Source organism: Halogeometricum pallidum JCM 14848 (assembly GCF_000337095.1).
GTDB lineage: Archaea > Halobacteriota > Halobacteria > Halobacteriales > Haloferacaceae > Halogeometricum > Halogeometricum pallidum.
On sequence record NZ_AOIV01000017.1, the window covers coordinates 1 to 57,671 of the forward strand.

The window sequence follows — 57,671 nt, forward strand, 5'->3', positions numbered from 1 at the left end:
CCCGCTCAGAGATGTGTATAAGAGACAGCTCTAAGACCCGCTGTGAGGCCTCGTTGTCGGCGAACGTGGCGGCTTTTACCCGGTGAAGGCCGAGTTCGTCGAAGCCGTACTCGAGTACGGCCGCGACGGCTGCCGTCGCGTATCCCTCGTTCCAGTGTTCGTGTGCGATCCAGTAGGCCAACTCGGCGAACTGGAACTCGAGGGCGTTCGACTCCTCGCGGACGAGGTAGACGAATCCGACCGGTTCGTCCTCGGCGCGGACCAACAGGCCGACGCTCTCCTCGTTCTGACCCATCGTCCCTCCGAGACGGGCGGTGACCTGGTCCGCGCTGGTCGGCGTAACGACCGCCCGCGACGACCGGACTCGCGGGTCGTTCTCGTGTTCGCAGAGGAAATCGAGGTCCGACCGGTCGGCGGGGCAGAGCGTGACGCCGTCGCCCTCGAGGAACGTCGGTCCGGACATACGCGAATCCTCACCACCGCATCGGTAAAGTGCGATGGCCGTCGGATCGACAGATTCGAGGTGTGAGGCGACGGGTGACGCTGAGTCGACTGAGCGCCGCAGGGACGACGTCCCGAATGGGGGGCCCGGCGTTCGTAAATCAGTCAATGGTTTATGGAACTGCGGCGGGGGTCCGACATGCGACGGGAAACTATCGAGTTCGAGGAGGAACTGCACACCGTCGGGAATACGAACGAACCGCGAGAGGCAGTCTCGACTCGGTAGTTCGGCGGGGAATCGTCCGAGAGATGAGTTCCCCTTCTGAGACACCACCGGCGGCCGCATCGGCGTGACTCGAAGGTGAGCGACTTCGTTCGGGTCGATGTTGAACCGCTCCCCGACGGGTCGGCTCACCGCTTCGGTTCGATCGAACTGACGCGTGTCGTGTCCGACTTGATTTGGGATGGCTCGGGTACTCCCCGAGCGAAAGCCGTCCAGTTCACGGAGGGCCCTCGTCGAGGAAGTCGCCGCGAGTCCAGCAGTGACGACGACGATGGCCTGTGGCGGTCGCTATCCCCACTCTCGGACAGTGTAGAATTTGTAGAAATTGTGCAGTTCTCAAGCAGCGTCCGAAGTTGGGAGTGTGGGCGACGACGAACCGGAGACACGCCAACGGCCCGGAAACGGTACAGGAGTCTGCGACCACTGAGGAACTGCGACGGGCGAGAACGAGTCACCAAGTCAGGAGGGAGAGATTCGAGACCGCTCGAACGAGAGAGAATTCGTGAACGATTCGGAGGGCGTGGAAATTGTAGAAATTCGGCGGTTGCGGAGCGGACCAGTCGAGAGGAGGACGCAGGGAATTTCTGAGAGCTTCGAAATTTTTGAGAATTGTGGGAAGTTTAGACGGTGGAAGACTCTACAGATAGCTCAAAAACTTCTCTCGAAGGGTAGTGGGTGCAGAACTCCGACATCACGAACAGTTTGAAAATTCTACAAATTTTGGGATGTTCTAAATCTGGGGGATTTTCCCACCGTCTGACGCAGACTTATATACGATGCCGCGGAAACGGCTGACAGCGTGTAGACGGCTGAAACCGTCTACAAATTCCAAAAATTTCACAATATCCACCATGCGCAAAACTCGAACACGGTTCGGACGGGAGGCGGAATAGATGGCGCGCGCCGTGAGCGTCTCGTTGCAGAAGGGCGGCGTCGGGAAGACGACCATCGCGATAAACCTCGCGGACGCCTTGGCCGCGCGGGGGAACGAGGTGCTCCTCGTGGACCTCGACCAACAGGGGAACGCGACGGAGGGCGTCGGGAAGAAGGAACTGTACGAGACGGACGGTCCGCACGTCGGCGACGTGTTGACGGAGGATGACCCGGTGGACGTGCGCGAGATCGTCCACGACCGCGGGGAGTTCGACCTCCTCCCCGCGCACGTCGACTTAGACGACATCGAAGACCGGATTCGGAACTCGACGTTCGGTATCCTGTGGGTCCGGCGGCGCATCGTCGAACCCCTCCTCGGGGAGGAATACGACTACATCGTCATCGATTCGCCGCCGAGTCTCGGACCGCTCTCGGACGCGTCGCTCATCGGGGCGGGCAATCTCATCGTCCCCCTACTCATGAGCGAACCCAGCGTCTCCGGATTCGAGCGGATGGTCGAACAGCAGGTCCGACCCATCCGCAACGAGGTGGACCTCGACATCCTCGCCATCGTCCCGAACGACCTCAGCGGCAACAACGAGGAACGACGCATCATCGACGACCTCGAAGCGTCGCCGTTCGCGCAGTACCTCCCCGTGTTCGCGCGTTCGGAGGGGTTCGGCGAGTCACCCGGACCGGGTATCCGACACCGCATCGCGTTCAGTCGGGCCTGGCGCGACGGGAAGACGCTACGCGAGTACGACGCCGACAGCGACATGCTCGACAGACTCGACCAACTGGCGCAGGTCGTCGAGAACGGAGGTACCGATGCCTGACGGGAACCGCTTCTCGGGACTCGGCGACGTGGTCGAGGGATCCGAGACGGAAGCCGATGAGGCGGAAGCAGAAGCAAAGGCGGGTGCGAGCGACGCCGACGCGTCGGAGTCCGAACCGGCGGCGGACGCCGAATCCGAGGCGTCGGGGCCGGCGTTCGAGTTCGAGGACACGACGGCCAAAAGCGTCTACGTGCGGTCGGAGACGCTATCGGTGATGGACGACGCCGAGTTCGAGGTCGAATCGCTGCTCCGACGGGACCACGACGTCCGCGACGTGACCGGCCGGGAGTTCCACGACGCCCTCGTCCGCGTCGCCGCCGACCACCCCGAAGAGGTGGCCTCGGTCATCGTCTCGGCGCGGGACGACGAGTAGACGGTCGACAACGAAGCGGTAGGGTAGAAACGAGCTGCGGCGAATCGCGACGACGCTGGTCGAACACGACGCGTCGACGATTCTCGCCGGTGGCATCCTCGCGGGGTGGCTGATGGGACTGTTGTCGTGGCTCATCGCCGCCGCCCGCGATACGACGAGTCGCGTCGTGCAATCCTCGTCGTTACCTCGGCCATCGGCTTCGCGCACCTCCCGCATTGCACCGCCGGCAACGTCGAGGTGTTGATGGGGATGTTTGTCAGCCCCGAAATCGGCGCGCTCGATTACCTCCGGTTCCTCACCGCGGCGACGGTCGGAAACCTCGTCGGCGGGTCGATATCCGTCGCCCTCCTGAAGTACGGCCACGTCAGACAGAGCGAGAGTCCGGGTCCGACTGACGAGAGCGTCAAGCGTTCGTACGACTGAGCGCGCTTCGACCCGGTCTCGAACCCCGATTCTGGGCCGTGACCCCGGGGGTATGACTCCCGAAACCGTCGTCCGTTTCGTGGTCCGATGATGGTCGGTCGCTGGAGAGGCGACCATCGGAGAAGCGGAGCGCTCCGGAGTAGCTGCTTCAGAGAGCGGTAGTCGCGGAGACGCGAGAAAAATCGGAGTCGAGCGGTCGAGAAACCGTACCGGAAGACCGGCGTCGGCCGGTCCCGGCGAGTGGTCGGTCGCTAGTCGCGGCGGGTCGCCAGCAGGGCCGCGGCCAGCAGAGCCGTGACGGCGACGACCACGCCGAAGCCGGGGGTGCTACCCCCGGTCGTGGTGGGTGCGGTCGTCGTGGTCTCGGTCGGGGTATCCGTCGGCGTGTCCGTCGCCGTGTCCGTCGGCGTATCCGTCACCGTGTCCGTCGTCATCGGCGTGTCCATCGGCGTGTCCGAGGGCGTCGGCGTCGTCACGTTGATGATGATGCCGTCCTCGTTCGCCAAGTCTTCTCCGCCGCCGCGGACGTTGATATCGAACTCGGTGCCCGCGTCGATGTCGGAGGTGTCGAACGTCGTGGTGACGGACCCGTTCGCGGTCGTCTCCACGGTGTTCGAGAGCAGGAACGCGGAGTTGGACTCCGAACTTCGGAGGCGGACGGAGACTTCCGACCCGCCCGCGAGGTTCGTGTCGAACTGAACGGTCGCCTCTTCGGACCGAACGACCTCGTACTGGTCGTCGTCGTTCAGGTCGAGGGTCGCGTCCGGTTCTTCGACCGTGAACGCCGTCGAGACGCGTTCTTCCTCGTCCTCGTCGACATAGTCGATCACGTCCTCGCCCTCCTCACCGACGCGGAAGTACGCCTCGTACTCCGCGTCCTCGTCGAGGTCGAGTTGGTCAGTCTCGAAGACGACGAAGAACTGATTCTCGGCGACGGACTCGTCGCGGTAGATGGCCGCGTTACCGCCGTCGAAGGGGATAGACTCCTCGTCGGCGTTCGCACCGGCGTCGGACTCCTCGATGCCGAGGTAGACGCCGTTCTGCTGGAGCGAGTCGATGTCGTCCTCGTCGATAATTCCGCTGACGCCGCTGGCGTTGACGCGCACGACGAGACGGTCACCGAGAGCGACCGTGTCGCTCTGGCCGACGCTCTCGAGAAGTTCCTCGGTGTCGTCGAAGCCGTCAGCGCTCCCACTCGGCGCGGTCCACGTGCTGATGCCGTTCGTGCTGCGGCCCACCAGGTCGAGAACCGCGACGTCCTGTTCGTCTTCGACCTCGTCCTCGTCGGCGTTGTACTGGAGCGACGTGCTGACCCGGAGGTCGTAGTCGCCGGATTCGAGGAGGTTGGAGACTTTACCGTCGAGGTTGTCGCCGATTTCTCCTTCGGTCACGTCGATGTCGCTCGTGACCATTTCGGCCTCGTCGTCCTCGCTCACGACCTCGAACGGGTCGGCGCTCTCGTCGCTTCCGGTGAAGGTGTTGAACGAGAACGTCACCTCGCCGTCGTCGTCCTCGTCGGAGAGGCGGACGGCTTCGAGATAGTTGACGTCCTCGCCGCCGACGAAGACGTACGCCTGGTCGGTGTCTTCCATCTGGACGGTGATCTCCGCGAGGTCACCGACTTCCTCCGTGTAGGTCGACTGCGAGAAGTCGATGTTGCGGTTCTCTTCGCCGATTTCGAGCGTGTCCGAATCGGACGCAGTCGTGTCCGTCACTTGGAAGTCGAAGTCGTACTCGCCGGCGTCGATGTCGTCGGTCACGTCAGCGGTGACGGTCGTGTCGGTGCCGGCGTTGAGGTAGACGCTGTCGTCTTCCTCGTTCGTGGCGACGTACTGGCTCGCGTCGCCGAACATCGTCTCCAGTTCGTCGGCGTCCAGACCGTCGGCGCTGACCTCGACGATGTAGTCGCCGCGACTGGACTCCAGTTCGAGATCGACGGCGTCGTTCTGTGTCACCGAGTCCTCGTCCCAGTTCGCGGAGAAACGCTGCTCGGCTATCTCGAACTCGACGCCGTTGTCGAACCCGCCGTCGCCCATGACGATGTAGTCGCCGTCGAGGTCGTCGGTGTCGATTTCGACGTAGCCGTTCTCAGCGTTGACTTGGGAAATGAAGCGAGTATCCTCGGAACTCCGGTCCACGACCTCTCGGAGAACGAGGTCACCGCTCAGGGAACTGACGTCGGCGTGGACGGTTTCACCCTGGAAGTTGACGGAGCCGACTTCGTTCGCGGTGAGGTTGAACGAGGCGAGTTCCCCGTCGGTCCCGTCACCGTCGACGGTGAGGTTGTACTCGCCGAGGTCGTCGAGTTGGGCTTCGCTCGTGTCGTACACGAGCGTCGCCGTCACCGTGACCGTCTCTTGGTCGTCGCCGTTGTTCTGAACCGTGAACTCGGCGACGCCGTCGTCGACGGACTTGTCCGAGACGGAGAAATTCTCGCTCCCGTCGAGCGTCACACCGACGGCTAAGAGGTCGCTGTTCGGGATGTTGTCCGTGTTGATAGTTATCTGTTCGCTCTCGTCACCGTCGAGCGTCGTCTCGAAGGTGACTTTCTGTGTCGCGGTGTCCTGCCCGACGGCGACGTTCTCGGCGCTGTCGGCGTCGACGGTGCTCGCGTCGATGGCGCTGACGGTACCGACGCCAGCGAACACCGACATAACCACGAGCGCCGCCATCAGGAGGGCACGCATATCGTTTGTCTTGGTCATAGTTTGCTGTTATCTTGTCTGTGTGATTCTGTTACTGCGGTCCCACGAAGCCGGAAGGGTCGAATTCCCGTCATCACACTATCAGATACCAACTCTAAATCGTGCATTCGTTGATAAATATTTTCTGTATCACAGGTCTGTCGTCGACTCCTCGTCGCCGGCGTAAATCGGGAGCCTCCGCGTCGAGGGTGGCGAGACAAGTGTCGATGCAAGTTATCTAAAATCGTAATCGGGGGGGGAAAGACGACCAGATAGAATTTGTTTTTAGCGTGTTTAGAGTCGATTCGAAGGAATAGAGTGCAACACGGGAGTCAATCACCTGCTCTAATCTACAATCTTTAGAAATTTCAAAATTTCTCTCTGTCGAAATCTCGTCTGATATTTGGAACGCGTGAGACAAGGGAAACCACGGAAGGTCGACCGACAACGAACGCCTGCGGTCGAACGGAAAGGAAAGAATTGGTCGAACTACTGAAAAGTAATTAGACGATTGAAGGAGAAAGAGCGACGGTTTGGCGCGGACGGCCGCAACAGAAGGAGACTGAGAAGCGAGAGTGCCGCATATCCGGATACGGAGAATCGCGGGATTCGCCGGCTTCACAGAGTCTCAGAGGAGGATTCCAGGCGAAGAAGAGGAGTATCGTTTCAAACGGCTATTACAAAATTACGTTCGTAACGAATCTGCACGGAGTGAGTTTTACCCGAGAGTCTGGAGTGAAAGCGAGTACGACGACTGTACAATCTGATATGTACTATATCCTATTACACTCGGTTGTAGTCTGAACAAATCCGTGGTAGACCGAAAGACGGGCGAGGATGCGCGCTAGATCTCTTGGACGCGCTCGTAGTCGTCGTCCAGTGCCGCCGCGTCCTCGGGGAGGAGGGCGGCGACGGTGTAGTCGGCGTACTCGCTGATGTAGTCGACGAGTTGGGCGATACGCCCGGAGTCGATGGCCTCCAGAGAGTCCAAGAGGATGAACGGCACCGTTTCGTGCACGTCGTGGACGAGGTAACCGGCGAGGGCGAAAACGAGTCCGGTGACCTCGCGTTCGCTTTCCGAGAGGTGGTCGATGGTGTCTTCGTAGGTAGTACCGTTGTTGGCGCTCCGGATGATGTGCATGTCGAACATCGACTTCTGCACCTTCCGTCGACCCTCCCGGACGGTCTGCTCCGTCCGCTCGATCCAGATTCGATCGAGGTTACCGTAGTCGAGGATGTCGAGGACGGTCTCCATGTGACTGTTGAACTCCTCGATGGCCTCGGACTCGATGCGTTCGATCTTCGTTCGGAGGTCCGCGAGTTCGTCGGCTATCTCCTCGCGGCGTCGCTCCAACTCGTCGCGGTCGCCGAGTCGGGACTCGACCGATTCGATCTCCGACTCGGTCGAGTCGAGGTCGTTTTCGAGCCGACCGATCTCGAACTCGAGTTGGTTCGCCTCGCGGTGCAGTTCGAGGATGTCGCCGTAATCGCGGGATTCGAGCTCCTCGACTTCGGATTCGAGCGTCTCCACGCGACCGGTGAGTTCCTCGCGCTCGTTTTTCAGCGACTCGCGTCGGTCCCGGCGACGGTCGAGTTCTTGGTCGATACTCTGGACGCGGTCGTCGAGTTGACCGCGGCGTCGGTGGAGCTGTTCGAGTTCGTTGCGCTCGTCTTCGAGGTCGTCGATCTGGTCGCGCAGGTCGTTGCGCTGGTCGAGTTTCTCGCGGCGGAGCGACCGGAGGCGGTCGACCGTCTCCTCGATCTGGCTCGTTTCGACCTCGGTCCCGCACGTCCAGCAGACGACGGTGTCCGACTCGACGAGTGCGTCGGTGACCGCACCAGCCCCGTCCTCGTCGCGGAGGGCGGCCGCGACGTCGGCGCTGGTTCCCTCCAGCATATCCTCGTTGAACTGGATGACCGTCTGAAGCTGGTTGACGCTCGAGTCAACCCGCTGCATCCGGTCGCGGAGGTCGGCTATCTGCGCCTCTATCTCGTCGCCCTCGTCGAGTTCGTCGGGGATCTCGGCGCGCTCGGAGGTGAGTTCCTCCCGCTCGGACTCGAGCGCTTCGATGCTCTCGCCCTCGGCGTCGATATCGTACCGGACGTCCTCGAGGTCCGACCGCGCCTCCTTGAGGTCGTCGAGCCGAGACTCCAACTCGTCTCGGTCGTCGCGCGACTGCTCGATGTTGGCGTCGGCCTCCTCTATCTCCTGTTCTTTCTCCTCTAACTCGGCGCGCTTCTCCTCGATCTGCTCTTTCAGCGACTGCCGCTCCTCTTCGAGTTCGGGGAGTCGTCCGTCCAGCGAGTCGAGGTCGGATATCTCGTTGTCGACCTCGCGCTTCTCCTCTTCGAGTTCGCGAATCTCCGTCTGGATGGCCTCGGTATCGATGGGCCGCATGATGAGTTCGCGGAGGTCGTCGCCGCGAGCGACGGCCTGCCGGGACTCGTTGGACTCCAAGAGAAACGCGAACAGGTCGGCGAGCGTCGCGTCCTCGAGGTACGGGTCGCCCTCGGTGACGATGGTGCTTCCGCGCCGCTTCAGCGTCCGAGTGTAAGTCCGGTCCCCGACGGTGAGGCTCACCGAACCCTCGTCTGCGTCCCCTTTTAGCGACGCTCCGTCGCTGCCGAGAGCCGCCATGATGGACTGTAAGAGGGATGTTCGGTTCGTCGCGTTGCGGCCCGCGAGTGCCGTAACTCCGGGTCCGAACTCAACCGTCGTCTCCGCGATACCGCCGATGTTCTCGACGTGGAGCGTGACGGTCTCTGCCGCAGACTGTGCCTGACTCATAGATGGTGAATCTGGGCGAGAGCATATAATACTTCAGTACATGCACGAAAGGCGTTACAGAAATACCGCTGTAAGGTTACTGGACGCTGACGCCATCGAACGGGTGTCGTGTGCGCCTCAGGACTCCGCTTCGGGGGGTCACTCCGTCGCGCTCGTCTCGCCCGCGGCGGTGGCGAGTTCGCCGCCGCACTCACAGCGTCCCTCCTCTAAGAGGTCCTGCACGTCGTACTGCGTCCCGCAATCGCGACAAAATACGCGGACGTCGACCAGCACCTCGAAATCGCCGATCTGGATTCGGTCGGTGTTCGCCAGATTCTCGACGATGTTCTCGGAGACGGCGGCCGTCCTGCTTCGGAGTCGCTGGATAGTGTCGAGACCTTTCTGCACGCGGTCCTCGTCCGTCTGCTCGTCCCGCTTGACGCCGCGGTACTTCGTCAGATAGGTGTGTATCGCCTGGTGGGAGACGAAGTTCTTCTGGAGGTCCTCGATGTCGATTCCCTCGCGTTCGAGCGTCTGCTTGGCCTGCGTCCGCATCCCGCTCGAGACGTCGTCATCGGTCAACAGCCGATAGGTGTTGGCGACTTCGCCGTCGAGGGGGTTCATCCCCACGTCGACCATCACCGCGCGAAGGAGCCGCCGATTGAAGTCGTCGGCGAGTTCGCGGAGGCTCAGACGGTCGTCTCGGCCCGCCGTCCACAGGTTCTCCAGCCGTTCTCCCTCCCCCTCGAGGTCATACTCGTCGATGAGTCGGCGGACTTTGCTTCGGCGCCCACGTTTCGCCGTCTCGTTCTCCTCACTACTCATTGAACGTTAGAGACGAGAGGGCGCGCCAGTAAATACGTTCCGCCTCGCTGTCCGACCGAGCGAAACGCGAACTCGGCCGAACTCGATGCCTTCGGAGGAGACAAAACGAGTTGGATCTCCAAGGTTTTCAGGACCCTTGCAGTTCTCGGAGCAGTCGGCGAACGTGTCCAACCGAGTAAGAGACGCCGAACGTGCGTTCGACGTGGGTCTGGACGAGTTCGGGAGTCCACTGGTCGCCCTCGTACCCGTGTTCGGTCGGGTCCGCATCGAGGTGGGACCGCAGTCGCTGTCGGTCCGCGTCATCGAGCTTTCGGGGGCGACCCGGCCGATCCTCGTCGGTTATCGCCTCTGCGACCGGTTCGGCCTCGAACCGGTCGAGCCAGTAGTAGAGAGTCGAACGGGGAATGCCGTAACGCTGCGCGAGTACGGAAACCGCGATGCCGTCGAGGTAGTCCAGGGCCACGACGAGTCGCTTCGCCTCCTTCGCCGACCCCGCGTCCGCGAGCGCATGACGGAGTTCGTCGGGGTCCACGTCGTCGAGTTTGACCATGTTCGGCGCACTCAGGGGCCGAACTTAACTCTAAGCACTTCCATCGGAACGGGGCGACGGAGGACGACACGGGACGGTACGGAACCGACGGAAAGTGCGGAACGAACAGCGGACGGAGTGGTGTTCGTGAGGTGGTTCTCTCCGACCCGCAGATCAGGGACGTAATCCGAGACCACCGGAAGATTCAACACCCCGATTCGAAATCCGAAAGTTTGAATCGGCCGACGATTTCGGACTCCCGACGACGGACACACCACTGTGTCCGCCGTTCTTATCGGAAAGCCGCTCTCGGTACTCGCGTTCGGCCTTTCGTGTCGCCTTACGTCCTCACCACCGGCCGATTCGGCGCGAGGAATCGCCCAATCGAGTCGAACCGCGATACCGACACCACGCCGTCCGGAGTAATAGCCGTGAAGCGGGCCGTACTCCGCGTATTCGGAACAATCATCGGTTCTCAGACCTCACTACCGACTCCACCGTGTCCGGAGTAGTCGAGCCGTTTCTCGCTCGACTGCCCTCCCCGGCCCGGTCGGACACACACCACCGTGTCCGCTGTTCCTCGGCCGAGGGCGACGACCGCTATCCGGAATGAATCCGAGACTTACCTATCGGTCGTAGTGAATGTCGTCGAGTGGGAATCAGGATAGTCAAATCCGTCGGTTCGGTTGGATCGTTAGTAGTACTGGGCGAATTCGATACAGAGAGAATCGCTATCGAGAATATGCGCCGAGTCTCGTTCCCGGACTGTGTCGCTTGACGTAGCCTTCCCCCCTACACCCCCTCCACTATGTCCGCTGTTCTGGTCGTCCGAGAGGGGGGGTGGGGGTAGGCCGCGAACCCACCCGGTTTCGCCATACGAGATAGGTACCGCGCGAGAGCAGCCATCGATTTATCGACTTACATCACTCGAGAGCATCGAACTCGTTCGATTGCTCTCTCGTTCTTCGCTCTAAGAGGACTACGGAGTAACTTGGGTGGTGTTATACTAAAGGTGTCGATTCGAAAATGCTGTTATCGCGACCGTCGCCACCCCCCACCCCTGTTCACGCCGGAACTCCGGACACAGTGGAGGGGGTGTGTTTTCGACGTTCTTTATATACCGACAGAACAGCGGACACNCCCCCCACCCCTGTTCACGCCGGAACTCCGGACACAGTGGAGGGGGTGTGTTTTCGACGTTCTTTATATACCGACAGAACAGCGGACACTCCGGACGCGGTGGTTTTATGAACGGTGCCCGTGAGAGCGTGGTTATGGCGCTGTTCGAGCGGGACAACGACATCTATCGCGACCGGGACGCGCTGCGGGAGGATTATCAGCCCGAGCAGTTGGTCGGTCGAGACGAGGAACTTCGGACGTATCAGGCGGCGCTCCAACCCGTCATCAACGGCGAGCAACCGAACAACATCTTTCTGTACGGGAAGACCGGTGTCGGCAAGACGGCGGCGACGAAGTACCTCCTCTCACACCTTCGAGAAGACGCCGCGCAGTACGACGATATCGACCTCTCCGTTACCTTCCTCAACTGCGACGGGCTCACCAGCTCCTATCAGATAGCCACCCGTCTCGTCAACAGCCTCCGCTCGGAGTCGAACCAGATATCCACGACGGGGTACCCGCTCGCGTCCGTCTACGAGATGCTCTGGGAGGAACTCGACGACCGGGCGGGCAGCGTCCTCGTGGTGCTCGACGAGATAGACCACGTCAACGACGACAGCATCCTCTATCAACTCCCCCGCGCCCGCGCCAACGGCAACCTCGAAGTCGCCAAGATCGGCCTCATCGGCATCTCTAACGACTTCTCCTTCCGCGACGACCTTTCGCCGAAGGTGAAGAGTTCGCTGTGCGAACAGGAGATTCACTTCCCCGCTTACAACGCCGAGAACCTCCGCGCCATCCTCGAACAGCGTGCCGAAGTCGCCTTCCACGAGGGCGTCCTCTCCGAGGAAGTCATCCCGCTGTGCGCCGCCTACGGTGCGAAAGACGCCGGCGACGCCCGCCAGTCCATCGACCTCCTGATGAAGGCGGGCGATTTGGCGCGCGACGAGGAGACGGACTCAATCGAGGAAAACCACGTCCGTCGCGGTCGCCGCGCGCTCGAACGCGGCCGCATCAAGGAGGGGATAAACGGCCTCACAGAACACGGTCACCTCGTCCTCTACGCGCTTCTCACGCTGGATCTGGAAGGGGAAACGCCCATTCGCTCGCGCGACGTCCGTCCCCGTTACACCCGCTTCGCCGAACTCGCTAACCGTGATCCCCTCGTCCCCCGCCGGATGCGGGACCACCTGAGCGAACTCGCCATGCTGGGCATCGTCTCCGTCACCGAACGAAACGAGGGTCGACGCGGCGGGACCTACCGGGAGTACGCGCTCGATATGGACGTCGAACTCATCCTCTCGGCGATGGCCGACACCGTCGAACTCGTCGGCGTCCACGACAGTATCGACTCGTACGTTGACGGCGACGACGAACCGACGACGCTCGAAGACTTCCACGGCACGTAGGTGACCGACACGTCTCAACGATGGGGTACCGTGAGCCCCGACTGCACCCGTGATATCGCCCGACCGGACGCCGAACACCACCGCGTCCGCTGTTCTTCCGAAAGGGGCCCGAAAACCCGTTCATCACGTCGTACCCGCTTTGTGTGGCCCCCACACTCGGTCGCGTTCGCATCCTTCCGCGCCCGACACCACCGCGTCCGTTGTTCGAACGACACGAACGACGGACAGCACGGTCGACGGGGCGAACGAGCGGGCTCCTACCCGGTCACGCCCGTCGTCGACGCGTGAACGCGGCGGCTCCGAGAAGCACCGAGAGCAGCGTCACGACCGGACCGAACCCGGGCGTCCCCGAGTTCGTCTCACCGTCGGGAGTCGACTCGGCGGCGGACTCGGTTGCGGTGTCCGCGGTGCCGTCGACCGCAGCGGTCGTCTCCGCGCCTCCGTCGCCGCTCTCCCCGTCGACGGTCCCGTTGTCGCCGTCGCCGCTCGTCCGCGTCGTCGTCGAGGTGGGCGACTCGCCGCCGGCGTTCCCGTCGGATTCGTTCGCGTCCGTCGCGTTCGTGACGGTCACGTTGCCGACAGACCTGCCGCCGAGCGACAGTTCGTACGTCCCGGACTCCTCGAAGGAGTGCGAGAGCGTCACCGTCTCGCTGGCTCCCGCTTCGAGGGTGAGTTCGCGGGCGTCGACCGTCTCGTTGCCGACGGTGAGGTTGACGGTGGTCGTGCCATCGGCCTCGCCGACGTTGTAGACGACCGTCGAGGCGTTCACCGCGTCGCCGACCGACGCGTTCGTCGCGGAGAGCGTCGCGTTCGATAGCTCGAAGGAGGCCGTCTCCTCGGTGTCGGCGTCCCCGGAGTACCCGCCGGAACCGCCGGACGAACTGTCGTCGTCATCGTCGCCGTCGTCATCGGACCCGCTGCCGGCGTCCATGTCGTCGTCGGGTTCGGCGTTCGAGCCGCCGCTTGAGTCCGAGTCGGTTCCACTGTCGCCTTCGTCGTCGGCAGCGATGTTCACGTCGATCGTCGCCGGGGCGGACTGCCCGCCCGCGGTGTCGTTGACGGTGAAGGCGAACGAGTCGGTGCCCGACGTGGCCGCGGTGCTGTACGTGATGGTCCCGTCGTCGTTCGGCGTCGCGGACCCTTCGTCGGCGTCCTCGACTATCGCGACGCTCGACGGGTCGATTCCGTCGCCGTCGGGGTCGGTCGCGTACTCGGTCACGTCGAGAGTGACTGCTTCGCCCGTGTACGCCAGGTCGGGAATCTCACCTATCTCGGGTGGGGCGTTCTGCTCGGCGGCGTCTCCGCACGTCCCCACCTCGGCGTACTGCGCGGTCAGCGTCGCGTCGGCGTCGGGGACGGTGTACGTACGAGAAGAGTCAGTGTTTCCGTCGCTCCAACTGTCGAACTCGTAGCTCGTCCCCTCCCGACAGACCGATGTCGGCGCCGACAGACTGTGTCGGTAGCTGATCATCGTATCGAAGGTGTAGCCGCCGTCGTCGGTCGACTCCGGCACGCCGCCGACGCTGACGTTGATTCCCTCGGGTTGGCTCGCCAGCGTGACGTCGACCTCTTCGGGTTCTATCATTACCGACTTCGTCGTCTGTAGCCCGTCGGAATCGGTGGCTGTCACGTTGATCTCGTAGGCGACGACGCCGGTCGTCGCGTGGTCCGCCGCCGGCACCGTGTACGTTATCGACTCGCCCGTGGTGGACGTCTGCGGGTGACGGTGCGTGTTGTGAGCGAGTTGGATCTCCCACTCGATATCCTCTCCCGAGAGCCGCCCGTCCTCGACGTCGGTCACGTCGGCCGACAGCGTGATCTCCTCGCCTCCGCGAGCGGTCACGTCACCGGACGGACTCAGCGTCATCTCGGGCGCCCCGCCGACGCTGACCGGGGTAGGTTCGGAGTCGACCGCCGTCGTCCCGTCGCTCACCTCCACGTAGGCTTCGTAGGACCCCTGCTCGTCGTACGTGTGCACGACGCTCGCGCCGGTCGCCGTCTCGCCGTCGCCGAAGTGCCACGTGTAACTTAGGTCGTCGCCCTCGGGGTCGGACGCGCCCGCCTCGAACGTGACGTTCAACGGTGCGTCCCCGCTCTCCGGCGTCGCGCTCGTCGATTCGACCTGCGGCGCCTTGTTACCGGACTCGTAGACGTAGCGTACGATCTGTCCCCTCCCCAACTGCGACCCGTAGAGGGCGCCGTCGGGACCGACCTTCGTCGAGACGAGAGCGCCCGCCTGGTCGTCGAAGTTGTAGGGGCCCGCCACGACCTCCGTCCCGTCGTCGTTCAGCACGAGGTATTTGATCAGTCGGTCGTTGTAGTCGCTGTAGAACAGGACGTTGTCGTACTCCTCGGGGAACATCTCGGCGCCGTAGACGGGGCCGACGGTGACCGCTGCGCCGTAGCCGTCGCCGGACGGGTCGTCGTTCGCGCCGCCGGGCGTCTCACCGTGTAAGTATGAGAATATCGGGTCGCTGTACGCGGAGTCCTCGCAGACGCCCTCGCAGTCGGGCCACCCGTAGTTGGCCCCCTTTTCCCCGAGGTGGATGTCCTCCGCGGCGTCGTAGCGGTTGTTCCCGCCGACCTCGCCGATGTACAGTTCGCCGTTCTGTGCGAAGTTGATTCGGTAGGGATTCCGGAGGCCGTAGGCCCATATCTCGCCGAGCGTGTCCGGGTCGCCGTCGCCGGCGAACGGGTTGTCCTCCGGGGTGGAACCGTCCGGATTCAGACGGATGATCTTCCCGTCGGGCCGGGAGAGGTCCTGCGCCCACTGGGCGTTGTCGTACTCGTCGCCGGTTCCGATGTACACCTTCCCGTCGGGTCCGACGTCGAGGCCGCCGCCGAGGTGACAGCAGGCGATGTCGGAGCCGGTGTGTATCTCGTTTCGCCACAGCACCTCCCGGCTGGCGGGGTCGGCGCGACTGGTCGTCCCGCCGGCGTTCTCGACGTGGGTGAACGTCGCGAGGACGTTCTCGGGTTCGGTCTCCGAATCGTCGGCCGCATTCGGGGCGTCGAGGCGCGAGTAGTAGACGTAGAACTCGCCGCTCTCCTCGAAGTCGTTCGCCAACGCGATACCGAGCAGACCCCGTTCGCGGTCGGACTCGACGCTGTCGACCTCCCGGAGGTCGAGGTACGTATCGTACTCCTCGGTGTCCGGGTCGTAGATGAGTATCTCGCCGCCCTTCTGGATGATAAGCATCCGTCCGTCGGGCAAGAACACCATCTCCATCGGTTGATTCAGTCCCGAGACGACTGTCTCTTTGCGGAAGGAGTCCGAGTCGGCCGCCCACTCGTCCGAACCGTCGCTACCGCCGCCGTCTGTGTGGTCGCCGTGCGCCGCGGCCGGTCCGGCGGCGAAGACGATGCCTGCGGTGATCGAAGACGCGAGCATGACGAACACCAACAGTACCGCCGCCGTCCGCCGCCTCGCACCTGAACGGGTTGTGAGTTGCACTGCTCTGCCTTCGGACAGGGAGTGTCTCCCCAAAGTTAGCCACGGCAATCTCGCTTGCCTCGATTCTACTCTAATTTTCACCGAGAATTTATTCAGAAAACGACGAACTAACAGTGACCGGCGATGAATCTGACGGGTATACGGATTTTATATTACAGGACATGGTTCACCTATACCGGTTGATTCACGGACCGACGATTTCACCGACCGTACGAGCTAATCGAGAGAGCGTTCGACTCCGTCCGTGTCTCACTCCACCGTTCCGTCGAGGAGGTGCGTCAGCGCCATCACGTACGATCCGACCTCGTAGGTCCCTTTGTACTGCTGGTCGCGCCACCCGTTCGTGAACTGTCGGTTGTCCATCCGGCCGTCGGTCGTCACCTGCCGCATCGGAACACCGATGTTCGACACCTCGACGAGGTCCCGTCCCGTCCCGTTCGTCTCGAATATCCACGCCATCGCGCGACGTACGTCCCGAGTGTACTCTTTCTCGCCGCCCGCGGCGTAGTAGTGAGCGACCGCGTTGACGAAGAACGTCTGGTGGCACTCGTAGAGGTAGTGCCAGTACGGCGTCCCCGTCGTAAGTTTGCTGCGCGCCTCCCCGTACAGGCGGGCGTGCAGGGGCCAGTCCTCCCAGACGAACGCGCCGTCCTCGCGCATCCGGTTCTCGACGGTGTAGTCGAGGACGTCCTCGACGTCGCCGAGATAGCCCGTCTTGCCCGTCACCTCGATGGCGCGCGCGACGGCCCAGCAGGTGTACATCTGGTTCTGGTGGCGGCGGGTCGTGTGGTTGTCGAAGCCGTACAGTCCCTCGGCCGTCCGGCGGTCGGATATCTCCCAGAGGCCCCGGTCGACGAACGCTTCGACGCGTTCGTCCTCGGGGACCGCTTCGAGGAGGTACGTCGCGCCGTAGAGGGCGAGACTGTCCTCGGCGTGGTCGAACTCGACCGTCTCGTCGGCGTGTTCGAACAGGGTGCGCGCGGACGCGAGATAGTCGTCGCGTTCGCCCTCGAACACCCGCGCGGCCATCGCGTACGCCGCGAGGAGGGGACCGACGCCGTAACTCGGCATCGCCTCGGGGAGTTCGCCCGACTCGATGTGCTCGTCGAAGAACTCGAACTCGCGCCGGATCTTCCCGTCGTACGCGTCGGTGCCGACCGGCGAGGACCGCCAGTTCATCACGCCCATCATCGCCATCGTGGCGTAGCGCCACTCTTGGCTCTCGTCGCGGGACCACGTCGGGGAGCCGTCGTCGTCGAACTCGTACTTCAGCGCGCGGATGATGCAGTCGTCGATTTCGTCCCAAAAGCCGTCCTCGGCGGTCGGTCGGAACAGCGCCTCCAACCCTCGTTCGAGGTACGACTCGTACTTCATCGGGCGCGCGGCGAGGACGATGTACGACGCCCGTCCCCACATCTCCCGTTCGGTCAACTCCTCGGAGAGGCGTTCGGCCACGTCGACGAACCGCTCTTGGTACGCGTCGGGGAGAACGTTGACGCCGAGGTGGAGTTTGCGGGGGTACTGGAACAGCAGGTCGAAGTCGGCGAGGTGCCAGTCCGGCGAGACGACGTCGAGCGCCTCGTCGGGTTCGTAAAAGCGGTTGTCACCGTTCGCGGCGTAGGGGGAGCGGGGGGTGGGAACGGAGAAGACGTAGAGACCGTCGGGCTTGGTGACCCGGTGTACCTCCTCGGTGAGGTCCGGTACGTCGAGGAACTTCCAGTCGTACGGCCCGATGGAGACGGCACCGTCGAAGTGGTCGTCGGGGAACGGCAGGCGCGGGGTCTCGGGTTCGGTCACCTCGTAGGCGTCCACCGCGTCGCCGAGCACCTCGCGCGCGGTGTCGCTCGCGGCGGTCGAGAAGTCGAGTCGGACGACGTCGTCGGCGTCGAGGGTGGCCGTCACCGTGGACTCGGAGGCCACGTCGAGCACTCGGTCGCGGTGGCCGAGGCGCTCGGTCGCCGCCAGACGCTCCGCGTCCCGGAGATACTGCATGTTGGGGCCGACCGGTGGCTGTTTCACCCACCGCTTGAGCCGGCGTTCTCGGGCGTCGTGCGACGTCGTCTCGGATGTGTTGACGGGTTGTTCTGACATGGATGTCCGACCGCGTGACGGCGGCGTATACTGGAAACACAGACGAGTCGGGCTTAAGTATACGGCGACGAACGCCCGACCGGTCCGACCCCCTCCGGACACTGCACAACGTTTTATTCCTCACCTCCCCTGACGTGCAGTAGCGATGCGCATCTGTATGCTCCTGAACGCGGTCTACCCGACGGACATCCGTCTCGCAAAGGAGGTGAAGTCGCTGACTGCCGACGGGCACACCGTCTTCATCCTGTCGGAGGCCGACGAGGGGCTTCCCGACCGGGAGGAGGTCGGGTCGGCGACCGTCATCCGCCGTCCTTTCCAGGCCGCCTACGCGGGTCTAGACGGCGTCTTCGCGGGCGCGCGCACTCTCACCACCGGGGTCGTCGAGTCGTGGATGCGGGCGCTGGACGATATCGTGCCCGCCGAGGGAATCGAGGCGTTCCACGCGCACGACCTTCCCATGGTCCACACCGCCCTCGCCGCGGGCGAACGACACGGCCTTCCCGTCGTCGCGGACCTCCACGAAAACTGGCCGGAGGCCGTCAAACAGTACCGCCGGGGCAGTTCGCTCGGTTCGCTCACCAACCTCCGCTACCTCGCCGACCGGGTGGCCCGCCCGGTGTTCCGCTGGAAGCGGATCGAACGCGACGCCGTTCGGGGGGCCGACCGGGTCGTTACGGTGACCGACGAGGCGGCGGACCACTACGTCGAGGACTGCGGTGTCGACCGCTCGAAGATCGACGTCGTCTCGAACTACGTCGCCATGGACACGTTCGGTGACGCGGAACTCCGGGACGTGGGTTTCGATGACGAGTTCGTCATCTCCTACGTGGGGACGCTCGGCGGTCCCCACCGCGGCCTCGACGCGGTGGTCCGCGCGATGCCGGCCGTCCTCGAACGCGTCCCGAACGCGCGCCTCCTGGTCGTCGGCAACGGCGAGGAGTACCGTCGTCACCTCGAATCTCTCGTCTCCGAACTCGGCGTCGGCAACCACGTCACCTTCACCGGGCGCGTTCCGTTCGACGACGTTCCGTCCTACATCGCCGCCAGCGACGTCTGTCTCGTCCCGCACCAGTCGACCGGACACACCGAAACCACGGTCCCCCACAAGCTCTTTCAGTACATGGCGATGTCGCGGCCTGTCGTCGTCACCGACGTGGCCCCCCTCCGCCGCATCGTCCGGGAGACCGACTCCGGGATGGTCGTGCAACCCGACAATCCCGCGGGATTCGCGCTCGCCTTCGTCGAGTTAGCGAACGACGAGGCGCGCGCGCGAACGCTCGGGGAGAACGGCCGCCGCGCCGTCGAGGAGACGTACAACTGGGGGCGGGCGGGCGAGGCGCTCTGCGAGTGTTATCGGAAACTGCGGAATACCTCGGGCGCCCCCGAGCGAAACGCCGAACTCTCGATAGTCTGAGCCGGACTTGAAGCGTTGAAACTCACTGTCTGGTGTTCTAAAAAGCGGCGTGACGGTGGACCGCCGCGGTCCGTCCTGCGTCTTGCTGGCGAACCAAGACGGAGTGAAAGCTAGCGGTTGCGAACCGCGAGGTCCGACCGTCCGGCGCGTGGTAGGCTGTCAGCGGTGGCTCGGTTCGGCCGAGTGGCAGTCGGTCGAGCGAGCAGAGCGGTGATGACGGTTGAGGCTTGTTTTGCTGGCGGTACGGTGGCGGCTCCGGTCACAGTGGCAGACTCGACGGGAGCCGATCGGATGGCGCGGCGACCCACCGCACGGGACTGCTGTCCGCTCCCGGCTGGCAGGCCGACTGTCCGAGCTCGCGGACGTGGACGAACCCGGACGGCCGACCCGCCGACTCCATCCCCCCAAGCGTTCTCGGATTCCGTTTGTTGCGCCATCCACCAGATTAGTAGCGTGTTAATTACAAATATCTTTCGGCGAATATATGATAAGAAATGAGAATTTAATATATTCTTGTATATACTTTAATGGGCAGAAAAAGGCGATTCGGCCCTTCGAAAAGCGATTATTACGTATCTAACTGCGAGTTTTGACCTCTATAGGAGAGCCTGCAGAGGTCGAACTCCGTCGTCGGTTCTCGACGAAGTAATCCAGCGCGTGCGACAGCGCGCGGTGGACGGGGAGGTTCTCTCCGGACCGGTCCCGACGTTCGCCGGCGTCGTCGCTGTGGTCGAACAGCGTCTCTCGTCCGTCGCCCAGCCTCCGAGATAGCTTCCACCGACCGTTACAGACCATCGCGGCCGCGGGTGCGGTTCCCGCGGCGCCGAACACCTGCCGTTCGGTCACGCGTCGTCCCGCGAACGAGCGGAGGTCCGAGCCGCCGCGCTGTGCGGCGCGTTCGACGCCCGCGGCGGCGGCGAGCGTCGGCAGCACGTCAACTGACGACGCGGCGAATTCGACCCGTTCGGCGTCGAACCCCGGTCCGTGGACGAACAGTGGAACGCGAACGGACTCCTCGTAGAAGTCCCCGCTGGTCTCGTACCACCGGCCGCGTTCGCCCAGCGGACAGCCGCTCGTCCCCGCGAACGCGGTCACGGTGTCGGAGACGTCGAGACGGGATTGAATCCCGTCGAACAGGCGGCCGATGTGACGGTCGAGGTGTTCGAGTTCGCCGCGGTAGAGCGTCTCCAGCGTCGCCTTCTCCTCGTCCGTCAGCGCGTCGGGCGCGCTGGTGGTGGCGTAGGCGAGTTTGGTCGCGGTCCGCGGGTCGATTCCGCCGCTCGCGGTTCCCTCGCGCGGGACGTGCGGGGCGCGGGCGACGTCGTAGTGTACCCACAGGAACCGCGGGCCGGACGTCTCGTCGAGCCACGAGAGCGCGCGTTCGGTCACCTCCTCGGCGGGACGAGAGGCCGGCTCTGCGACCCGCGTCCCGAACGACGACCCGATCAGTCGGTCGGCGGACTCCAGCGGTCCGCCGAGTACCGTGTCGTCGGCGATTTTCCGGTGGGCGGTCGCGCGGAGTCGTCCCGCAAGCGTTCGGTCCGAGCGTTCGTCGGGGGCGTCGAACCCCCACGACGAACGCGTCTCGTCGGGGCGCCCGTGGAAGAGACCCGCCTTCCACCCGGCGTCGGCTAAGGCGTCGACGAGTGTGGGGCCCCTCCCGCTGTCTTCGGTGGGGTGGGTCCCGGTGAGTATCGCTCGAAGCGTCGATTCGTGGTCGGGAGAGCTAGTGTACGCTCGCGAGAACACCGTCGCGTCACCCGCGAGGCGACCGAGAGCGGGGAGCGCGGCGTTGACCCGTCCGTCTTCGGTGCGGACGTAGTCGCGACGCACTGCGGCAGCAGTGACGAGGACGACGTGCATGTCGCATTCCTATAGAATCTCAGGAATAATATACTTAGCGTAAATTCAGAACTTTTTGAAGGACGGGCGCGTTCAGCTTACGGGCCGGACGAGTCGGCGGCGCACGATGTTCCACGCGGCCGCCGCGCCGGGAGCGCCGTCGAGGAGCCACCAGACGACGACAAAGGCGGCGAACAGCAACTCGAAGACCAGTTGGCCGTCGATCTGTGCGCTCAGTAGATACTGGATGATACCGACGGAGGGTTCCGACCCTTGGACGGGGTAGAGGGGCCACAGAAGGAAGGTCAGGCCCTCCACTCGCCCGGACAGAAGGCTCCGGTAACCGTCACCTATCAGATGCGAGTAGTAGCCGATGGCGAAGGCTGCTCCGCCCGGGAGGTCGTACCGGCGGAGCAGTCCGGCGACGAGGAGGACGATGGCCGTCGCGAAGAACAGCGAGTGAGCCAACGTCCGCCCCCCCGGAAGCACGTGCAGCGACCATCCGAGCGGTTTGTCTATGAGGTCGGGTGCCTGCGATCCGAGTACCGCGAGCAGGACGCCCGGCCACTCGGGGGCGAGTCGATAGCGGAGGCGCGCGTACGACGAGTACAGGACGTACGCGAAAGCGAGGTGTCCCCAGGGCCACATCGTGAGATCCTGCGGGCCGGGCGGGTAACTACCTGTCGGTCCGTTCGAATCGCGTACCGCTCATCACGTCTAAATGTCGACATCGGACTCGAGAATTAATCAGGCGGAAAACCTAATCACACTTTTTGGGACTCATACGGCTCGTGTGAGCGTACGAACCAGGAGCGTTAATATCTATATTAGATATAAAATGGAACAATAACACTTATCTAAAGTCGACCGAACCGAAGAGCGTCCACAGAAATGAGAGCGCAGACCGAGCAGTGGTGGGAGCAACGTATCGACCGCGAGGACGGAGCCGAATCGTACCACATCGCGTACGAGCGTTCGGAACTCGTCAGTACGAACGTCGTACTGAGTATTGCGGCCATCGAGGGCGTCGACCCCACGGGACTCTCGCCGTTAGCGGCGGCCGTGGACCCAGACGCGTTGGACGACCTGATCGGAGGTAACATACGGGGATCCATCTCGTTCCGCTACACCGGGTACGAGGTGACCGTTCACAGCGACGGTCGCTTGGAAGTCGTTCCAAGCGCGGACCTTCCGCGCTGCCAGCACCAAAACTGACGTAGGACCGCCTCCGAGCACGGTTCAGTGGGTATTCATCTCTCAACTCCCGCGAACGCGCACCACGCTAACAGCTCTCGCTTTAGGTGACGCATACCAATGCAGTCACCGCGGCTGACTGTCTCGTATGTTTGGAACGAGCGGTATCCGCGGACCCGTCGGTGAGACGGTGACGGCGGACCTCGCACTCCGCATCGGACAGGCTCTCGCAGTCGACGCCGGGCGGGTCGTTCTCGGCCGGGACGCACGCGTCACGGGAGACGTCCTCTCGGACGCCCTCAGTGCCGGACTTCGGGAATGCGGGACCGACGTGGTCCGCGTGGGTGTTGCGGCGACTCCGACTATCGCGCGGAGCGTCGAGTGGTTCAACGCGGACGCAGGCGTCGCGGTCACCGCCTCGCACAACCCCGCGCCCGACAACGGCATCAAACTCTGGACGCAGTCCGGACAGGCGTTCTCTCCCGAACGGAACGATCGGATCGAAGAGCGAGTGGAGTCTGGCGGTCTCGCGCGCGCGAAGTGGGACGCTCTCGGTCGCGAATACGCCGAGACGAGCGCCGTCGAACGACACACTGACGCGGTCGTCGACGCGTTCGAGACGATGGACGGCGTCAACGCTGTCGTGGACCTCGGTAACGGGACCGGTCGCGTTACCGTCGACGCCCTCTACGAGTTGGGCGCCACGGTGAACACGCTCAACGCGCAGCAGGACGGAACGTTCCCCGCGCGCAAGAGCGAACCGAACGCCGAGACGCTCACGACGCTCCGTCAGACCGTCCCCGCGACGGACGCGAACTTCGGTATCGCCCACGACGGCGACTCCGACCGCATGGTCGCCGTCTCGGACACGGGGGCCTACGTTCCCGGCGACGTTCTCCTCGCCCTCTTCGCGCGCGACGTCGTCTCCGAGGGCGACTCGGTTGCCGTGCCCGTCGACACCAGTCTTCTCGTTGCCGACGTGGTGACCGAGGCGGGCGGTGACGTCGTGTACACCCCGGTCGGGGACGTGTTCATCGCGGAAGCCGTCTCCCGACCCGGGTTCGTCTTCGGCGGCGAACCAAGCGGCGCGTGGATCTGGCCCGACCAGACGCTCGCCCCCGACGGGAACTACGCGGCGCTACGCCTCGCGGACCTCGTCCGCCGGGAGGGACCGCTCTCCGAGCAGGTCGCCGACCTCGACGCCTCGCGCTACGCGACTCGCCGTCTGAACCTCTCTGTCGACGACAAGGAGGGGTCGATGCGGACGCTCAGCGATGCGCTCACCGACGCCTACCAGGACGTCGATACGACGGACGGAGTGCGTGTCGAGACCGATTCGGGGTGGTTCCTCGTCCGCGCTAGCGGCACTGAACCTCTGATCCGCGTCACTGCCGAGGCGCGTGCCGAGTCCGACGCCGACGAACTGGTTTCCGAAGTGAAAAGTATCGTTCAAGACGAAGGAATCGGCGCCTGAACGGCTACAATCCTCCGCCTAACCCTTTCAGGAGTCACGTATTTCTTCTTTTGGCATAATACTATTTATAACGCTATGGCCCATTCGTTTCAGTGTTCAGGCTACGCAGTCGCATTTCGGATGCTCCCGACTCGCTGCCGCGACGCGTTGCCCGAACGACAAGCTATCTGCCTGTAACCCGTTGGCACGGGTTCGACACCGCACATTGGCGGGACGGCGCGGGGGGCCGCGCCGCTATCCGCCCTATAACAATCTACGTTCTAGCCGTGGCTACGATCATGAAAGCAGTTGTACTCGCCGCCGGCAAAGGGACGCGCCTCAGACCGCTAACCGACGACAAGCCGAAGGCACTCGTCGAAGTCGACGGCCGTCCCATTCTCCAGCACTGCCTGGACTCACTCTGTGAACTCGACGCCGAGGAGTTCGTTCTGGTCGTGGGTCATCAGAAAGAACAGATAATCGCTCAGTTCGGCGACGAGTACCGAGGCGTCCCGATAACGTACGCGCACCAGCGCGAAGCGCTGGGTCTCGCGCACGCGGTCCTCACGGCTGAGGAGTACATCGACGACGACTTCATGCTGATGCTCGGAGACAACATCTTCAACGCGAACCTCGAAGAGGTCGTCGCCCGCCAACACGACGACCACGCAGACGCGGCGTTCCTCGTCGAGGAGGTACCGTGGGAGGAGGCGTCCCGATACGGCGTCTGCGTGACGAACGACCGTGGTGATATCACCGAAGTCGTCGAGAAACCCGACGAACCCGAGTCGAACCTCGTGATGACCGGCTTCTACACGTTCTCGCCCGCCATCTTCCACGCCTGTCACCTCGTCCAACCGTCCGACCGCGGCGAGTACGAACTCCCCGACGCCATAGACCTACTCATCCAGTCGGGACGGACCATCTCTGCCGTCCTCTCCGAGGGTTGGCGCGTCGACGTCGGCTACCCCGAGGACCGAGACCGCGCGGAGCGACTCGTCCGTGCTGAACGCGGCGAGGTCGAGGACGAGTCCGACCAAGAGGCTGAGTCGGAACTCCCCGCCGAGGACAACTGAGTCGTCACTCTTCGACCTTTCTTATCGACCCGCTGACAGCGTCCCAACCGAAGCGTTCGCTTGGTTTCGGGCGGTGAGCAGACCTTCGTCGAGCGTCGTGCCACACCACCGTGTCCGCTGTTGTCGGGACTCGACGGTTCAGGCCACGTGCTCGCCGTCGAGGAACGCCGATGCGGGTCCCTTGATGCGGATGTCGGTCAGATTGCCGATGATCCGGTACTCGCGAGGTTTTTCCAGCACCGCGTCCTCGGCGCTCTTGCCGAGACCCGGGAAGTCAGCGCCGCCGTCGGCCGACTCGATAACACCGTCCACCGTCGCCTCGAAGGTGGCGACGCTGTCGCCGGTCGGTCGAATCGTGAGGTGCTGTTCGTCGTTCGTCTCCGAGGCGTGCTCCGTCCCCACCGTCCCCGGCGATGGAGTCCCCACGGAGCTCGTCTCGTAGAGATTCTGCCGCATTAGTTCGTATTCGACCTCGGATTCGGCACCCGGGCCGTCGTCGTTGTCACATCCCATACTTATTTCTCTGGCATTAAAGAAATAAGTCTTGTGGTAATATCGGTATGGGTGCCGCTGAAAGTGGCAATTTCGGGTCTTTCAAAGTTTCTTGAATAGAGAGATGAGCGGAATATCTACTCCCCTCTATACTATCTTTAAGGAGGCATTATTCACAACTTCCGGCCGGAGGTGCGAGCGTTTGTGCTCAGATTTCGATGTACTCGAAGCCGGCGTCACGCCAGGCGTCGCCGTCGAGGAGCGAAAAGCCGTCGAGGACGACGTTGCCGTCCATCAACTCGGCCGCCTCGACGGGATCGATGTCGCGGAAGGCATCGTGTCCTGCCGACACGACGGCGGCGTCTGCGCCCGCCAGCGCCGTTTCGAGGTCGAACAGGTCTATCGCCTCGCTCTCGACGTGCGGGTCGTGGACGCGGATGTCCATCGCTTCGCCGGTCGCACGACCGCCGTCCGCGGCGGCCGTACTGGTTTCTTCGGCGTTCGAGGCGGCGAGTCGTTCGACCAATCGCAGACCGGGGCTGTGACGCGCGTCGTCGACGTTGCCTTTGTAGGCGATTCCGAGAACGGCGACGCTCGCACCGTCGAGCGCCCCGAGGCCGTCTTCGAGCAGTTCGACGACGAAGTCGACCATCCCGTCGTTGACCCGGCGTGCGCTGGCGATGAGATCCAGCGAGTCGGAAAACTGCCCGAGGAACCACGGGTCGATCGGGAGGCAGTGACCGCCGACGCCGGGTCCGGGGTTGAGGATGTCGACCCGCGGGTGGACGTTCGCCAGTTCGATCGCGTCGCGCGAACGGATACCGTAGTCGCCGGCCACGCGCGCAAGTTCGTTGGCGAACGCGATGTTCACGTCGCGGTAGGCGTTCTGCGAGAGCTTCACGAACTCCGCTGTCGTCGCGTCGGGCGCGCGGTGGATGGTACCCTCGACGAGCGGTTCGTACAGCGCGATGGTCTCGTCGGTCGACCGCTCGTCGATACCGCCGATGATGCGGTCGTTGTGGACGAGTTCGTGAGTGATGTTCCCCGGGAGTACCGTCTCCGGGCAGTGCGAGAGCGAGAAATCCTCGCCCGGCGTCAGCTCCGACGCCGCGAGGATGGGTGCGAGTACCTCTTCGGTCGTTCCCGGCGGCACGGTGGATTCGAGGATGACCATGTCCCCTTCGCGGAGGTGCTCTGCGACGGTCCGGCCGGCCATCTCGACGTATGCGAGGTCGGCGCGCTTGGACTCCTCCTCGTAGGGCGTCGGGACGCAGATGATGTGACAGTCGGCCTCGACTACCTCGTTCGAGGGTTCGAAGCCGGCGTCGAGCGCATCGAGCACGTACTCGCGGAGGTCGTCCTCGGTGGTCAGCGGTTCGCCCGCGCGCAGGTCCTCGACGAGACTTTCGTCGGGGTCGTAGCCGACCACGTCGTGGCCGTTGTTCGCGAACAGTGCCGCCGTCGCCAGTCCGATGTAACCTATTCCGTGTACACAGATCTTCATGTGGGGACCTCCGTCGCGTCGGGTTCCGTCCCGGCGGCGAGCGTGTCGAGTATCCGTTCCGCCGCCCGACCGTCCCCGAACGGGACGTCCCAGCCGGCGGGCTTTCCGAGCATCGTCGACCCCGCCTCGACGACGTCGTCGGGGTCGAGTCCGGCCAGGCAGTTCGCACCCACGTAGGCCGTCTCCGGGCGCTCCGTGCTGTAGCGTAGCGTCACGCACGGCGTCCCGAGGATGCACGTCTCCTCTTGAACGCCGCCGGAGTCGGTGAACGCCAGCGCGGCGGCCGACTCCGCGCGCAGGAAGTCGAGGAAATCGAGCGGCTCGACCGTTCGGATCTCTTCCGGCACGGACAGGTCGAACTCGTCGAGGCGGGACTGCGCGCGCGGGTGGATAGGGTAGACGACCTCGCGGTCGGTCTCTCGGGCGAACCGGGAGACGCCCTCCAGCAGTCTTGCGAAGTTGTCCCGGTCGTCGACGTTCTCCGCGCGGTGGGCGGTGAGGAGGTAGAACTCGTCTTCTTCGACGCCGAGTTCGGCGAGGATATCGCTCTTCTCGGCGGCGAGTTCGCGGTACTCGTACAGCGAGTCCACGATGGTGTTTCCGGTGACGACGATCCGACCGTCGACCGACTCGCGTTCGAGGTAGCCCTTCGTCTCCTTTGTCGGCGGGAAGAGGTAATCGGAGATGTGATCGGTCACGACGCGGTTGACCTCTTCGGGCATGTCGCGGTCGAAACTCCGCAGGCCCGCCTCGACGTGGCCGACGGGCACGTTCGACTTCGCGGCCGCGAGGGCGCCCGCGAGGACGGAGTTCGTATCTCCCTGCACGAGAACGACGTCCGGGGCGTGTTTCTCGAGGATGTCCTCGATGCCTTCGAGCATCCGACCCGTCTGCTCGCCGTGCGAACGCGAGCCGATCTCGAGGTTGTAATCCGGTGCGGGGAGTTCTAACTGATCGAAGAACACCTGGTCGAGATCGTCCGAGTAGTGCTGTCCCGTGTGGACGAGCAGGCAGTTCACGTCGCGGCGGTCGCACTCCTTGATGAGGGGCGCGCACTTGATAATCTCCGGCCGCGTGCCCAGGACGATAGCCACCTGTGACGCCTCGCCGTCGGTCGTCATCGGTGACCCCGGACCGGACGCCGGGCGCACGCGGCGCCGCCGTCGGTTCGTTCGACCGCGTTCCTGTGAGTGTTCATGTATCGTTCTCTACCCTATCGGGGGTCCCGTACGGGCTTTGTTATAGGGAACCTGTATGCGCACAGAACACTCGGAATCACGAGACTGCGCCCCCGAGACGACGTTCTTCGGCATCCTCCCCCCTCCCGCCAGAAATCGGGTTCGGCATCGTTTGACACGGCGGTCGGCATCGACGTACCGGAGCAGTGCCGAAGTCGAGCGGTGTCGGTCCTATGCCGGGTCCGGGGATGGTGCGGGGGTGACGGTCCGGAGTGACATCGAGCGCGGTAGGCCGTGTGAGCCGTCGCTCACGCGACTCGTTTTCGACGGGACGGGTTCGAAGAACTGTCCGTCGCTCAAGCACGCGGCTACGGGACTGCGTTCGGTTGCTGGAGTAAGAGTGAGGTCGCAGCGCCGGTTCGTTCGTACCGGCGCTATTCGTCTAGGGAGACGTACTGATTCTCCCATCGTCGCCGTTCCCGGATTGCTTCTTCTCCGGTTTCGGAAATCGTGTAGTAGTTCGTGCGCCTGTCCTGTTGACCCTTGTCGACGAGGCCGTCCTCGACGAGTGCGTCAAGGTTCGGATACAACCGACCGTGGTTGACTTCTCCGACGTCCTTGCCGATTCGCTCTTTTATCTCCTGACCGGACGGACGGTCAGAGCCTGCGATTACGTACAGGAGGTCCCGCTGAAAGCCTGTTAACTCGAACATCTCGGATTCGAGCCATCATTTGTCCCCATGTGGTATTGTTAGCCACCGGTATACGTTCGGTGTCCGTGTATTAACATCGCTCCTAGGCTTCGGTTTCCCCCCTTCTTTTCTATCTTTCGTCACCTCTACGACTAATGACGGGATTTATTCCGCACTGTTTCAACTGAACGTATCCGACAGTCAGCGGGCGCACGGTGTCGGCTCCCGGGTGGAACGCGGCCGGTAGTCGCCGCAGTAACGGCATAAGTAAGTCGATAACAAAGATAGTGAGTCGAATACATTCACCCGACGATTTGCATCGGCAGTCGCGGGCGCGCGGGATGAGATACGCCTGACACGAAATGAGATGATCAATCTATCCAAAGACGAGCTGTTCCGTATNCCCGACGATTTGCATCGGCAGTCGCGGGCGCGCGGGATGAGATACGCCTGACACGAAATGAGATGATCAATCTATCCAAAGACGAGCTGTTCCGTATACTCAGTAACTCTCGTCGTCGTTACATCATCTACTATCTCCACGAAGCTGGAGACGAGATGAGCCTGAAGCAGTTGGCCGCCCGAATCGCGGCCGTTGAAAACGGCACATCGGTGGAGGATGTAACGGACGAGGAGCGACAGCGAGTGTACATCTCGCTGTATCAGACACATCTCCCCAAACTGGAGGAGGCGGGAATCGTCTCGTACGACGACGAAGAGCGCATCGTCGCGCTCACGGACGAGATCGCGAAAGAGGGATTCTTCTGGATGCAGACCGAGGACGACTCCCGATCGTGGGCGACCTACTACGCCGCACTCGGCGTCGTCGGGTGGTTGGCCATCCTCGCGCGGGTGATCGCACTCCCCGTCGTCGCGACGGTACCCTGGTTCGCCATCGCCGCCCTGATTTCGACCGCGTTGCTGGCGCTCGTGGGGGTCCAGTACGTCACCGAGTCAAGCGGCGACGACACCAGCAATTCCTTCGAGACGCTTATCGAGTGAGTACCGGGTGGTCGGGCAGCGTCCGACGACCGCCTCCTCGATAATTTTCACATTATCTGCTATCATCCCCAGCATTTGCATTCGCTGCGACTCGCCTGCAGACCGAGAGTCCCGGATCGCTGAGTCGTGGTGATTTGACTTCTCACCCCGGATATCGCCCTAATCCGGGGTCGTTAGCAGTTTGGTTCCTTCGCAGCAGTTGATTAACCCTCCGAGATTCACGTTTAAAAAATACTCTTCCAGCGCGAATGGAAGCAGATACTGCAACTGAAAGGCAGGTATATGAAGGACGCTGTAGAAGGTGTAGTTGACCTCTCGTGCGGGTCGAACCAGCGACGTTAGGATGCCACCCACCGCGGACCAATCGGGAAATATCAAATTAACCTGGTGGATGGCGCCGAAGACCGCCGCAACGGTACTCTCAGCGAGAGGGAGGTAGGCAGATGGCACTCGAAACACTCACCCAATCCGACGCGAAAGACGCCTCGACCCCCGAGGCGGACGCAGAAACCGAGCAGCAGGAACAACAGGAGGAAGAGGTTCAAGAACTCCTCTCGAAGGACACCATCTTCGAGCTTCTGAAGAACCAGCGTCGCCGTGACGCGATTCAGTACCTCAAACAGAACGACGGCGAAGCGCAACTCGGCGACATGGCCGAGTTCATCGCCGCGAAGGAGAACGACATCGACATCGCACAGCTGTCGTCGAGTCAGCGCAAGCGCGTGTACATTGGACTCTACCAGTGTCACCTTCCGAAGATGGCCACCTCGGGCGTCATCGACTTCGAGAAGAACCGCGGTGACATCACGCTGAAGCCGACGGCCGAGCAACTCGAACCGTACCTCGGTGACTCGACGCCCGAGACAGACGACGCAACGGCTTCGACGTCGAAGCGAAACGCCGCCGTCGCGGGCGCCGTCGGTATCGGCGTCGCGGCCGGTCTCCTCGGCGTCCCCGGTTTCGCGCTCGTCCCCGACGCGGCGTGGGCAGTCTTGAGCACTACGGCGCTCGTAGTCCTCACCGCGATGGAGACTTACCGCCAGCACGAACTCGACGACTGAGCAGTCCGGTTCGGTTCGATACCTTTCCTTCGATTTTTCCCACACTCTCCAGCCGAAGCGCTCGCTGCCACGTTTGAGTCGTCCGCGCTCTCAGTCGGATGTGCGGCGAACACCCCTCGAAGGATCCCCCTTTCGGGAGCCTCACCCCTAGGGGTCATGGTTCCGTCCCCTCGGTCATCGGGACTGGATAGCACTCCTCACTGACCTGCGTCGTCCCATCCGCTCGTTCCTTCTTTCGATCTTGTCGTTCTCTCTTCTGTTATTGTGTCTGACGACAGACAGGGCTCGTTAGATAAGATTAGTGACTAATTGTTCGCTATACCGGCGTTTCAGGCTCTTAAACACCTGCATCAGGGAGTGTATTCTCGGACAGGGGCGGCGACAACGGTTCATTGCGGGTAAAAAACGCTGCCTATAACAATGCCCGTTCGGAGCATTACTGTGAGTATGCCACTACGCTCCGCCCCGCCGAGCGGCACGACGCGGGTTCGCCCGTGCCAGGAGGTACACGGATGAGCGAGATCCGAGAGGCGGTCGTCCTCGCAGCGGGCGAGGGCAAGCGACTCCGTCCGCTCACGAAGTACCTCCCGAAGCCGATGATGCCCGTCGCGAACCGGCCAGTCGTGGACTACGTTCTCGACGCGCTCGTGGAGAGTGGCATCGAACGCATCGTCGTCGTCGTCGGCTATCGCGGGGACCGCATTCAGACGCACCTCGCCGCGACGTACAACGACGCCGACATCGAGTTCGTCCAACAGCCGTCGCGCCTCGGGAGCGGTCACGCGCTCATGCAGGCGGCCGACACCATCGATGGCGACTTCATCGTCGTCAACGGGGACAGCATCATCGACACAGACATCGTGTCGTCGACGCGGGAGCGGTACGAATCGACGGACTGCGCCGCCACCGTGGCGGTCGCACACTCGGACACGCCCGAGGAGTACGGCGTGGTCATCACCGACCGCGGCCTCATCGCAGACATCGACGAACATCCCGTCGAACGCGAGGGATATCTCGTCAACGCGGGCGTGTACGCGTTCGACAGCTCGGTGTTCGACGCCCTCAACCGAACCGACCCGTGGCAGGGGGAGATTCGGCTGACGGATGCCATCGAGCATCTGGACGGTCCGGTCACGTCCATCCTCGTCAACGGCGGCTGGCTCGACCCCTCGACGCCCTGGCAGTTGCTCTCGGTTTCCGAGACGCTGCTCGGACGCCAGTACGGATCCGACGTGTACGTCGCCGACTCGGCGCGCGTCCACGAATCGGCCGTCGTCGAAGGGCCGGTCGTCATCGGCAAAGATTGCGACGTCGGTCCCGGTGCGGTTATCCGTCCGGGCACGTGTTTACAAGATAACGTCCACATCGGGGCCAACGCCGTCGTCGAGCGTTCCATCCTCTCGACGGACGCGCACGTGGGAGCGAACGTTCTCCTGCGCGACTCCGTCGTGGGACCGGGCGCCCGCATCGGCGACTGCGTCGCCTCCCCGGGCGGACGAGCGGACGTCGTCGTCGACGGCCGCCTTTACACGAACCGCAGAATCGGAAGCATCATCGCCGACCGCGCCACGGTCGGTGCGAACGCGACGTTAACGGCAGGTAGCAGCGTCGGCGCCGAAGCCACCGTCGGTGCCGGCGTAGTCGTGGACGGAACCGTCCGCGAGAAGTCTGAGGTGGCAGCTTAACAATGTGTGGAATTACCGCGTGCATCGGGCAAGACGATTCGGTTGAACCGCTGTTGAACGGTCTGCAGAAACTCGAATACCGGGGGTACGACTCCGCCGGTGTCGCAGTCAAAAACGGGAGCAAGATCCAACTAGACAAGAAAGTCGGCGAGGTGTCTGAACTGGTCGCGTCTATCGAGTCCGACCCCATCTCGGGCAACCTCGGTATCGGCCACACCCGGTGGGCCACCCACGGCGGCGTGACCGACGACAACGCGCACCCGCACACCGACGAGTCGGGTCGCGTCGCCGTCGTTCACAACGGCATCATCGGGAACTACCAGTCGCTCCGCAAGGAACTGGAATCGCGCGGGCACTCCTTCGTGAGTGATACGGACACCGAAGTCGTTCCCCACCTCATCGAAGAGGAACTCAACAACGGTGCGACCGCCGAGGAGGCGTTCCGCTCGGCTATCGCCCGCCTCTCGGGCACGTACGCCATCGCAGCCATCGTCGACAACGACGAGGCCATCTACGCGACGCGCTCGGGGTCGCCGCTCTGTCTCGGTATCGGACCGGGTCAGTACTTCCTCGCCAGCGACGTCCCGGCGTTCGTCCAGCACACCGACCAGGTCGTCTATCTCCACGACGGTGACTTCGTCGCCATCGAACCCGACGGCTACGAGATCACGGACGGGGCGGGTCGGTCCGTCTCCCGCGAGGTCCAGCGCGTCGAGTGGAGTGCCGAGACGGCGAGCAAAGGCGGCTACGAGCACTTCATGCTCAAAGAGATTCACGAGCAGCCCGGTTCGCTCCGCAACACCATCCACGGTCGGCTGAACGCGCTGACGGGTACCGTTGAACTCGACGAGTTCCCCCCGGAGTCGTTCGCGGACGTCGACCAGGTGCAGTTCGTCGGCATGGGTACATCTTACCACGCCGCGATGTACGCCTCGTCGATGCTCTCCTCGCGGGGCGTCCCGGCGTACGCGTTCCAAGCCGGCGAGTACGGGCTGGTCCGACCGCCCGTCACCGAGGGGACGCTCGTCATCGCAGTCACGCAGAGCGGTGAGACGGCCGACACGCTCGACGCCATCCGTCGCGCGCAGAGCGCCGGCGCGGACACCGTCGCGGTCACCAACACCGTCGGCTCCTCCGTCACGCGCGAGTGCGACGACACGCTCCTCATCCGCGCCGGCCCCGAAATCGGCGTCGCCGCGACCAAGACGTTCTGTTCGCAGGTCACGGCGCTGTCGCTCCTCGGAGAGCGTCTGGTCGAGGACATCACCGGCACCCGGACCTCCGACGGCCGCGACTTGGTCGAGGCGCTCTCGCGACTCCCGGGTCACGTCCAGGAGATTCTCGACACCTCCGTCGCGCCGGCGCTGGCACAGGAACTCGAGGACAGCGACTCGTACTTCTTCATCGGTCGGGGCATCGCCCACTCGGCCGCGCTGGAGGGTGCGCTCAAGTTCAAAGAGATCACCTACGAGCACGCGGAGGGCTTCGCCGCCTCGGAACTCAAGCACGGACCGCTGGCGTTGGTCACGCCGAACACGCCGGTGTTCGCGCTCTTCACCGGCTTCGAGGACGAGGCAACGCTCAGCAGCATGAAGGAGGTGCAGGCTCGCGGCGCGCCCGTCATCGCGGTCACGAGCAAGACGGACAGCGAGATAGCGGAGTTCGCCGACTACGTGCTCTCCATCCCGGAGACGCACCCCGACGTCGCCGGCATCCCCGCCAGCGTCCAACTCCAGTTGGTCGCCTACCACGCCGCCGACCTGCTCGACCGACCCATCGACAAGCCGCGCAACCTGGCGAAGTCGGTCACGGTTCACTGAACGTCGAGACGCACGCCACCGCGTCGGCCTGACCTTCCGGTTGCGACGCGCACCGGCGGAACGTACGGAATTTTCAGTGACAAACCGGACTGACCACCCAAAAATACTGTATAATGTGACCTTTAACTCCGAGAACGCGTCTACGACGGTCGCTCGCAGTTTTTGAAGCTGGTTCTCAACTCCGCGTAAGGGGAGCTTACGCCGACCGGTACGTTCGGACTACTGTAAGGAGAGATCCGGTATGCAGTGATTACATAAGGTGGGTAGTCCCGATAGATATTCCTATGGCAGCGAGCACACATTGGGTCGCATCGTCGTCCCTCCTCCTCGAGGAGGTCGAAAGTGATGACCTTCTCGACGCACTCGGCGACGAAGTTGCACGCGAGATTCTCGTCGCGGGCAAAGAAGGGCCGGTCACGGCGGAGGAGTTGGCAGACTCCTGCGGCGTCTCCGAGTCCACCATCTACCGTCGCCTGGACCGCCTGAACGAACTCGGCCTCGTCGAGCGCTGCAATCCGCTCCTCAGCGCCTCGAAGGGTTCCTACCAGACTCGCATCGACGGGCTCTCCCTCTCCGTCGACGAGAACGGTATCGGTATCCAGCAGGGTCCCAGCGACTCCAAACTCGACGCGATGGAGACGGTCCTCGACGTCGTGGACGTTCAACACGTGAACTACGACGCCGAGGAGGATCTCGTCGACGTACAGTTCAAGCTCGACCCCGAACTGTTCGAGACGTTCATGCGCGTCTACGGTCGGAAGCGCGACCGCTAGCGTCGGCCGAATCGTTCCCTTTTCCCTTCACCGGGAGACGCGCGGCGTGGCCCCCCACGTTCGCGCACCGTCGTTCGTCAGAGAGTCACAGCGAGCGTCCGCGTCAGGCGCTTCGAACCTCAGCGGTCCCGGGTGACCGACTCGCCCGGCATCACAGTCGCCTCGGGCGACAGTACGACGCCGGCGTTGAGACTGCTGTTGATCCCCGTTTTCACGCCGTCTCCGACGATGACGCCGAGCTTTCGGCGGCCCGTGTCCACGCGACGCTCCTTCACGGTCAGCGTCACCGTCTCGCCGTCGTGGCGGAGGTTGGCGACTTTCGTTCCCGCGCCGAAGTTCACGTCGCGGCCGAGGACGCTGTCGCCCGCGTACGAGAGGTGGCCGACCGTCGCGCCCTCCATGAGGATGCTGTTTTTCACCTCGACGGCGTGGCCCACTTTCGCGTTCGGTCCGACGACCGTCGCGCCGCGGACGTAGGCGTTCGGCCCCACGGACGCGCCGGACTGGACGAGCGCCGGACCGTCGATGACGACGCCTGAGCGCACTACGGCGCCCTCCTCGACGACGACCGGCCCGTTCAGTTCGGCGTCCTCGCTCACCTCGCCGTCGATGCGAGTCTCTATCTCCTCGAGTTTCCACTCGTTGGCCTCCAAGAGTTCCCACGGGCGACCGACGTCCAGCCATCGGTCGAACGCGACGGGTTGCACCTCGTAGGACTCACACGCCCGCGAGAGCACGTCGGTCAGTTCGAGTTCGCCGCGTTCGGACGCCTCCACGTCGAACAGCCACTCGTGTGCCTCCTCGGGGAAGACGTACGCTCCGGCGTTGATCAGGTTCGACGGCGGGTCGCTCGGCTTCTCGACGACGCCGGTGACGTTGCCCTCGTCGTCGGTCTCTAACACGCCGTAGGAAGTGGGGTCGTCCACCTCGAAGGACCCCACCGCGGGACCGCCGTCGTAGAGGTCCGAAAGCGACGGCACGTCGTAGAGCGCGTCGCCGTTCAGAACGGCGAACGACCCGCTTTCGAGCACTTCCAGCGCCGACCGGACGGCGTCGGCGGTGCCGAGTTGTTCCTCCTGCACCGCGTATTCGACCGATACGCCCGCGTACTCCTCGCCGAAGAACGAACGCACGTCGTCGGCCTCGTATCCGACGACGAGAACGAGTTCCGTCGCGCCGGCCTCGACGGCGGCGTCGACGGTGTGCGCGACGAGGGGCTTTCCGGCTACAGGGAGCATCGGTTTGGGCCGCGCGTCGGTCAGCGGCCACATTCGGGTACCAACGCCGGCGGCTAAGACTNAGACTACGGTCTGCATACGTCCCCTACGAAGAAGCACGGAAAATCTATTTGTTGACTATGGAGTCTCGCCGTCGGATTAGGCGGCGTCTACTGTATCCATAACGAGTTCGAGTGCCACACGCGAGTGCCCTTCCGCGATGAGGGTCCACGCGCTGTCGGCCACCCGGTCGTTGATCCGCCCCGACTGTTGGAGGCCGGTCACGATACCGGGAACTTCGCTCTCGAACCATTCGGCGAACGCGTCGAGAGGCTCGACGTAGCTTCGTTCATCCGACGTACTCACTGTCGGCACCTCACATGGTGACCGAACGCAACGTTCTGGTCCATGAATCATGTACACGATAGTCACACATAGTTACTATCTCGACTCCGTGCTTAACAGCGGCCTAGCGGTTTCGAACCCAGACTCAATCGGTATTCCTCTGGAAATCGGTAACGTAAACCGCTGGATGCTTTCGCGGGGAGCTAGCTGTCTCGTGACCGTCGTCCGATACCGACCGAGAGCAAACGTGTCGGCCCTCGGGTTCGACCGCTCGACGCGGAACCAGTCCGGTAACCGAAAGGAAAAATCCGTATCGAGCGGATGTCGTCACCCGCTTCGATCACAGTCCGGACACAGCGTCGTCACGGAGAGAGCCATCGTTCCGGTCACTTGCCGGGAAATCGGTGCACCGCACTGCGTGCAGCGCGGTTGGCTCGTGTCGCTTTGAGTCATCGCGTCCTCTCCTACGCCCGCACGCCGTATGGTTATAGGGTCACTGCGAAGTGCCGGTTAGCGCCCGGACTAAGATGCTCTTTTCTGACATTCTCTCCGTTCGATAGAACTACCCGGACTGCGCGGGCGGGTCTCGGGTCGTGTGGGAGAGAGCGAGAAATGAATCGGGCGGAGCGTGGCCTGTACGTCCGTGAGTCGTGCGGTGTGACGATGAACGTGGACGTGAACTGTGGGGCGAATATTCGCAGAAAGATAACTCGGAATCCCCCTACGGGGGTTACGAGTAACGGTCGTGTGACACGGCCAGCAATTCACCTGTTAAATCAAACTTCCCGCGTTGGCAAGACACGTCGTGTCTCGTCCGCCCACCAGAAAGCACTGGGTTCCGGGGACGTCTTTAGGCGCGGGAGGATGTCAACCGACGGGTGCACGGTCACCGCGGGCCGTCCTGACAGCCCGGACGAGCACTTAAACGAACCCCTTAGCGCAACTAAACCGGGAATTGAACCCGCTCGGTCGTCGCTCGTCCCGCCCTGCGAACGGCCGGACGGAGAGTAAATCCACCGAGTCCTCGATACCTCGGTTTTCGCTTTCGGTCGGTTCGTTTTCTCTTCATGGTCCCCGACCAGTCGTATCCGTGACGACCGACGGCTGTTTCTCCCCGGCCGGTTCAAAGAGTACCGTTCCGTCCTGTCTTCCTTGTGTGATTTCTATGTGACTTTCACTAACAACTGTATGTCTGTAATGACCTCCCTTCGACCCTTCACAGACGGGCGTCGTTCGGAGTCGGGACTGAGTCCACTCGGCGCCAGTTTTGCTCCCTACTCTTTACCGGCCTTCTCGCAACCGTGATCGATTTTTGCAATATATACGGCTTACACTGTCAAGCAGTAGTCTAATACTGTCTATCGAAGAGTACCAGCTATGCGACACGAAACGTCCGGGAGCGGAAGGGCGAGATTCGGGCGAGAGGCTACCTTCGGAGCGCCGTGTTCGGCCGGTCACCGTCGGTCTCACATGCTCTCCGGAGGAGGAGAGACGACGCGGGGTACCGTACGGGGACTCGCCGAACAGGACGGTGCGGCGACCCCAGTGGGGTGGTCGGATGTCGAGTGACGAACGGTCGGCGGCGCTTACCCGTCTCAAGTGCGCGGAGTGCGGGGTCATCCTCGGCAGTCGTCTCCTCTCGGACGTGGTCCTCCCGTCGCCGGACGGCCCGGGCGGCCGCCTCCGCTGTCCGGCCTGCGGATTCGTGAACCACGTTCCGCGGTCGAGGACGACCTAAAGAGTTATTATATCTCGTGGCACACGCTAACACGATGCCACGACTCGCGTCCAATCCGCTCGCCCGCCTCTTCGGCCGCACCGACTCCGGACCCGAACCGTGTCCGTCGTGCGGGTTGCTCCTCGGGAGGGGTGGCGACGCCTCGTATCACTGTGACGTGTACGGCGCCGCGCGCGTCGAACGCTGTCCCGAGTGCGAGGAGACGCTCTCGGTCCGCTCTATCGTCCCCACGGCCATCTGACGCCGAGCGCGGGCGCGCGAAACTCCTTCCTCTACTCGTCGCCGACGCCGTGCTGGACGAACACCGTCTTTCTGTTCACGAACTCGTGGATGCCTTCGACGCCGAGTTCGCGGCCGTAGCCCGACTGCTTCACGCCGCCGAACGGCAGACGGGGGTCGGACTTGGTGAGTTCGTTGACGAACACCGCACCGGATTCGACGTTCGCGGCCACGTCCTTCCCGCGTTCGAGGTCCTCGGTCCAGACGCTCCCGCCGAGTCCGTACTGCGAGTCGTTCGCCAGCGTTATCGCTTCCTCCTCGCTCTCGACGCGGAAGACGGAGGCGACGGGGCCGAACAGTTCCTCGCACTCGCCGGGGGAGTCGCGCGGCACGTCGGTCAGCACCGTCGGGGGGTAGAAGTACCCCTCCCGGTCCATCGGTTCGCCGCCCGTCTCCACCGTCGCGCCCATCTCGACCGTCTCATCGACCTGTTCTTGGAGGTCAGACATTAGGTCCTCTCGGGCCTGTGGACCGACGTTCGTCTCCTCGTCCATCGGGTCGCCCACGTCGAGCGCTTCCATCTCCTCGACGAACTTCTCGACGAACTCGTCGTACACGTCTTCGTGGACGATGAACCGCTTGGCGGCGATGCAGGACTGCCCGGAGTTGATGGTCCGCGCCTGCGCCGCCGTCTCGGCCGCCGCGTCCAACGGCGCGTCGTCGAGGACGATGTAGGGGTCGCTCCCGCCGAGTTCGAGGACGCTCTTCTTCAGGTTCCTGCCGGCCTGTTCGGCGACGGCGCGCCCGGCGGGTCCACTCCCCGTCAGCGTGACCGCGCGCACTCTGTCGTCGGCGATGATATCCTCTATCTGGTCGGAGCCGACGAGCAGCGACTGGAAGACGTCCTCGGGGTAGCCGGCGTCGCGCAGCACTTCCTCGATGGCCAGCGCGCACCCCGGCACGTTCGAGGCGTGCTTCAACAGGCCCACGTTCCCAGAGGTCAGATGCGGGGCCAGAAAGCGGAACACCTGCCACAGGGGGAAGTTCCACGGCATGACCGCGAGAATCGGGCCCAGGGGGTCGTAGCGAACGTAGGTCTCCGCGTCCTCCGGTCCCTTCACCGTCTTCTCCTGGAGGTGCTCGCCCGCGTGTTCGGCGTAGTAGTCGCACACCCACGCGCACTTTTCGACTTCCGACCGCGCCTGCGAGATGGGCTTGCCCATCTCCTCGGTCATCAACTCGGCGTACTTCTCCTCGTTCTCGCGGAGCACCTCGCCCGCGTCCGCGAGCAGTCGGCGGCGGTCGGTGAGCGACCGTTCCTGCCACCCCTCGAAGGCGTTCTCCGCGCGAGACAGCGCCTCCTCGACGTCCGCCTCGTCGTGTTCGTCGTACTCCTCTCGAACCGATTCGGTGTATGGGTTGACGCTCTGCATGATGAGTCTCCCTACCGAACATCTCGGACGGAGCGGGCATAACTCTCGGGGCCGCTCCGAGCGTCTCGCCGCAGTCTGTCGATTCGACTCCCCCGCCTTCCGCTTAGCTGGCCGTCATTTTTACCACCGAACTCCGCGTTGCATGCCCTGTGTCGTATCAAACCACCGTCGGTTGGTCGCTCATCACGTCCGGTATCGTGACGCTTCTGCTGGCCTATCTCCCGTACCCGTCGTTCTACTGGGGAATCGGACTGCTCGTACTCGGCATCGTCGTCTTCGTACTGCGACGACTGTCCTGAGCCGTCGGGTGCCGAATCGACTCGGGACGACCGCTCGATCCGACCGACGAACTCCGGCCGAGTTTGCACTGACTGCTCACTGCGACTCTACGCGCGGTTACGAACTGAATAACTCGGTTCAGGGACCGAGGTACGGGTGATTGTTGCCGAATGATCCCCGACAAACAAATCCTGATTCCGCTCACGCATAAGTCTAATATGTAGAATATCTCCAAGTATAACCAATCGGCGGCGGGAGGAACGGACCGAAAAGTCTGTAGTCGTCCGATGACCGCCCGAGGCGAGGGTGACTCCCGCCGGTTCGGCCGCATTCCGAACGACGTAACGAAGCCGTATCGAGGAAAACTAGGGCATAACAAAGTCTCTCTCCGCCTGATTTGTAAACGAAGGCCGCATCGGCGGCGTCGACCCTCCAACCGTACGGCGTTCGGTGTTCGGTCGGAGCGCCACCACGGGGACGGCCACCGAGAACTATGTACAAAGGAAAACGAATCGCAGTCGTCGTACCAGCCTACAACGAGGAGGGGTTCGTGGGGCGAACCATCGAGAACGTTCCCTCCTATGTCGACCGAATATACGCCGTCGACGATGGATCGACCGACGGCACCTGGGGAGAGATCCAAGCCACGGCGAGTCGATTGAACGAGTCACCGTGCGACCCAATCGCCGCCGATGGCGGCTACCGGGAGGGGGCGCGCGTCGTCCCCGTTCGACACGGACGCAACAGCGGCGTCGGCGCGGGTATCAAGACCGGCTACTACCGCGCGATGGAGGACGACGCCGACATCGTCGCCGTGATGAACGGCGACGCGCAGATGGACCCCACGGTGCTCCCGGACTTTCTCGACCCCTTGGCCGAGGGACGGGCGGACTACGCCAAGGGCGACCGGATCAGTCGCCGGGAGAACGTCGGCGAGATGAGCAGATGGCGGCTGTTCGGCAACAAACTGCTCACGCGCCTCACTAACCTCTCCAGCGGGTACTGGAAGACGATCGACTCGCAGAACGGCTACACCGCCGTGACGGTGGAGATGCTCGAACGCATCCCCTTAGAGGAGGTGTACGACCAGTACGGCTTCCTCAACGACATGCTCACGACGCTGAACCTCAACGACGCGCGCGTCGTGAACGTCCCGCACCGGGCGGTGTACGGCGAGGAACAGAGCGGAATCGTCTACCGGCGGTTCGTCCCGAGTCTGTCGGGACTGCTGCTTCAGAACTTCCTCCGTCGTCTCTATCACCGCTCGCGGGAGCGCTCGTACCAGCCAGCGGTGGTCGCTTACGTGGTCGGGATGGTGGGGATGCTCCTCGGCGCCGCAGCGACACTTCGAGGGGTCTCGCGCGCAGTGCGCCGACGGGACGACGCCTCTCTGCTTCGGTCGCTCGGGGGGTTCCTCCTCGGTGCCCTCGCGTTCGTGGCCGGAACGTTCCTCGACCGACGCGCCAACGCGCCGCTGGAGTTGGGCTTCGAGACCGACATCCCGGAGTACGACGACTGAGCGACCCGATCCTCTTTTTCCTCTCGATCACAGGGCTCCTTTCTCCGCTTCGCTCCCGCCGAAGTCAGTCCAACAGGGCGAGCAGGAGCGTCGCTAGCGTCTCGGTATCCTCGGCGGCGACCGTCGCGTCCGGTCGGTCATCGGGACCGACGTACACCGTCTCGAACCCGTGCTCGCGGCCGGGGACGATGTCCGCCTCGTAGTCGTCGCCGATCAGGACGAACGTGTCGGCGGGCAACCGCTCTTTCGCCGTCTCGAACATCTCCGCCTCGGGTTTCCGCGCTCCAACCTCGCTCGAGACGACGAGTTCGTCCACCCACTTGTCGAGTCCGAGCACCTGCAGTTTGCGCCGCTGTACCGTCTCGTTTCCGTTCGTGAGTACCCCGATATCGTGTCTACGGGAGAGGATATCGAGGAGGTTCCTGACCTCGGGCGCGACGCGCGCGGAGGTCACCTCGGTACGCACGAACGCCGCCGCCAGCATCTCCGGCCGACCGAGCAGGTCGTACTCCTCGCAGACGGCCTCGAAGGCGCGCTCGTACGGGTCGGCGGCGTACGCGTCGAGGGCGGCGTCGAGTGCGTCGGAGAACGCGGCCGTCATCTCCGCCGTCGTCTCCGCCGGGACGGACTGGTCGAACCACGCCGCGAAGGGGAGCGCGTAGCTCACGAGAGTGCCGTCTAGATCGAAGTAGACGCTCGTCGTCATCGTCCCATCGACGGTCCGTATCGGAAAAACAGTTTCCGCCGCTGTCGTCGATTCCTGGCCATCGTCAACTTAGAGATACCCGAGGTCTTCGAGGTGAGACGCCATCGACTCGTCGAACTCGGCGCGTTCTTCCCGCTCGGAACGCGGGAGTCCGTAGGCGTTCATCCACGCCTCGTACTTCTCCGCCAGTTCCGCTCGCGCGTCGGGGCGTTCGGCGGCGACGTCTATCACCTCGTCGGGAAGTGCAAACAGTTCCTCGCCGTCGTCGCCGCGCTGGTAGCGGTAGTCGTCCGTCCGAAGGCTGGTCAGGTCGCCGGCGTGGTAGCGCGAGGGATCGAACGAGGCGTCTCGCTCTCCGATGATGTCCATCTTGTGCGCGTGGCGTCGGCCACCCCGTTGCGTGACGGCGAACTCGCGCTCCTCTTCCCGCAGGTCGATACCGGCCGGTACGTCGGCGTCGACGCCCGCCTCGGCGAGCACCGTCTTCATCGCGTCGGCGTGCTGGACGAGTTCGTCGCGGGTCCCCGCCAGACCGTCGACGCCGGCGACGACGAGGGGGACGTGCGAGACGGCGTCGTCGGCGACGACCATGTGCGCGAGCATCCCCTTCTCGCCGAACAGTTCGCCGTGGTCGGAGGTGACGACGACGATGGGGTCGTCCAACTCCTCGGAGGCGCACTCGACGATACGCCCGAGTATCTCGTCGACGTAGCGAATGCTCGCGTCGTACATCGCGTACAGGGCGTCCCACTCGTCTTCGGCGAACGGCGCGCCGCGGGCGATGTAGCCGTGAAGGTCGTCGGACATCTCCATGGCGAACGCCAGCGCCTCCTCGACGGACATCTCGAAGCCGTCCGCATACAGGTCCTGGTACGGCTTCGGCGGATAGTAGGGGTGGTGGCTGTCCCCGAGGTGGACGTAGAGAAACAGATCCTCGTCGTCGCGGGCCGCCTCGCGGATGCGTCGTCGCGCGATGGCGTCGCTCAGGTAGCCGATGGAGTGCTTCGCGGTGTCCGTCGTGTACCCCGCGGAGTGGGAGTTCAGTTTCGTGAGATACCGCAGTACCGTCGGGACGCCGGCCTCCTCCAGCAGCGTCGACTTACCGAGGTACTGGAACCGGTCGAACCCGCGCGCGAGGCCCGTCGCCTCGCTCAACTGCGGATTCGGCGAGACGCAGACCGTCCGGTACCCCGCCCGCCGGAGCGCTTCCGGAACGGTGGGGACGTCGCCGGAGAGGCGCGCCTCCTGCGACCAGGTCCGGTGCGCCGAGGAGGACAGCCCGGTGAGAATCGACGCGCTCGACGCCCGCGTCCAGATATCGTGGGAGAAACAGTTCGTGAACGCCGCGCCGTCGCCGCGGTCCGCGAGCGACCGAAGGAAGGGCGTCGTATCGCGATGGTACCCGCCGAGAGAGGTGTGGTCCTGACGGACGCTCTCGAGGGTGATCCAAACGATGTCGCGTGACATTTGACGAGGTGTACGTGCGACTCCACCGTATTAATTCGTCAGCGGCTAACGCCGAATCGGTCGGGCGGAGGAGGCGTCACCGTTCGTCGCTCGGCCGTCCTCCGAGGTTTTATCTCAGCGGCGGGCGCTGGCGACGATGCCCCGGATGTTGCTGCTGATCCCCCACTGGAACCACCGCTCGATGAGGGCGACCATCGCCACGTAGACCACCGCGCCGACGGCGATGTTGATGACGAGTTCGGCTATCGAGGGGAGTTGGAGGGCGGCGTCGACGTACCAGACGACGCCGGCCATGACCGAACTCGCGACGATCGGATAGCTCATCTCGCGCACCGTCTCGAACGGGCTGACGTTCAGCATCGAGGAGGCGAGGTAGATGTCGAGCGGCATCATCGGGAAGATGTAGATGGCGGTGACGACGGCGGCGGTGCCGGCGATGCCGTACCCCCACATCACCGTCACCGGGTAGATGGTGACGGCGATGAGGAGCACCCGGAGGCCGCCGAGTTTCGCCAGGATGTCCGGCCGGCCCGTCGCCTTCCAGATGGGACCGAACGTCTGGCCGAGGGCGCGGAGGAAGCCGTAGACGGCGAGAATCTGCATCGGGAGGATCATCTCCGTCCACTGCTCGCCGAGGAACACCAACACGAAGTCGGGGGCGACGACGGCGATACCGAAGGCGACGGGCGCGGAGATGAAGGCGTTCACGCGGAGCGTCTTCTTGAACGCGTCCCGCAGTTTCGCGGTGTCGTTCTGGAGCTTCGAGAACGCGGGGAACATGACGCTGGAGATGACGCTCGTCAGTTCGGTCGCCGGCGCGTTCGAGAAGCGGTACGCGTACTGGTAGAACGCCAGCGGCGCGGTGCCGAGAAACGCGCTGACGAAGGCGTCATCGCCCTCGCTGTAGAGGAAATAGAGGATGGAGGAGCCGGTTATCCACTTGCCGTAGTTGATGAGTTTGCCCGCGGACTCGCGGCTGAAGCTGAGGTTCGGCCGGTACTCGTGTAGGAGGTAGGACCCGCCGAGTCGGACCACGTCGGCCGCCACGTAGCCGGCGGCGAGCGACATCGCCGTCGGTTCGACGAGCGCCCACCCGATGGCGACGACCACCGTCGCGACGTCGCCGCCGACGCGGTAGACGAACTGCTTGTGGAAATCGAGGTTCTTCTGGAAGTACACCATCCCGGGGTTTCGGAACCCGAGCAACAGCGGCGAGACGCCGATAACGCGGATGAGCGTCGTCGTCTCGCTTATCAGATCGTCGCTGAGGATGTTGGCGATGAAGGGCGCGGCCGCGTACAGCACCGAGAAGATGAGCAGACCGCGGGCCATCTCGAGTATCCACACCGTGTTCAGGTGCTCGTCGACGTTCTCGTTCTCGTCTTGGACGAGCGCGGCGTTCAGTCCCACGTCGGTGAACTTCTGGACGCCGCTCAGCGCGAGGAGCGCGACGCCGACCAACCCGATCTGTTTCGGACCGATGAGGCGCGCCAGGACGACGAGCATCGCCAACTGCAGGACCCGACCGAAGGCGTTCTGTCCCATCGCCCAGATGGCGCCCTTGACCACGCGTTCGGTGGTCCCGCCGGAGGGAATGAGACGACTGAGAAGCTCGCGGAGCCGGCTCACCACCGACCCTCCGCGTACACACGAAATTCCATTCTCGTTCTAGGACGGAGTCGTCCGGACCTATCGTTATGGCGCTGGTAATGCTGGCCATTGTCTACCGCCCGCGCGTCCGTTCTCCGGCGATCGCCGTCCGATTTCGGACGATTAGTAAGCGGAGAACAAAGGCCGTCCCGGTCGAACTCCGGCCCGATGAGTCACCGCTCGGACCAGCCGCTGGTCTCCGTGGTCGTCCCCGCCTACGGCCGCCCCGAGTACCTCGACGTCGCCGTGGAGAGCGTCGCCGACCAGACGTACGGTCCGATCGAACTCGTGGTCGTCGACGACTGCTCGCCGGACTCTATTCGGCCCGTCGTCGACGCCGCTGAGACGGATGCCCTCCGCGACGTCCGCGTTCTCCGACATGACGTGAACCGCGGCGCGTGCGCGGCCCGAAACACGGGCATCGAGGCCGCCCGCGGCGAGTACGTCGCCTTCCTCGACGACGACGACTACTGGCGACCCGAGGCGGTCGGACGGCGGATCGACGCGTTCGAATCCGCGGGCGAGGAGGTCGGATTCGTCTACGCCGGGCAGGAGTACGTCACGACCGAGGGCGAGACGACGAACTACCGCGTCCCCGAGACGCGCGGGTGGGTCACCCGCGACCTCTTCCGCGGCGCCCCCCTCTGCCCGTTCTCCTCGGTGATGGTCCGCCGGTCGGCCGTCGAGGAGGCCGGCCCCCTCGACACGCGATTCCCGAGTTGGCAGGACCGCGAGTGGTACCTCCGCCTCTCGGAGGTGTGCGCCTTCGAGGCCGTCGCCGACCCACTCGTCGTCCGCCGCGTCGACTCCCACGGGAAGATAAGCGACGACTACGAGCGGAAACGCGACGTGTCGTACCCGCTCTTCTTGGAGAAACACCGACCGCTGGCCCGAAAGTACGGCAAGCGACACGAGAACGCCCTCGTCGCGGCGCAGTCCAGGTCGCTCGCGCACTCGGCGCTGGCGAACGGGTACCACGCCGACGCCGTCCGCCTCCTGCGTCGGAGCGTCAGGTACGACCCGACGCAGACGTCGTCGTACCCCCTCCTCGCCGTCTCCCTCGGCGGCGAACGCACCGTCGAGGCGGCCCGGCGGCTGAAACGGCTCGGCGAACGGCTTCGCGGCCGACGCGAGTTCCGGGCGCTCGGCTCCGAGACGAACGCCTGAGCGTTTCCCTCTGGAAGGAAATCTCGGGCGTGGAGAGTCTCGTCTGTCGTCCGTGAACGGGGTCGGTAGAAGCGTGGCGGGTCGGTTCGCGCGGCGATTATCGAGTTGCGTCGCGACTGTAGTCGTCGATGCCGGGCCGGGCGTGACAGCGTGCTCCGCTCACCCGCCGAAGTTGACCACCGCATCGCCGTTTATCTCCATCCGGGTGACGCTGCCCGAGAAGCGGTAGCCGTCCTTTCCGGACCCGACGACGCCGACGACGGCGCCGTCCATCACTTTATCCTCCAACGAGTCGAACGAATCATCCCCGTTCGCGACGCTCAGGTCGGGGGCGGCCTCGATATCGCCGGTGACGTAGACCTTGTAAACGCCCGGTGCCTGGGTTCGCTCCCCGTCGATGACGAGCGTGTTCGGCAGTTCATCGTTGTCGCCGAGGTCTGCGGGGTCGATTTCCGTGCCGTTGACCAGCACCGTCGCGTCGCCGGTCAACTGGAAGTCGGTTATCTCGCCGGCGTAGACGTATCTGTCTTCTTGGTCCGTGACGGCGCCCTCGGCGCTCTTCGTGGAGACGTTCCCCGAGAGGTCGTCGGTCTCCTCCGGGGAGACGGCTATCTCCTCGGACACCGTGACCACGTACGTTGCGCTGTTCCCCACGCCCTTCACGGTGAGCGTGTTCGGCAGGTCCGTCGCGGGGTCCGTCGGCGCCTCCTCGCCCGAACCGTACTCGTACTTCGCGGGGTCGATCTCCGCGTCGTTGACCTTCACCGTCGCGTACTCGCCGCCCTCTATCGAGAGGTTCGTGATGCTGCCGGTGTAGTGGAAGACGTCCATCCCGACGGTCGGCCCGACGGCTCCCGCGGCCGTCTGGGTGCTGGCGGTGTCTTTGAGACCCGCGCCGCCGTGGACGATTTCGCCGTCGACGCTGACGACGTACCTCGTCTTGCCGCCGCCCGTACTCTTGACGACGAGCGTGTTCGCCGAGAGCAGTTCCGGCGTCACCGCCGTCGAGTGGGTGCCGTCAGCCGTCTCGATGTAGTAGTTCGCGTACTCGCCGCCGGACGCGGAGAAGTCTGCGACGTAGCCCTCGTAGAGATAGCTGTCGACGCCCGAGGAGGGGCCGACGCTGTCGGTGACGGTGTTGTTCTCGACGACGCCCTCCGCGTCGGCGGCGGGCAGCATCCGACCGCTGGTCGTCAGCGTGTACTCCGCCTTGCCGCCGCCCGTACTCTCGACGCGGAAACGGTACGGGAGGTCGAAATCCGACGAGCCGTCCGACCCATCGGAGCCGTCGGAGTCGGTCGGCGTGCCGTCGCTCGGCGTCGAACCGGGGAGCGTCGGAAGCGGGCAGCTATCGCCCGAGGTGATGCCCGACGTGGTGACGCTGCCGTTCTTGAACGTCGTCGACCGGCCGCCGACGCTGACGTTCGTGTTCTCCACGACGGAGCCGTCGCAGTTGTCGAGGAGGATGCCGTCGTTGTTGTTCGGCGAGGAGATACAGCAGTTGCGGACGACGGAGTTCGGTCGGCCCTCGAAGTACATCGCGGCCTTGTCCCACGACTCCCCGGTGACGCTCACGTTTTCCAGTTCCATCGCCAGCGGTTCGCCCGCCTCGTCGGTGGGGTTCTTCGCGTAGATGGGGATGGCCCGGCCGTCGTCGACGCGGACGCGCGTGTTCTTGATGACCGCCCCGCCCGTGTCGGAGTTGATGTAGATGCCCGCGAGCGCTTGGTCGGTGTTTCGGATGATGATGTCGCAGTCCTCGATGACCGGTCCGGAGAAGCGGCGGTCAGCCGTCTGCGCCCAGATGGCGCGGTTGAGTTGGACGTTCTCGCCGTCGTTGTACGTCGATTCGACCTTCTCGTTGCGGGGGTTCCACTCCTCGGTGTCCATCACGACGGTACAGCGGCGGATGGCCGAGTCGCGTCCGGCGGTCCGAATCGCCGTGTGGACGACGTTCTTGAAGTAGCCGTCCTCGATGATGTAGTTCCCGTCGCCCTTGCCGGTGTAGATGCCCGACTCCGAGCCGTTGTGAATCTCGACGTTCCGGAGGTACAGCGTCCCCTGGTGACCCCTGCCCGACCAGATGTCGAGCGACGACTTCGGGTAGCGCTGGAACTCGGTGGGGCCGGTCCGGTAGAGGCCGTCGACGACGGCGACGCCGTCGGGGTCGGTGACGTTCGAGGCGAACATCTGCGGACCCGAGGGCGTCCAGCCGTCGTACTCGACGTTGATGAGGTGGAACTCGCGCTTGATGTTCCCGCCCATCCCGACGCTGGTGTCGTAGTCGTCCAGTCGGTCGACGGTGAAGTCCTTCAGGACGGCGCCCGCGACGTTGTTGAAGTTGACCCACTGGAAGCTCTTTCCGCTCGGCGGAACGAACCGGACCTTCGAGCGGTCGCCGGCCACGCCGACGATGCCCGTTCGGTTCTCTAGGCGGACCTGCTGGGTTATCTTGTACTCGCCCGCGGGGAACTCGACGAGCGTCCCCGAGTCGCCGACGGCGGCGCCGAGTTTCTCGTCGATGCGGTCGTTCCCGTTCGGGTCCATCCCGAGGTCGTCGACCGCGTTCACCACGCGGTCGAACGAGACGCCCTCGCGTTCGATGCCCGCCGCGGCCGATGTCGACGCTGCGCCGGCACCGGCGACGACGGCGGCGGTGGCCGCGCCGAGTCGAAGTGCGTCGCGTCGCCCGAGTAGTCTGTCAGTCCGTTCGGTAATGCTGCCCGCCTCGTTTCGGGATTCAGCCGGTTGTTCTGCCATGGACGCGTTATTAGTTATTCATTAAGAAGATAAATGCATCGATTATTTCGGTTCTGGCGCGGGGGAAAATATATTGTTCGAAATAAGAACTTCATGATATATTTAATTCCCTCCCAATTTTTCTTGTACTGCAAAACGCCGCGATTCCGGCGGAATAGCGCGGAATCGAATCTCCTCTTCGGGTTCCCAGACGGGGGTCTGTCCTCGAAAAGCAGCCGTTAATATGATCTTAAAACCCCGATCCGAGCCGGTTCGCAGTATCCGATGAACGGGTCACTCGCCTTCGAGTACGTTCCCGTAGAGGTGGCCGCCCGTAGCGCTGATGACGCCGAGGGTGTTCGCCGTCCCGCCGTCGATACAGGTCGCCCCCGACAGCGTACTCGCGAGTCGTTGCGCGCCGACGCTGTCGAGCGACGACGACTGGAGGCGTTCGAGGTTTTTCAGCGTCGCGAGACAGTCCCCGCTCCCGCCGGTGTTCCCGGAGACGCGGAGCGGGTATCCGCCGGTGCGCACGTTCGCACCGGAGATGAGCGTCCCCGCGCAGTCTTCGAGGACGATGCCGTCGACGTTCTCGCCCGGCAGGTCGATGTGAACGTTCGAGAGTCGCGACCCCGGTCGGCCCGCCATCACGAACGCCGCGGTGTTCCGCGCGTTCCCGGATATCTCGATGTTCTCGAACGTCATGTCCCACGGCTTCGCGGGTCGGGTGTGGTTCGTCGCCGGCCTGTCGACCAGGATGGTCCGGTAAGGGGTGTCGTTGTAGAACCGACAGTTCCGAACCGTCGCGGCGCCCTGACTGTGTTCCATCATCAACAGCGCCTCCGTCCCGGGGGAGGCGCGGGCGATGACGGTGCAGTCCTCGACCAGACCGCCGGTGTAGCCGTACTCGCCGGATTGAAAGTGGATGCCGCGCGCGCCGTACCACGTTCCGCGGTTCCCTCGCGTGCGGTCGTTCTTGTCGATGACAACCGTCGCGCCCTTCACGTACGAACCCTCGCCGGCGATTCGAACGCCGTCGCCGTAGTTGTTCTTGAACAAGCCGCCCTCGACGCGGACGTTACCGGGGCACTTCGAGGCGTACATCCCGTGCTCGCCCCCGTTCTCGATGTGGAGGTTGCGGTAGTACACCGTCCCGAGGTGCGGGCGTCCCGTGAACACGGTTATCGCGTTCCCCGGGTAGTGTGCGAAGTCTTGCGGGCCCTTCCGGACGAAGGTGTCTACGACCGCGACGCCGTCGGGGTCCATCACGTCGACGATGAGACCGTTCGCCGCGCCGGACTTCGAATCCTGCCGCGGGTTCGACCCCGCCTTCTCCACGTTGTACAGTTGGAGGTTGCGGTCGATGACGAACGCCATCCCGGTGGAGCGGTCGAACCTCCGCCCCTGCTGCATCGTGAAGTTCCCGATCAGGATATCGTGTCCGCCGTGGGCCATGATCCACCGGAACGACCGCCCGGCCGGGAGCGTGAACTGCACGCCTTTTCGACTCGCGCCGGTGCCGACGATTCCCCACCGCGAGAGCGACTCGATATCGTGACGCCGCCGGACGAGGTAGTCGCCGGGCGGCACCTCGATGAGCGTTCCCGCCTTGAGGTTCGTATCGAGCGATTCGTCGATCGCCCGTTCGCCGTTCGGGTCCCAACCCAGGTCCTCGACCGCGTTCACCACCCGGTCGAACGTGATTCCCCGGCGCGTCTTTCCCGACCCGTCCCCGACGGTCGACGCGTCGGTGGACGGGTCGGACGTCTCGGACGTGGAGGGAGGACTATCGGTCTCGCCGCATCCGGCGAGCGAGGCGACGCCGACGCTACCGAGGGCGCCGAGGAGGCGCCGGCGCGAGTACGCCCGACGGCCGTCTCGTTCGTCGCGTGTCATGTTCGGATCTCCGTTCGGCCCTCACTCCATGTAGCCGAGGCCGCGCAACCGGTCTTCGACGGTCTCGGTGTCCGTCTCGCTCGCCGCCGCCCCGTCGCGCTTCGCGTACCGTGCGGTTTCCACGGCGGTCGTCGCCGGTTCCGACTCGGGGGCGAAGACGTCCGAGAGAACGCTCCCGTCCGCGATTTCGGGCACTTCGCGGCCCAGCGAGTGGAGGACCGTCGGCGCGACGTCGACGACGGCGGCGTCCTCGACGCGCGTCCCGGCGCGCACGTCGTCGCCCCACGCGAGGAAGATGCCTTCCGGCCGGTGGTAGGCGGCGATGCCCTTCGCGGGCTCGACCGACGTCTCCCCGAGTTTGGGCTTGACGTGGTATCCGTCCTTCGCCTCCACGACAACGTCCGGCGCGTCGGGGTCGTTCGGGAACAGGTCGTCCCCGTCGCTGACGGTCAGGAGGGGGTCGCCCGTCTCGGGGTCGGTGGCGGCTTCGAGGACGCGGACGACTTCGCCCTTCGTTCGCTCGACGTCGCTCGGCGGCACGGTCCCCCGCTCGAAGCGCTGGGTGTCGTTGACGTAGACGCTGCCGAGACCGTGGAGGAAGGCGTCGGTCCGCTCGAAGTTCACGTCGTACAGCCCGTGGCTGCCGGGGATGCGTTCGCCGAAGAAGTCGACGACGGGCTTCGGGAGCGTCTGGACGAGTTTGTCGTCCGTGACGCCTAACCGCTTGAGCGTCCCCATCACGCGGTCTTTGTTCAGTCCGACCTGCGAAAGGGCGCCGCGCGTTCCGTCGGCGTCCTTGGCGGTCAGTAGTCCGGCGTCCGCGAGGATTCGGTTGACGCTGATTATCTTCTCGATGGGGGCGAACCCGTGGTCGGAGACGACGTAGAGGTTCGCGTCTCGCTCCTCGCAGTACGCCATCACCTCGCCGAGGATTTCGTCGAGTTTCTCGTAGTGCTCGCGGAGCGTGTCGTCGTCCCAGATGAGGTGTTGGAGTCGGTCGGGGGCGACGTAGACGAAGAAGAACAGCCGCCACGCCTCGTTTTCCATCAGCAGTTCCATCAACTCGTGTCGCGTCCGCATCACCTCATCGAGGTCCGCGAGGAACTGCTCCTCGCGCCCCGCGTAGTCGGCCCACGTGATGTCCACCTCGTAGTCCGGGACGCGCGCCTCGAACCGGTCGCGGAGCGAGTCTGGGCTGACGGCGTCGTCGTCGAGTTCCGGCGTCATCATCCCGCTGACGATGCCGCCGTCCTCGCCGGGGTCGCTCGTCGGGTACGTCATCGGAACGTTCGCGGCGATAGAGGGGGAGACGAGTTCCCACAGCGGCGGTTGGCGCACGTCCGCGCTGGAGTAGGGGACCTGTTTGTACGAGGAGTCGAGCTTCATGAACTCGTACAGCCCGTGCTTGTCGGGCCACGTGCCGGTAGCGATGGAGGGCCACGCGACGGGCGTGTTCGCGGGGGTCGTACTCCGAAGCGGGCCGGACGCGCCCTCCGTTCGGAGTCGCTCGAAGTTCGGCAACGCGCCGTCGTCCATCAGTCCGTCGAGGAGTCCCCACGGGACGCCGTCGAGGCCGAGGACGAACGCTCGGCGCGATTCGTCGTGCGTATCGTTCACCGTGCGTACCTCGACGTGAATCCCGTTTAGTTATGGGGCGTATTCCCCGCGAGACGGCCATGAACGCCGCTTTCGGCGCTCGTCAGCCGAAACGCGCTCCGCGTCGACTCCCCTCTCCACGGTTCGTCCTCGTCCGCGACCACTCGCCGGGTCATCTTTCACCAAGCAGGAAACCCCGCCCCTTGGGGCGGGGAGGAATGCGACACTTAGCCGTCTGTCCAACTACTGCGTTCTGTCGGTGTCGAGGCACTCCGCCCCTTCCAACAGCAACCCTTTCCACGTGTACCCTCGCTCGTCTTTCAGTTCGGTCAGCCATTCATGCTGTTCTTCGCTGACCTGTAGACGCACATCCTTGGTCATACATCTTTGTTAGTTTTCGTGCGTTTTATGTGCTTCGCTTTCGTAGGAGTAGGTGTGACCGCTACCGCCACGAAAACACTCGAGGCCACTCTCGCGCCACCCACGGCGCACAAAGAGCAACGGCTTCAGCGTACCGTGGCGACGTACCGACGCGCTCTCTCCGAATCGTTCGAGAGTGGCGCGGACACGCAGACGGCGGTCAACGATGTCGTCACCGGCTACAATCTCACGTCCTACGCGAAAGACGCGCTCAAGAACTACGTCCCACAACTCCGCCGGACCTACAACGCCGAGGAGTTGTCTGAGGACCACCCCGTCCGGTTCACGAATCGGGGATGGAGCTTCGACCACTCCGAGGACAGAACGCACGAGTTCTGTTGGCGCGTCCCGCAGGCCGGACGTGGCAACGCCTTCTGGATTCCGCTCCGCATTAATCCTGCACAGCGGGAGTTGTGGGACGACCTGCGCGACGGCGACGTGTCAGTCGGGGAGTTCCGACTCCAAGAGCACCGAACGACGTGGGTGCTTCACGTCACCGTTGAGTACGAAGTCGCGGAACCAGACGAGCCGGACGACCCGACGCCGGTCGGCTTCGACATCGGCGAATCCAAACTCCTGACGGGCTGTGCCTGTCGGGACGGTACTCCAACCCAACCGTACATCTACGACGGCGGACGGGCACGACACCTCCGCAAAGAGACGTTCACGACGCTCCGCCGTCTCCAAGACCGAGACGCCGAGTGGCGTGTGGACGAACGGTTCGACCACTATCAAAACGCTCTCACGGACATTGTGGAGAAGGCATCCCGCGAAGCCGTTGAGTACGCCCGTTCCTTCGAGAACCCCGTTATCGTTCTTGAAGACCTGTCGTATATCCGCGAACATCTCGACTACGGCAAGTGGATGAACCGCCGACTCCACAACTGGGCGTTCGCGCGCCTCACCGGGCGCATCGAGGACAAAGCCCGTGACGCAGGTATTCCCGTTCGGTTCGTGAACCCGGCGTACACATCCCAAACGTGCCACGCCTGCGACCACCTCGGTTCTCGCAGTTCGCAGGCGGCGTTCCGATGCACGAACGTGGGGTGTTGGGTGACGGAGTACCAAGCGGACATCAACGCGGCGGCGAACATCGCCGGTCGCCTCAACCCGTGGGGAGAGAGGTGCGCGCTGAAACCGCACACCGATGACTCGCCACGGGACGGGAGTGCTTGTGACAGCACCGCAGGACACCGCACGCCGAGTCCGAAACTCGGACAGACGACGCTTGCGGCGTTTCAGTCCTGAAACCTCCCTTGACGCGAGGCTTCCCTTGTAGGAAGCCCTGCCCTTTAGGGCGGGCGAGGATGTCACGAATATATAGCCACCGATACCTTACAAACCGCGCTTTTACTTTCGGTCGCCCTGTCCGGCGTAGCCGCCGACAGGGCGGTTGGTCCCCTTCGTTCGCGTTCTTCCGGTCCTTGGCGCTGCCGAGCGACGGCGTCGGATCCGTCAAGCCGACCGGTCGGTCGTCTCGGTGGGTTCGAGATTGTACCCGCGTTGGTCGACGTAGTAGGTGGCGAACTCGCCGTTCGTCTGCACGAGAGAGAGCCGCGGGTTCGTCCCCTGCTCGATGCGCTCGAAGTCCTCCCTGGTGTATCGGAGTTCCTTGAACCCGAGCACCTCCCTGTCCCTCGCCACTTCCGAGACGACGAGGTAGTAGAACGGCCGCTCCGAACTCGACCCCCGATAGCGGGTGACGTTCTCGATACTGCTGGCGGCCGGGCCGTTCAGACTCCACTGCAGATCGAGGTCGTACGGGTCGTTCAGCGCGTCGGTGAACCGCCCCGGACCGTGACGGATGCCGGCTATCGCGGCCCCTTCGGCGCGGTGTTCCAGCGTCGCGTCGTAGCCGACGAACTGCTGTTCGGTGCTGTGCGCCGTCGGGTGGTACATGTACGGCGAGGGGAAGAACGTCACCAGCGAGAGGCACATCGTCACTACCACGACCACGACGAGGGCGGATTTCGCCTTCCCGTCGAAGCCGAAGACGCCGTCGAGGCGTTCGGAGAGGTGATACAACGCGATGGAGCCGACGACGGCGACGAGTATCATCGCGAAGCCGAGATGCCGGAAGAAGTACTCGGAGACGTCGCCGACGAACGTCGCGGCGAAGAACGGTCCGAGCGTCAACGCCGACGCGCCGATGTACGTCACGGCGGAGTTGCTGTCGGCGTAGCGCTCGTGTATCGTCCCGTACGCTATCGCGGCCACGAGACCCCCCGCGAGGGCGATGTAGGCGGTGTTGACGAGGAACAGTTTCGCGAACAGTTCGGTGAGGCTGACGCCGATAGACTGGGCGGACCCGCCGCCCCGCGCGACGGCCTGTCCGGCGCCGGTCCCCGTCTGGACGAACTCCACGACCGACCCCAGCACGTTGTACAGGTAGATGTAGGTGTGTCTGTACTGCGCCGCCCACACGAGGAGGACGGCGAACAGAAAGAGCACCTGCCCGAGCAGAAGTCGGTGGTGTCGTCCGCCGCCGTCCGTCGCCGCCGGGTTCGAGACGCGGGCGTGGCGGCGCCACGCGAGGCCGACGGCGAGAACCGTCCCCATGAAGATGAGGACGTTCACCGCCACCTGCGGGTGGAAGAACACGTTCGCCGTCACCGCGAGGGGCAGGACGAGGCTGGCGGCCGAGAGCCACTCCGGCAGCGCCTCGTCCTCAGCCGACCGGGTGAGGTGTTTGAACAGCAGATAGAGGACGAACGGGAAGTACAGCGTCGTCAGCGTGTACGCGTGAAAGTGCGGGTGCGTGCTGATGTTGTTGATCGGCATCATCAACATCGCTGAGAACGCCGCGATGACGACGGCCTTCGAGTCGGGGAGGACGACCCAGACGGCGAGGGGGACGAACACCAGCGTCAGGAGCGACACCGTCAGCATCGCGTACATCATCCCCCAGCGGACGGGGACGCCAATCGTCTGTGAGAGGAACAGCGCGAGGGAGTGTCCTCCCGGGTAGATGATGTCGAAGAAGCCGAAGCCGGGGGTGAGCATCGCCTTGGCCCACCCGAGATGCGTCAGCGCGTCGCCCGTCCCGTAGTAGTAGTAGCCGCGGAAGAAGGGAAGCGCCGCGAACGACATCGTCGCGAACCCGGCGAGGCTGACCCCGGTGATGCGGCCCCAGCGGCCGGCGTACAGGGCGACGACGACGCCGATGGTCGCCGCCGCCAGCACGCCGACCCAGAACGCCACCGGCGTCGCTCGGTATATCGACACCTCGTAACCGGTGGCCGGTTTCGACCGCGCCGCGAGGACGGCGCCGGCGACCGCGAGAAACCCGACGAGGAGGAGCGCTCTCGCCCACTTAGGGAAGGCCGATTCGGAGCGTCGACGCAGCGGGGGCGACACGACTGTCAGCCCTCCGCCGCCGGCGGGCACGTCGCGCTGTCTTCGACCCCTGCGAGGACCGTCCCGCGGACGAACATTACGCTCGTCGGGACGACGGACGCGAGTTTGGTTATTAGCAGTGTAACGCGCCGGACCGGAGGGAACGGCCCTCGACGGCCCTTCGGACTCCCGAGTCCGGCGCCCGTCGACGGGGTCGTCCGTCCGATCCGTCGCGGCGGTGCCTGTGACTGGGTCACTGTTCGTCGGTTGACCGGGTTAGCTCAAGAACGTTGCGTCGTTTCCCCGTGTATAACCATACCTCGCCCGGACGTCGGGTGTGGTATGTGCGAACGCGGCGACTCGGGGACCGACCGCGCGATGCGACTGCACGGGAGCGGTTCCGGTCGCCGTCTTCCGGACGTTGAAATGCCGGACAGCCGAACTGGTACTCATGGACGGACGCGACCGCGGTCGGCCGCCGCAGAAGGGAGAGGAGTACAGCCACCCGGACGGGACGACGGAAGTCGTCTTCATGACCGAGGAGGGGCGCGTCCTCACGTTCCGGGAGTACCCGGACGTCGGGTCGTTCGACCGCTCGGTCTCCCGCGCGGAGTACCGCGGCGTGAACGCCGACGTGGCGTCCCTGCCGGC

The 57,671-nt window shown here is 64.0% G+C and carries 45 protein-coding genes and 1 pseudogene (1 of these 46 running past the window's edge); 21 read left to right on the top strand and 25 right to left on the bottom strand.

The window, feature by feature from the left end:
* The coding region (locus C474_RS07650) for a GNAT family N-acetyltransferase (RefSeq protein WP_008385564.1) at positions 1–463 on the bottom strand (463 nt) is incomplete at its 3' end.
* 1,154 nt (positions 464–1,617) lie between these two features.
* Here C474_RS07650 and C474_RS07655 point away from each other — a divergent pair.
* From C474_RS07655 to C474_RS07665, 3 genes are all read left to right on the top strand, one after another.
* Positions 1,618–2,433 (top strand): ParA family protein, encoded by an 816-nt coding sequence (locus C474_RS07655; RefSeq protein ID WP_008385565.1) that lies wholly within the window; start codon positions 1,618–1,620, stop codon positions 2,431–2,433.
* Positions 2,426–2,806, top strand: a complete 381-nt coding sequence (locus tag C474_RS07660; protein WP_008385567.1) for a hypothetical protein — start codon at positions 2,426–2,428, stop codon at positions 2,804–2,806. The genes C474_RS07655 and C474_RS07660 overlap by 8 nt, the downstream gene beginning before the upstream one ends.
* Before the next feature lie 126 nt (positions 2,807–2,932).
* On the top strand, positions 2,933–3,229 hold the full coding sequence (locus C474_RS07665) for a formate/nitrite transporter family protein (protein WP_049916831.1): 297 nt from the start codon (positions 2,933–2,935) through the stop codon (positions 3,227–3,229).
* A 251-nt stretch (positions 3,230–3,480) separates the two neighbouring features.
* On the opposite strand, the gene C474_RS07670 is transcribed toward C474_RS07665, so the two are convergent.
* The 4 genes from C474_RS07670 to C474_RS07685 form a co-directional block, all read right to left on the bottom strand.
* Positions 3,481–5,934: a DUF7827 domain-containing protein gene (locus tag C474_RS07670; RefSeq protein WP_239640400.1), complete on the bottom strand. Its 2,454-nt coding sequence runs from the start codon at positions 5,932–5,934 to the stop codon at positions 3,481–3,483.
* 823 nt (positions 5,935–6,757) lie between these two features.
* Positions 6,758–8,701, bottom strand: coding sequence for an archaea-specific SMC-related protein (locus C474_RS07675; protein WP_008385572.1), 1,944 nt, complete (start codon positions 8,699–8,701; stop codon positions 6,758–6,760).
* Positions 8,702–8,839: 138 nt separating this feature from the next.
* The gene (gene rdfA, locus C474_RS07680; protein WP_008385573.1) at positions 8,840–9,505 is read right to left on the bottom strand and encodes a rod-determining factor RdfA; all 666 of its coding nucleotides are present in this window, start codon (positions 9,503–9,505) and stop codon (positions 8,840–8,842) included.
* A gap of 127 nt (positions 9,506–9,632) precedes the next feature.
* Complete coding sequence (locus C474_RS07685; protein WP_008385574.1) at positions 9,633–10,055, bottom strand: helix-turn-helix domain-containing protein; 423 nt, start codon at positions 10,053–10,055, stop codon at positions 9,633–9,635.
* A 1,253-nt stretch (positions 10,056–11,308) separates the two neighbouring features.
* Here C474_RS07685 and C474_RS07690 point away from each other — a divergent pair.
* Positions 11,309–12,562, top strand: a complete 1,254-nt coding sequence (locus C474_RS07690; RefSeq protein WP_008385575.1) for an orc1/cdc6 family replication initiation protein — start codon at positions 11,309–11,311, stop codon at positions 12,560–12,562.
* 265 nt (positions 12,563–12,827) lie between these two features.
* On the opposite strand, the gene C474_RS07695 is transcribed toward C474_RS07690, so the two are convergent.
* Both C474_RS07695 and C474_RS07700 read right to left on the bottom strand, forming a co-directional pair.
* Positions 12,828–16,016 carry a PQQ-dependent sugar dehydrogenase gene (locus tag C474_RS07695; protein WP_239640401.1) on the bottom strand — a complete coding sequence of 1,063 codons (3,189 nt, stop codon included), beginning with the start codon at positions 16,014–16,016 and terminating at the stop codon, positions 12,828–12,830.
* A 249-nt stretch (positions 16,017–16,265) separates the two neighbouring features.
* On the bottom strand, positions 16,266–18,107 hold the full coding sequence (locus tag C474_RS07700; protein WP_008385577.1) for a methyltransferase domain-containing protein: 1,842 nt from the start codon (positions 18,105–18,107) through the stop codon (positions 16,266–16,268).
* A 145-nt stretch (positions 18,108–18,252) separates the two neighbouring features.
* On the opposite strand from C474_RS07700, the gene C474_RS07705 reads away from it, so the two are divergent.
* On the top strand, positions 18,253–19,521 hold the full coding sequence (locus C474_RS07705) for a glycosyltransferase family 4 protein (protein ID WP_239640402.1): 1,269 nt from the start codon (positions 18,253–18,255) through the stop codon (positions 19,519–19,521).
* A gap of 576 nt (positions 19,522–20,097) precedes the next feature.
* Here the strand turns inward: C474_RS07705 and C474_RS07710 are convergent.
* Entirely contained in the window at positions 20,098–21,384 is a 1,287-nt protein-coding gene (locus C474_RS07710) for a sulfatase-like hydrolase/transferase (protein WP_008385579.1), read from the bottom strand.
* A 72-nt stretch (positions 21,385–21,456) separates the two neighbouring features.
* A complete protein-coding gene (locus C474_RS07715) occupies positions 21,457–22,011 on the bottom strand; it encodes a metal-dependent hydrolase (protein WP_008385580.1) in 555 nt (184 codons plus the stop codon).
* A gap of 243 nt (positions 22,012–22,254) precedes the next feature.
* Between C474_RS07715 and C474_RS07720 the strand changes: the two genes are divergently transcribed.
* The 3 genes from C474_RS07720 to aglF all read left to right on the top strand — a co-directional run bounded on the left by C474_RS07720 (position 22,255) and on the right by aglF (position 25,086).
* A complete protein-coding gene (locus C474_RS07720; protein WP_008385581.1) occupies positions 22,255–22,578 on the top strand; it encodes a HalOD1 output domain-containing protein in 324 nt (107 codons plus the stop codon).
* 127 nt (positions 22,579–22,705) lie between these two features.
* Positions 22,706–24,031: a phosphoglucosamine mutase gene (gene glmM, locus C474_RS07725; RefSeq protein WP_008385583.1), complete on the top strand. Its 1,326-nt coding sequence runs from the start codon at positions 22,706–22,708 to the stop codon at positions 24,029–24,031.
* Positions 24,032–24,309: 278 nt separating this feature from the next.
* Complete coding sequence (gene aglF, locus C474_RS07730; protein ID WP_008385585.1) at positions 24,310–25,086, top strand: UTP--glucose-1-phosphate uridylyltransferase AglF; 777 nt, start codon at positions 24,310–24,312, stop codon at positions 25,084–25,086.
* 138 nt (positions 25,087–25,224) lie between these two features.
* Here aglF and C474_RS07735 read toward each other — a convergent pair whose 3' ends face one another.
* The 4 genes from C474_RS07735 to C474_RS07750 form a co-directional block, all read right to left on the bottom strand.
* Entirely contained in the window at positions 25,225–25,599 is a 375-nt protein-coding gene (locus C474_RS07735; protein WP_008385587.1) for a hypothetical protein, read from the bottom strand.
* Positions 25,600–25,786: 187 nt separating this feature from the next.
* Entirely contained in the window at positions 25,787–27,082 is a 1,296-nt protein-coding gene (locus C474_RS07740) for a nucleotide sugar dehydrogenase (RefSeq protein WP_008385589.1), read from the bottom strand.
* The gene (gene wecB / locus C474_RS07745; protein WP_008385591.1) at positions 27,079–28,203 is read right to left on the bottom strand and encodes a non-hydrolyzing UDP-N-acetylglucosamine 2-epimerase; all 1,125 of its coding nucleotides are present in this window, start codon (positions 28,201–28,203) and stop codon (positions 27,079–27,081) included. Before wecB ends, C474_RS07740 begins: the two co-directional genes overlap by 4 nt.
* 491 nt (positions 28,204–28,694) lie before the next feature.
* Positions 28,695–28,973: a PadR family transcriptional regulator gene (locus C474_RS07750; protein WP_008385592.1), complete on the bottom strand. Its 279-nt coding sequence runs from the start codon at positions 28,971–28,973 to the stop codon at positions 28,695–28,697.
* A 444-nt stretch (positions 28,974–29,417) separates the two neighbouring features.
* Between C474_RS07750 and C474_RS07755 the strand changes: the two genes are divergently transcribed.
* The 5 genes from C474_RS07755 (at position 29,418) to C474_RS07775 (ending at position 35,293) form a co-directional block, all read left to right on the top strand.
* On the top strand, positions 29,418–29,954 hold the full coding sequence (locus C474_RS07755) for a DUF7344 domain-containing protein (protein WP_008385594.1): 537 nt from the start codon (positions 29,418–29,420) through the stop codon (positions 29,952–29,954).
* 443 nt (positions 29,955–30,397) lie between these two features.
* Positions 30,398–31,015: a DUF7344 domain-containing protein gene (locus C474_RS07760; protein WP_008385595.1), complete on the top strand. Its 618-nt coding sequence runs from the start codon at positions 30,398–30,400 to the stop codon at positions 31,013–31,015.
* Positions 31,016–31,527: 512 nt separating this feature from the next.
* On the top strand, positions 31,528–32,700 hold the full coding sequence (locus tag C474_RS07765; protein ID WP_008385597.1) for a sugar phosphate nucleotidyltransferase: 1,173 nt from the start codon (positions 31,528–31,530) through the stop codon (positions 32,698–32,700).
* Positions 32,701–32,702: 2 nt separating this feature from the next.
* Entirely contained in the window at positions 32,703–34,520 is a 1,818-nt protein-coding gene (gene glmS / locus C474_RS07770) for a glutamine--fructose-6-phosphate transaminase (isomerizing) (RefSeq protein ID WP_049916832.1), read from the top strand.
* 284 nt (positions 34,521–34,804) lie between these two features.
* A complete protein-coding gene (locus C474_RS07775; protein ID WP_008385599.1) occupies positions 34,805–35,293 on the top strand; it encodes an ArsR/SmtB family transcription factor in 489 nt (162 codons plus the stop codon).
* Positions 35,294–35,412: 119 nt separating this feature from the next.
* Here C474_RS07775 and glmU read toward each other — a convergent pair whose 3' ends face one another.
* Together glmU and C474_RS07785 are read right to left on the bottom strand one after the other, a co-directional pair.
* Entirely contained in the window at positions 35,413–36,609 is a 1,197-nt protein-coding gene (gene glmU / locus C474_RS07780) for a bifunctional sugar-1-phosphate nucleotidylyltransferase/acetyltransferase (protein WP_049916833.1), read from the bottom strand.
* Between the two features lie 60 nt (positions 36,610–36,669).
* The gene (locus C474_RS07785; RefSeq protein ID WP_008385603.1) at positions 36,670–36,876 is read right to left on the bottom strand and encodes a hypothetical protein; all 207 of its coding nucleotides are present in this window, start codon (positions 36,874–36,876) and stop codon (positions 36,670–36,672) included.
* A gap of 573 nt (positions 36,877–37,449) precedes the next feature.
* Between C474_RS07785 and C474_RS23410 the strand changes: the two are divergent.
* The 3 genes and pseudogenes from C474_RS23410 to C474_RS07795 all read left to right on the top strand — a co-directional run.
* Positions 37,450–37,641 (top strand): annotated as a pseudogene (locus C474_RS23410) (RNA-guided endonuclease TnpB family protein); the annotation flags it as partial.
* A 772-nt stretch (positions 37,642–38,413) separates the two neighbouring features.
* Positions 38,414–38,593, top strand: a complete 180-nt coding sequence (locus tag C474_RS07790) for a hypothetical protein (RefSeq protein WP_049916834.1) — start codon at positions 38,414–38,416, stop codon at positions 38,591–38,593.
* Positions 38,594–38,627: 34 nt separating this feature from the next.
* The gene (locus C474_RS07795; protein ID WP_008385605.1) at positions 38,628–38,834 is read left to right on the top strand and encodes a hypothetical protein; all 207 of its coding nucleotides are present in this window, start codon (positions 38,628–38,630) and stop codon (positions 38,832–38,834) included.
* 31 nt (positions 38,835–38,865) lie between these two features.
* Here C474_RS07795 and C474_RS07800 read toward each other — a convergent pair whose 3' ends face one another.
* The gene (locus C474_RS07800; RefSeq protein WP_008385606.1) at positions 38,866–40,245 is read right to left on the bottom strand and encodes an NAD-dependent succinate-semialdehyde dehydrogenase; all 1,380 of its coding nucleotides are present in this window, start codon (positions 40,243–40,245) and stop codon (positions 38,866–38,868) included.
* A gap of 149 nt (positions 40,246–40,394) precedes the next feature.
* On the opposite strand from C474_RS07800, the gene C474_RS22560 reads away from it, so the two are divergent.
* Positions 40,395–40,544 carry a hypothetical protein gene (locus C474_RS22560; protein ID WP_008385608.1) on the top strand — a complete coding sequence of 50 codons (150 nt, stop codon included), beginning with the start codon at positions 40,395–40,397 and terminating at the stop codon, positions 40,542–40,544.
* A gap of 473 nt (positions 40,545–41,017) precedes the next feature.
* Positions 41,018–42,043, top strand: coding sequence for a glycosyltransferase family 2 protein (locus C474_RS07805; protein ID WP_008385610.1), 1,026 nt, complete (start codon positions 41,018–41,020; stop codon positions 42,041–42,043).
* Between the two features lie 64 nt (positions 42,044–42,107).
* On the opposite strand, the gene C474_RS07810 is transcribed toward C474_RS07805, so the two are convergent.
* From C474_RS07810 to C474_RS07820, 3 genes are all read right to left on the bottom strand, one after another.
* Positions 42,108–42,749 carry an HAD family hydrolase gene (locus C474_RS07810; protein ID WP_008385611.1) on the bottom strand — a complete coding sequence of 214 codons (642 nt, stop codon included), beginning with the start codon at positions 42,747–42,749 and terminating at the stop codon, positions 42,108–42,110.
* Positions 42,750–42,818: 69 nt separating this feature from the next.
* Complete coding sequence (locus C474_RS07815; protein ID WP_008385613.1) at positions 42,819–44,216, bottom strand: sulfatase; 1,398 nt, start codon at positions 44,214–44,216, stop codon at positions 42,819–42,821.
* 114 nt (positions 44,217–44,330) lie between these two features.
* Complete coding sequence (locus C474_RS07820) at positions 44,331–45,845, bottom strand: lipopolysaccharide biosynthesis protein (protein WP_049916835.1); 1,515 nt, start codon at positions 45,843–45,845, stop codon at positions 44,331–44,333.
* 189 nt (positions 45,846–46,034) lie between these two features.
* On the opposite strand from C474_RS07820, the gene C474_RS07825 reads away from it, so the two are divergent.
* Positions 46,035–47,033: a glycosyltransferase family 2 protein gene (locus C474_RS07825; RefSeq protein WP_008385616.1), complete on the top strand. Its 999-nt coding sequence runs from the start codon at positions 46,035–46,037 to the stop codon at positions 47,031–47,033.
* Positions 47,034–47,192: 159 nt separating this feature from the next.
* Here the strand turns inward: C474_RS07825 and C474_RS07830 are convergent, their stop codons facing one another.
* The 4 genes from C474_RS07830 to C474_RS22565 form a co-directional block, all read right to left on the bottom strand.
* Complete coding sequence (locus C474_RS07830) at positions 47,193–49,793, bottom strand: hypothetical protein (protein ID WP_008385618.1); 2,601 nt, start codon at positions 49,791–49,793, stop codon at positions 47,193–47,195.
* A 273-nt stretch (positions 49,794–50,066) separates the two neighbouring features.
* Positions 50,067–51,668, bottom strand: coding sequence for a hypothetical protein (locus C474_RS07835; protein WP_008385620.1), 1,602 nt, complete (start codon positions 51,666–51,668; stop codon positions 50,067–50,069).
* 21 nt (positions 51,669–51,689) lie between these two features.
* A complete protein-coding gene (locus tag C474_RS07840) occupies positions 51,690–53,285 on the bottom strand; it encodes an alkaline phosphatase family protein (protein ID WP_008385622.1) in 1,596 nt (531 codons plus the stop codon).
* A gap of 222 nt (positions 53,286–53,507) precedes the next feature.
* A complete protein-coding gene (locus C474_RS22565) occupies positions 53,508–53,645 on the bottom strand; it encodes a hypothetical protein (RefSeq protein WP_169330562.1) in 138 nt (45 codons plus the stop codon).
* A 54-nt stretch (positions 53,646–53,699) separates the two neighbouring features.
* On the opposite strand from C474_RS22565, the gene C474_RS07845 reads away from it, so the two are divergent.
* Positions 53,700–54,932: an RNA-guided endonuclease TnpB family protein gene (locus C474_RS07845; RefSeq protein ID WP_049916836.1), complete on the top strand. Its 1,233-nt coding sequence runs from the start codon at positions 53,700–53,702 to the stop codon at positions 54,930–54,932.
* Positions 54,933–55,139: 207 nt separating this feature from the next.
* Here the strand turns inward: C474_RS07845 and C474_RS07850 are convergent, their stop codons facing one another.
* Both C474_RS07850 and C474_RS07855 read right to left on the bottom strand, forming a co-directional pair.
* A complete protein-coding gene (locus C474_RS07850; RefSeq protein ID WP_152421621.1) occupies positions 55,140–57,041 on the bottom strand; it encodes a hypothetical protein in 1,902 nt (633 codons plus the stop codon).
* A gap of 5 nt (positions 57,042–57,046) precedes the next feature.
* Entirely contained in the window at positions 57,047–57,277 is a 231-nt protein-coding gene (locus C474_RS07855; protein WP_008385626.1) for a hypothetical protein, read from the bottom strand.
* 194 nt (positions 57,278–57,471) lie between these two features.
* Between C474_RS07855 and C474_RS07860 the strand changes: the two genes are divergently transcribed.
* On the top strand, positions 57,472–57,671 hold the 5' portion of the coding sequence (locus tag C474_RS07860) for a hypothetical protein (RefSeq protein WP_008385628.1). It continues 43 nt past the right edge of the window; the window shows 200 of its 243 coding nt (coding positions 1–200); it begins with the start codon at positions 57,472–57,474; the stop codon falls past the right edge of the window.

Coding starts and splice junctions, on each gene's coding strand:
- glmM (WP_008385583.1), top strand. CDS start 22,706: ATGTTTGGAACGAGCGGTATCCGCGGACCCGTCGGTGAGACGGTGACG.
- C474_RS07790 (WP_049916834.1), top strand. CDS start 38,414: ATGTCGAGTGACGAACGGTCGGCGGCGCTTACCCGTCTCAAGTGCGCG.
- C474_RS07655 (WP_008385565.1), top strand. CDS start 1,618: ATGGCGCGCGCCGTGAGCGTCTCGTTGCAGAAGGGCGGCGTCGGGAAG.
- C474_RS07800 (WP_008385606.1), bottom strand. CDS start 40,245: ATGCAGAGCGTCAACCCATACACCGAATCGGTTCGAGAGGAGTACGAC.
- C474_RS07825 (WP_008385616.1), top strand. CDS start 46,035: ATGAGTCACCGCTCGGACCAGCCGCTGGTCTCCGTGGTCGTCCCCGCC.
- C474_RS07755 (WP_008385594.1), top strand. CDS start 29,418: ATGATCAATCTATCCAAAGACGAGCTGTTCCGTATACTCAGTAACTCT.
- C474_RS07685 (WP_008385574.1), bottom strand. CDS start 10,055: ATGGTCAAACTCGACGACGTGGACCCCGACGAACTCCGTCATGCGCTC.
- C474_RS07815 (WP_008385613.1), bottom strand. CDS start 44,216: ATGTCACGCGACATCGTTTGGATCACCCTCGAGAGCGTCCGTCAGGAC.
- C474_RS07720 (WP_008385581.1), top strand. CDS start 22,255: ATGAGAGCGCAGACCGAGCAGTGGTGGGAGCAACGTATCGACCGCGAG.
- C474_RS07700 (WP_008385577.1), bottom strand. CDS start 18,107: ATGTCAGAACAACCCGTCAACACATCCGAGACGACGTCGCACGACGCC.
- wecB (WP_008385591.1), bottom strand. CDS start 28,203: ATGACGACCGACGGCGAGGCGTCACAGGTGGCTATCGTCCTGGGCACG.
- C474_RS07710 (WP_008385579.1), bottom strand. CDS start 21,384: ATGCACGTCGTCCTCGTCACTGCTGCCGCAGTGCGTCGCGACTACGTC.
- aglF (WP_008385585.1), top strand. CDS start 24,310: ATGAAAGCAGTTGTACTCGCCGCCGGCAAAGGGACGCGCCTCAGACCG.
- C474_RS07775 (WP_008385599.1), top strand. CDS start 34,805: ATGGCAGCGAGCACACATTGGGTCGCATCGTCGTCCCTCCTCCTCGAG.
- glmS (WP_049916832.1), top strand. CDS start 32,703: ATGTGTGGAATTACCGCGTGCATCGGGCAAGACGATTCGGTTGAACCG.
- C474_RS22565 (WP_169330562.1), bottom strand. CDS start 53,645: ATGACCAAGGATGTGCGTCTACAGGTCAGCGAAGAACAGCATGAATGG.
- C474_RS07735 (WP_008385587.1), bottom strand. CDS start 25,599: ATGGGATGTGACAACGACGACGGCCCGGGTGCCGAATCCGAGGTCGAA.
- C474_RS07715 (WP_008385580.1), bottom strand. CDS start 22,011: ATGTGGCCCTGGGGACACCTCGCTTTCGCGTACGTCCTGTACTCGTCG.
- C474_RS07705 (WP_239640402.1), top strand. CDS start 18,253: ATGCGCATCTGTATGCTCCTGAACGCGGTCTACCCGACGGACATCCGT.
- C474_RS07810 (WP_008385611.1), bottom strand. CDS start 42,749: ATGACGACGAGCGTCTACTTCGATCTAGACGGCACTCTCGTGAGCTAC.
- C474_RS07690 (WP_008385575.1), top strand. CDS start 11,309: ATGGCGCTGTTCGAGCGGGACAACGACATCTATCGCGACCGGGACGCG.
- C474_RS07835 (WP_008385620.1), bottom strand. CDS start 51,668: ATGACACGCGACGAACGAGACGGCCGTCGGGCGTACTCGCGCCGGCGC.
- C474_RS07750 (WP_008385592.1), bottom strand. CDS start 28,973: ATGTTCGAGTTAACAGGCTTTCAGCGGGACCTCCTGTACGTAATCGCA.
- C474_RS07670 (WP_239640400.1), bottom strand. CDS start 5,934: ATGACCAAGACAAACGATATGCGTGCCCTCCTGATGGCGGCGCTCGTG.
- C474_RS07660 (WP_008385567.1), top strand. CDS start 2,426: ATGCCTGACGGGAACCGCTTCTCGGGACTCGGCGACGTGGTCGAGGGA.
- C474_RS07830 (WP_008385618.1), bottom strand. CDS start 49,793: ATGGCAGAACAACCGGCTGAATCCCGAAACGAGGCGGGCAGCATTACC.
- C474_RS07760 (WP_008385595.1), top strand. CDS start 30,398: ATGGCACTCGAAACACTCACCCAATCCGACGCGAAAGACGCCTCGACC.
- C474_RS07675 (WP_008385572.1), bottom strand. CDS start 8,701: ATGAGTCAGGCACAGTCTGCGGCAGAGACCGTCACGCTCCACGTCGAG.
- C474_RS07795 (WP_008385605.1), top strand. CDS start 38,628: ATGCCACGACTCGCGTCCAATCCGCTCGCCCGCCTCTTCGGCCGCACC.
- C474_RS07805 (WP_008385610.1), top strand. CDS start 41,018: ATGTACAAAGGAAAACGAATCGCAGTCGTCGTACCAGCCTACAACGAG.
- rdfA (WP_008385573.1), bottom strand. CDS start 9,505: ATGAGTAGTGAGGAGAACGAGACGGCGAAACGTGGGCGCCGAAGCAAA.
- C474_RS07765 (WP_008385597.1), top strand. CDS start 31,528: ATGAGCGAGATCCGAGAGGCGGTCGTCCTCGCAGCGGGCGAGGGCAAG.
- C474_RS07740 (WP_008385589.1), bottom strand. CDS start 27,082: ATGAAGATCTGTGTACACGGAATAGGTTACATCGGACTGGCGACGGCG.